Raw genomic sequence first — 41,459 nt, 5'->3', positions numbered from 1 at the left:
CACCCATTAAATCAAACCTGAAAATACAATTTAAATGAATAATGCGAGACAGGGAGCGAAGCGGTCGAGCAAGCCATGTACAACAGGGATGTTGCTTCATGGCATTTATGTTCACATTTAAATTGTGCTTGAAGAATAGTTTGATTTTGGGGCGTCGGGGGAATCCAAAGGGGGGCCGGCGCTTTTAAATATGTGTTAAAATTCATCCATGAAGCTGGGTTACATCGGTCATCCTTGACCTCATTTCAAAGTACTGCGAAACTCCGTTTCGGTTACTTTTCATCTTTTACTGCTGTCGCCAGCGCGACAAACATGATTTGCTAGTGCAGGATAGCTACAAAAAAACTCCCAAACTACCGTTTTTGTTTTTGAGAACTTTCAAAAGCTAAGAAGTCATTAAACTGTCACTATCCCCAGCGGCTCTGCCGTTTGCCATGCACCACGCGTGAAATCAGGAATATCTACTGACTGCGCACGATTATTAAGTGACTCAGCACTGAGTGGGCTAATCACCGACCATGCTGCGCCATCGTAAACATCTTGGTCCAGTGGTTCACCATTACGTAGGCAGTAAATCATACGCCAGAACATTAAGAAGTCCATGCCGCCATGGCCGCCATTTCGCTCGGCTTCCTTACCCATTTTTACCCACAGTGGATGGTCATATTTGTTATACCAAGACTGCATATCGTAATCCCACTCATGGAAATTACCACTGCCGCCCTCTTCTAACGCGATACGATTAGGGAAGCCTGCAAATACGCCGTTAGTGCCTTGAATTAGATTATGACGAGAATACGGGCGCGGCGTTGTGGTATCGTGCTGTACCATAATCGTACGACCTTGGACCGTTTTAATCAGCGTAGTGCTGATATCACCATTAATGTAGTTTAACTGGTTACGCTGATGGTCGGCTGAGAATTCTTTTTTCGCATAAAGTGCGCGGCCAAGTGCCGGTGAACTCATTGAGGTGAGATAGTCAAAACGGTCGCCACGATTAATATTCATATATTGTGACACAGGCCCTAAACCATGAGTTGGATAGAGGTTTCCGTTACGCTTTGCATGCCAGCCCGTACGCCATGAACCTGTTTTAGTTTCAAGTTCTTTCATCTGCCAACGCAACTCATGAATATAAGCCGCTTCACCGTGCAGCAACTCACCAAAGAGCCCTTGGCGAACCATGTTAAGTACCATTAACTCATCGCGGCCGTAGTTCACGTTTTCCATCATCATACAGTTCTTTTGCGTGCGCTCAGCTGTATTAACAATGTCCCACATTTCTTCTACTGTGGTGGCTAGCGGCACTTCAACAAAGGCGTGTTTACCGCTTTCCATCGACTCGATTGCCATGGGCGCATGCCATTTCCAAGGCGTTGAAATAATTACAATATCGATATCTTGGCGGTTAAGCATTTCACGGTAGGCATATTCGCCATTACCGTAAAGTGCCGGCTGTTTATGGCCATTATCAGTCAGAAATTTCGCAGAGCGCTCAAGCACTTCTTGGTGGTTATCACAAATCGCAACAATTTCAGCGCCTTCAATATGGCTCATGCGTTTAACATGGCCATAGCCGCGCTGACCCACACCAATAAAACCAACACGTACCACATCCATTTTGGGCGCAATTAAGCCAATTACACTTTTGCCCTGCTGTTTTGCTGGTGTAAATTGATTATTTGACGTTGCACAAGCAGCGGTTAAACCCGCAGCGGCAGTAACAGTTGCGGCTTTTAAAAAACCGCGGCGATCCATATTTTTCATGTGTATTTCCTTTGAACGAACTATTTTTATTATTCAGTATTAATATCTCATTGCTTATTTCAGGGCAAAACAATGCGATTAATAAAAACGTTAACTTTAAAAACAAAAAAGGCAGCTAGGCTGCCTTTTATCAATACAAGTTTATTTGAACAAAATTTCTTTTAGTGTTTGCTCTTTTTTAAGTAAATCTTTATACAGCGCAAACTGGTTACGCGCGCGGTCTAGATTGTGATTCTCGCGGTGAATGGTAAAGTAGTTATCGCCATCTAAATAATCTGTTAAAAAGCGCACGCCAATCATAAAGCTCATCACCTTAGCGCCAAGCCAGAAACTTTGCTTTTCTTTTTCAGACAAAACATTTTTAAGCGGCTCTACATAGCCCTCAACAATTGACGCAAAAATATGCTCACGTACTTTTACTTTATCTAAATTAGTTGAGTCTTCCGCTTCTGGTGAGCAAAAAGTACGTACCATATCGCCAAAATCAAACATCCAATAACCTGGCATACAGGTATCTAAATCAATAACAGCCTTTGCTTGATCCGACTTTTTACAAAACAGCATATTGTTGATTTTAGTATCATTGTGGCATGCGCGCACAGGTAAATCTGGCACTACGTCAGCTATCTCGTCGAGCAGCTGACGTTGCTGTTGGCAAAATTCAATTTCTGCTGCACAAGCATTCACACGTGCCACTTTATCAGCAGAAACCGCCTCTTCTAACGCATTAACTCGCATAGCAAGATTATGAAAGTCTGGGATCACGGTTTTAAGGGAGTCAGCTTCAAAATCATTCAGTGCTTTTGCAAACTGACCAAAAGCACCTGCAGCAATTTTTGCTTTTTCGCTCGATTCAACCACGTCTTCACTGTAGCTGCCGCCTATAAATTCAAGCGCGCGCCACGTATCGCCATTAAGGCGCACTAAATGCGTTTCATCTTGAGTTGCGACATGCTTAATTACATCGAGATCATACGCGTTTTTTTGCGCTTTTTTAGTCAAGTGCTTTTCAATTTTGCGCGCATTTGATACCAAGGCCTGTGAATCCGGAAACACTTGGGTATTTAGCTTTTGCACCACTAAATGCTTTTCTGGTGAACTTAAAAGTAGCGTGGTATTAATGTGACCACTGCCAATTGGCTTAATTGAAATGCCTGTTTGCCCCAACCCATATTGGTTAGATAAGGCCAAGGCTTGCTCTTGATACGTCATTGTAATCTCTTGCAACTGCTCATATTTACTCATTTAATTGCTGAGCAACGCGCGTCAAATCATCGCTATAGGTGACACCCAGCCAGCAGTCCTTGGCAGGGTGTAACTCGACAACTTGCGCGTGCTGCGCAACTAAATACTGGATTTGGTCTGGTAGAAAAAACTCGCTATTGATAGCGCTGTCATACTGTTTTAAAAACGCGATAAAGCCATCTTCTAATTGGTTGAATATCTCAAAACCCAGTGCCCAAATAGTCATTGATGCGTAGGTGTTTGGTGACAGGGTAACCTGCTCACCAGAAACGGTTTCACCACGAAGATCCGCATCAATATTTAAAACTTCGGTAATTTTGTTTAGTTGTGAGCCTGAAAGTTCACAGATCCCACGATTGACACCGCCTTGCTCAGTCAGTGTGCTCGCTAATGGGTAACCTAATAAACGCCATGCACCATTATTTTGCCAGTTTGCAAGTAAGGTACTAAAGGCTGATTTTCCATAATAATCATCTGCGGTGATCACCACACAATGTGCTTTTACAAATTGTTTCGCAGCGAGTAATGCATGACCTGTTCCCCATGGCTTTTCACGCTCAGAAAACATGCCTTTGTAATGTGGTGGTACATCCGAAATCGATTGTACGGCAATATCAACCGTTAACTCTGGATGCAAACGAGGCAGTATTTGAGCCTCAACGGTTTGCTTAATTGCGGCATTAACAACTAACACCACATGACGTATTCCGGCATTAAATGCATCCGAAATACTGAGTTCAAGCAGCGTTTTTTCAATACCCGGTACAACGGCAAGCTGTTTATTGCCACCAAAACGTCGCCCGAGACCGCCTGCGAGAATCACTAAGCTGACGTCTTTTGGAGAAATAAGCGAGTTTGATGCGATATTACCGCGACTTCCATGCATCATGAATATTACAGAATGACTAATCTAAACAAAAAATAAATTCTACAAGGCTTTTTACGCAATTGCATTAACTAATTTCGCACGCTAAGTCACCAGGGTTTTATGCTTGCTCCAACCAAACCAATGCATCGTGATGATTATTGAATGACTCAATTTCGCCCGGCATAAACCAATTTGAAACATGCATCACCCCTTTTTGCCAACGATGAGAGCAAATAACGGCGATTTTTTCGAATTCTCGACGGTGTTTCATGCCAAACTTAAAATCATCCCACGCGGCATTCATGGTCCAGCCATCCAGCTCGGTAATATCAATTAAAACTTTCAGCTTTGGCTGTGTTACTTCACTAAGCGCTGATTCAATGGTGGGCACCATGTACTGATAGTCATCATGTTGCAGTGTGCCAAATGCGCGAATATGAATAAAGAATGTCGATTTAACGCGACTTAAACCAATGCTGATCCCATGTGGTTTCATAAGCTTTCCCGCTCTTAGTTATACTTTTAGATTAAACAAAACAGATTCAAGCATCTTTGATATTAGACAAATTTCAGACAATAAAAAAGCGCTCTAAGAGCGCTTTTCTAAAACATTAATCACTGTGTAATTAGTGTTCCTCGTTTACAATATTTAAATTGTACTTTGGAATTTCTACGACTAGGTCTTCATCTGCGATAATAGCCTGACAGCCAAGGCGTGATTCAGGCTCTAAACCCCATGCTTTATCCAGCATATCATCTTCAAGTTCATCACTTTCTTCAAGCGAATCGAAACCTTCACGCACAATTAAATGACATGTAGTACATGCACATGACTTTTCACACGCATGTGGAATTGAAATACCATTTTTAAGCGCAACATCAAGCACAGTTTCGCCAGTAGGTGCTTCAATTGCCGCGCCTTCAGGACAAAGTTCTTCATGTGGTAAGAAAATAATTTGTGGCATATTAAACCTCATCTACCGACTGGCCAGTTAAAGCCTGTTTAATTGAATCATCCATACGGCGCGATGCAAACTCACTGCTTGCTTTATCTATGGCTTCAATGGCTGATTTTAGTTGGTCTGGCGTTGTCGCCGTTTCGCGAAGTACCGCTAATTTGCTGATTTCGCTTTCTAATTCGCTTTTTTCATCAGTTGAAAGTAAGTGACCACTTTGTTCAAGCGATGCATTTAATGCTTCAATCACTCGTAGCGCTTCAACTTGTTGCTCTTTTAGCATACGTGCTTGCATATCGTCTTTAGCATTAACCAACGACGATTTAATCATATCAGCAACTTGGCTATCTGATAAACCAAATGACGGTTTAACTTGAATTTCAGACTGCACACCAGTGGATTTTTCCATTGCACTCACGCTTAGAAGACCGTCTGCATCTACTTTAAAGGTTACACGAATATGCGCCGCACCCGCCGCCATTGGTGGAATACCTTTTAAGCTAAATTTTGCCAGTGAGCGGCAATCACCTACCAGTTCACGTTCACCTTGCAGCACATGCAGCGACATTGCCGTTTGGCCATCTTTGAACGTAGTAAACTCTTGTGCACGAGCAACAGGAATAGTGGTGTTGCGTGGAATGATTTTCTCAACCAAGCCACCCATGGTTTCTAAACCGAGTGAAAGCGGTAATACATCAAGCAGTAACATATCTGAATCAGGTTTATTACCCACTAATATGTCAGCTTGAATGGCTGCACCTAAAGCAACAACTTGGTCTGGATCAATTGAAGTAAGTGGCTCTTTTCCAAAGAACTCTCCTACTTGCTCACGGACGATTGGCATGCGCGTAGAGCCGCCAACCATCACAACTTCAAGCACCTCTTCTTTTTCAACACCCGCATCTTTCAAGGCGCGGCGCGATGCACGTAGTGTTTTTTTCACAAGACCTTGTGCTAATTCATTAAAGAACTCTTTCGTAACTTCAATTTTAAACTGCTGTTCGCCTAAATCTAAACCAACATTTACCAGATTGTAATTGGTAAGTGCTTCTTTACATGCGCGCGCTTTTTCCATAAACAAACGCAGGGTATCGGCATTCGGTGCGTTAATGCCTGTTTGCTCTTTAAAGTAATTTACCAACAGTGCGTCAAAGTCATCACCACCAAGTGCCGAGTCACCGCCCGTTGCCAATACTTCAAATACGCCTTTATTCAAACGCAGAATTGACACATCAAAGGTACCGCCACCTAAGTCATAAACCGCGATAACACCTTCTTTACCTGAATCTAAACCGTAAGCAACCGCAGCGGCTGTTGGTTCGTTAAGTAAGCGCAGTACATTTAAGCCAGCTAGTTCTGCGGCATCTTTCGTGCCTTGACGCTGTGCATCATCAAAATACGCAGGAACAGTGATCACCGCACCAGTAATTTCTTCACCGCCGAAGCTGTCCATTGCACGCGCTTTTAGCGCTTTTAGAATCTCGCTCGACGCTTGAATTGGGTTAATGTTGCCCTGACGTGTTTGAATTGCTAATACGTCATCGTCGTTGCTAAATTGGTATGGCAGTTGATCGGCAATCTGACTGATTTCTTGGAATGATTTGCCAAGAAAACGTTTTACCGAAATAAGCGTATTCGCAGCGTCTAGCGGTGCATCTAACTTGGCTTTTTCGCCAACAGTAATTGTGTTTTCACCATAGTGAATGGCTGATGGCAAAATTGTTTTGCCCATTAAGTCTGGCAGTACTTTGGTTTCGCCACTTTGTACTGTTGCAACCAGCGAGTTTGTGGTTCCTAAGTCAATGCCAACTGCTAATTTGTGCTCATGTGGTGATGCACTTTGGCCTGGTTCTGCTATTTGGAGTAACATGTTTCTCGCGTCCTAATTAGTCGTCGAAAAGCGAATCTTCAATGCGCTCTAATTCTTCTCGTAACTTATAAATAAATTTAAGCTTACGTACTATATCTGCGGCAATTTTAAGCTGCTCTTGGTCGTCACTATCAATGTGCTTTTTGAGCTCTGCGTAATAATCTTGATGAAGTTCTTTTACGTGATTTTCAAACTGTGCAATTGCTGCTTCAGGGTCTGCTGCGTCAGTAATTTCACTTAGCTCTTCTCGCAGCTCCATCTGCTGCATTAAAAACTCAGGATCTTGCAAAGTCTGTTGCTCAGCACGAATATCAATGTGCTTTTCTGCTAACATGTATTCTGCGCGTTTTAGCGGCTGCTTGAGAACCTGTAATGCGTCGTTTAATTCTGCCGTTTTTTGTACCGCAAGCAGTTGTTGCTGTGCGCCTAAACTGGCATGACGATCAGGGTGAAGAATTTTTTGCAGTTCGAGATAGCGTGCGTTAACAGTGTTGAGATCAACATCAAATTGAACAGGGATTGCAAATAACTCAAAGTATTTCATAGTAACGAAAAAATCCTCGCTCTTAATTGCACACAAGCCCCGCAATTGCAGGGCTTAATAAATTAGATCAAATAGTAAAGGTTATACGGTAAAGCTTTCGCCGCAACCACACTCACCATTTTGATTCGGGTTGTTAAATTTAAACCCTTCATTTAGGCCTTCTTTAACAAAGTCCAGCTCAGTGCCGTCGATGTACACTAGGCTTTTACCATCAACAATGACGGTTACACCGTTATGTTCAAAGGTTTCATCGCCTTCCGCTAACTCATCAACAAACTCAAGTACATAGGCAAGGCCTGAGCACCCTGTTGTTTTAACACCAACGCGTAGGCCTAGACCTTTACCGCGATTGGTTAAAAATGAGCGTACGCGATCAGCGGCTGCATCTGTTAAAGTAATCGCCATAAATTATTCACCGTGCTTTTTTTTGTAATCCGCAATCGCTGCTTGGATTGCATCTTCCGCTAAAATTGAACAGTGAATTTTAACTGGCGGTAATTCTAGTTCCGCTGTGATATCAGTGTTTTTGATTTCACCCGCTTCGTCTAGGCTTTTACCTTTAACCCATTCAGTTACTAGTGATGACGATGCAATCGCGCTACCACAACCATAGGTTTTAAATTTTGCATCTTCGATGATGCCATCGTCAGATACCTTAATTTGCAACTTCATTACGTCACCACACGCTGGTGCGCCAACCATACCCGTTGCAACACTTGGGTCATTCTTGTCTAAAGAACCTACGTTACGTGGATTCTCTACATGGTCAATTACTTTGTCACTATATGCCATTGCTTGTTACCTCAATACCCAATTCATTTAATTAGTGGTGTGTCCACTCAACAGACTCTAAATCAACGCCTTCTTTATACATTTCCCATAAAGGAGACATTTCGCGCAAACGGCCAATTGAGTCTTTGATTAGCTGAACAGTGTAATCAATCTCTTCTTCAGTCGTGAAACGACCAATACTGAAACGAATTGAGCTATGTGCTAATTCGTCGTTACGGCCTAGCGCACGTAATACGTAAGATGGTTCTAAACTTGCCGATGTACATGCAGAACCTGAAGATACCGCGATATCTTTAAGTGCCATTAGTAATGACTCACCTTCAACATAGTTGAATGAGATATTTACGATACCTGGTACTGATTGCTCTGGTGTACCGTTAAAATAAACTTCTTCGATATCCGACATAATGCCATCAATCAAACGCTTACGTAGTGCACTGATGTGTGCGTGATCTTTATCAAAATCTTCATTTGCAACTTTGAACGCCTGACCCATACCGACGATTTGGTGTGTTGCCAGTGTACCTGAACGCATACCGCGCTCATGACCACCACCGTGCATTTGTGCTTCTAAACGTGCACGAGGCTTACGACGAACATAAAGTGCACCAATACCTTTCGGGCCATACACTTTGTGACCTGAGAAAGACATGAAGTCTACTTTTAGTGCTTGCATGTCGATTTTTACTTTACCTGCGCTTTGCGCACCATCAACATGGAACATGATTTTACGTTCGCGACACATTTCGCCAATGGTTGCGATATCTTGTACTACACCTAGCTCATTATTTACGTGCATTACGCTCACAAGCACAGTGTCATCACGCATTGCTGCTTCGAGCTTCTTAAGGTCTAGTAAGCCGTTTTCTTCAACGTCCATATAAGTAACTTCAAAGCCTTGACGCTCAAGTTCACGACACGTGTCTAATACGGCTTTGTGTTCAGTTTTAACTGTGATTACGTGCTTGCCTTTTTTCGCGTAGAAATTAGCAGCACCTTTAATTGCCAAGTTATTTGATTCTGTAGCACCTGATGTGAAAACGATTTCACGCGGGTCTGCATTGATTAATTCAGCAATGTCGTGACGCGCTTGATCAACTGCTTCTTCAGCTTGCCAACCAAAACGGTGAGAACGTGACGCTGGGTTACCAAAATTGCCATCCATTGTTAGACACTGCATCATAGCGCCAGCTACACGCGGATCGACAGGTGTTGTGGCGGCGTAATCTAAATAAATTGGTAACTTCATATTTACTTGCTCCGAATTGCTACATTTGGCAACTAATGTTGATATTTTCAAGCTGACTGAGTGAATTTTCAACGGCTTTTTCAACCGTTTGGTCTTGGCGACCAGCAACTTGTTGCACATCTTTTTTGGCAACTAACTCAGCTAACGTAATACTGTTTAAAAATTCTTCGATGCGCTGACTCAATTCACTCCATAATGAGTGTGTTAAGCAACGAACACCATTTTGGCAATCGCCTTCACCACCACAACGTGTGGCATCTACCGATTCATTGACTGCAGAAATGATATCACCAACTGAAATCTCTGAGGCTTCCTTACCTAGTAAGTAACCACCGCCAGGACCACGAACAGAGCGTACTAAATCTTGCTTGCGCAAACGCGAAAATAACTGCTCAAGGTATGAGAGTGAAATGTCTTGTCGTTCTGAAATTTCAGCGAGGGGAACTGGGCCAATTTTAGTATGAAGCGCCACGTCTAATAGTGCAGTTACTGCATATCGACCTTTCGACGTTAATTTCATGCTAAGCCCCCATCATCAATAAGAGTGCGAATTTTAATTACCTGACTAAGATAGTCAAGTATTTATTATTCACACTTAGGTTATTCTTTAGTCTTGCTGTATATAAGCTAGAACAGGATAACCTAGTAATTTACTCAAGTATTATTTTAATTACCTGAGTAAATTAGTCAAGTATTGTCTTTAAGCTATTCGCTGTCTTTTTTCACAACCGATTTATCAATCGAGGTTAAAATCCCGCGCAGAATGTTAAGCTCCTGCTCTTCTGGGCGTGCACGATTAAATAAACGGCGCAGCTTAGTCATTACTTGACCTGGGTGTTGTTTAATAATAAAGCCCGTGTCTAACAAGGTTTTTTCTAAATGTTGGTAGAAAAGCTCCATCTGTTCAGAACTTGGGTATACCGCATCATCTTGCTCAATTTGTTGTTCGCCTTTGGCAAGGAAGCGCATGCGTGTTTCATAACACAGGGTTTGCACAGCCATAGCAAGATTAAGCGACGAGTATTCAGGGTTAGCTGCAATACATACGTGGAAATTACACAGTTGCAGCTCTTCATTCGTTAAGCCGCTATTTTCACGACCAAATACAAGCGCTACATCACCGTCTTGTTCTGTACCAGCAAGCAGTTTTTCGCCGCACTCAACTGGATTAACCATTGGCCAAGATAAAGTACGTGAGCGCGCACTGGTGCCAATCACGGTATTACAATCAGCAATCGCCTCTTGCAAGGTATCAACAACTACCGCATTACCTAGTACATCAGTTGCTCCTGCTGCAAGTGCACTTGCATGACTATCGACAGGGTTAACAGGATCAACTAAATAAAGCTTGCTAAAGCCCATTGTTTTCATTGCACGAGCAACAGAACCAATGTTACCTGTGTGCGAAGTATTAACCAGTACAATACGAATTTTATCTAGCGTCATGTTACGTTCTAAACTCTGAAATTTTATCTGGCGCGGATTTTAGCCTACTCATCATTAAATTTCGACTATTACACCGCGATTAGCGATTTTTTAGCACACCAGTTTGATTAATTGTTAACCAGAGATTAAATTTATTATTTTGGTTTACAACCGCAAAAAAGTCGCTAAAATAGCGCGGCTGAACTGAGGGGTGACCAAATTAAGGCACAACTTAGTAGTTAATGAGTTCTTTTAAAACCTAAAGGTAAAGCTATGCATCCAATGTTAAACATTGCGGTTCGCGCTGCGCGAAATGCAGGTAAAGTTATTCTTCAAAAATTTGAAGAGAAAGATAAAGTTGAAGTACTTCAAAAAGGTAGCAACGACTTTGTAACTAACGTAGACAAAGACGCGGAAGCGATGATTCGCGACACTATTTTAAAGTCTTACCCTAAGCATAGCATTGTAGGCGAAGAGCTAGGTCAACAACTTGGCAGCGACGCTGATTACCTTTGGGTTATCGATCCACTTGATGGCACAACTAACTTCATCAAGGGCATTCCACACTTCGCAGTATCTATTGCATTAAAAGTGAAAGGCCGTACAGAGCAAGCGGTTGTTTACGATCCAATTCGTGGTGAATTATTCACAGCTACACGCGGCCAAGGCGCACAGCTTAACAGCAAGCGTATTCGCGTAAATAAGGCAAATGACCTTTCAGGTACAGTGCTAGCAACGGGCTTCCCATTTAAGCAAAAGCATCACATTGAAGAATACATGAATGCATTCAGTGCATTATTCGTTCATACAGCAGATATGCGCCGCGCAGGTTCTGCAGCGCTAGATTTAGCTTATGTTGCAGCGGGTCGTGTTGATGGTTTCTTCGAAATTGGATTAAAGCCTTGGGATACTGCAGCAGGTCAACTACTTGTTAAAGAAGCAGGTGGCTTAGTAACTGATTTTGCTGGCGGCAACAACCAAGATAAGTCAGGCAATATTGTATGTGGCGCACCAAAACTTGCACAAGCGATTGTGAAAGAGCTTCGTCCACATTTAAGCGATGCATTACTTAAATAATTGCATGCTTTAACTAGGTTTTATAAATAAGGAAGCACATTGCTTCCTTATTTTTTGTACCAAAGCGCCTTATTTTGCAACAGCGCTGTATTTGTGAAATAGTCATTTTCTAAAAAATGTATTTTGCGCTTCGCTAAGTTTAATTGACTCAGCCCTTCAGCAAAATAATCATCAAACAACTTATCAAATCGACCATCAGCAATCATTTCTGTTAACCCAGCTTGCAGTGCATTGGCTAACGCCGTTTTTTCTTTATTTACAAAAAAGTAGAATGCCGCAGGATAATGTATTAAATGTGCTGTCTCTATCGCCAAACCAAGTGGCTTAAACTCTGCTAGTTCATCTTGAATTTCAATGACAGAGCGTGGGAAATAATCCACCAGCCCACGAGAGACTAAAGTAAACATGGGTTTATAATGCGCAAATGCTTTTACTCTGTAGCCATTTTGCGCAAGAATTTTAGTATCGGGCCAATCGTGTCCCTGAACCGCAGTAAACTGCTTTAGCTTGTCGCTATCAATCGTAGTAAAGTCGTTTTGCCGATCGTCTTTAATCAGCGCAATACGTTTACCAATCAGTCCTTTAAAAATAGGAATTGGAATTGCGGTGGCAATGGCTTCGCGGTCAGGACTCGTCATACCCCAATGAATATCTACATCACCTTGGCTGAGTTTTAGTAAAGTACGCTGTTGGTGTGGGTGTACAGGCACATGTTGTAATTGGTAAGGCTGATTGGCCAGCGCCAATTCTAATAGGCTAACAATGTAATCATCTCTTGAGTATAGCTTACGCTGCTCTTTGGCAACTTTCACGATTTCTGTTGCTGCGACTGAGCAGGTTGAAAGTGAAATAAGCACTATAAAACAATATGGTACATTTATTCTCATATTACTTGCCCCAAACATAGCTCAAGTAATAATAAGTTAAAACAAGTTATTGCTTAGGTAAAGCGATTGTTTTTCAATCGCCACGAATAGATTATTTTGCTACCGGTAGTCTGACTATCGCCATGGTCGGGCGACGGCGTTTGCAAATAAACAAGTGACTAGTTACAAAACGCTTAGCTTCCTTTTTAGCATCGGTTGCCAGCGCTGCCACTTGATGGCTGTTTTCGCAGTGCTCAATATCAGGATTAACTAAACCAATAGACAAGGTTAATAAGGGCACAAACTTTTTTTCACCCTCGCGGTTGGTTGCCCAATAACCCCCTGCTGCAACGTGCTCTGGCGTAAAATAGGCTCTAACGGCGGTTTCAAACTCAGATATTATTTTACGACACAGCGCTTCACCTAAGTCACTAGGACACACCAACATAAAATCATCGCCACCAATATGACCAATAAAGCAGCCTTTTTGATTACACACTTGGCGGCAAATTTCAGCAAGCAATTTAATTACCATGTCACCACTGGCATAACCATAGAGATCGTTAAATTGCTTAAAGTGATTTAAATCGATATAGGCCAGTTCGAAATCTTGTCGCGCATTTAAGCGCCGTTCAATATTATCATTAATTGCCACATTACCCGGCAACATGGTCAACGGGTTGGCATGCTGCGCGTTTTTAATTTTCTCGTCAGTAATGTGTTTTAGAATATCGCGAATAGCGACAACGCCAACGTATTGCCCTTCTTGTGTCACAATAATATAGCGGCGTATATCAAAATCTGAGTCAGTAATTTTTTGACTTACTGAGTCTAGCGCTGTGAATCTATCAACCACTAATGGCTGGTGATCCATGACTTCATCGACTGAGCGCTTAGAGTGTAGCGCCGCGCCATAGGTTGACGAAAATATTTCGGCAAGTTGATCTCGGTGTAATATGCCAACGGGTCGATTATCTTGATTAAGTACTACTAGGCTTTGCAATAACTTATCTTGCTCGAAGTACTTCTTCGCCACACCACAATTAGTAGTGACAAAAATAGACTGCTGGCTTAGTAATAAATTGCCAATAAAAGGGGAATCGTCTTTCGTATTGCGTGGCATATCCACTAATTTTTGCGCTGCAATGCATTCATCAAAACTCTGACACGGCGAAAGTACCGGGCGTTCAAGCAAAAAGCCTTGTGCTAGTTCAACACCCAGATTTTTTAACAGTGTTAATTCTTGCGTGCGTTCTATACCTTCAGCTATTACTCGCGTATTAGTGATTTTTGCGAGCTCTAAAATCGAACGTAAAAACTCTTTTTTCACCACACTTTTATCGCAATGATCGATAAAGTAGCGGTCAATTTTAACGATGTCAGGCTTGAGTTCAGACCACTGCTTTAGGCCGCTGTAACCCGAACCAAAGTCATCAATCGCAATATGCAAACCTAAATCACGGTAATGTTTAATCGCTTCGAATAATAAGTCGCTTTGTGCCAGCGGCTCCCGCTCAGTAATCTCAATCACAACCCGTGATGTGGCTAAGCCGTGCTTAGCAAGCAGTTGCAAAGTTTCACCTTTTGGGTGCGCAGCCTCTAGTAATGCAGACGGACTTACATTGATAAACAATTTCCCAGGCAACCCTTGGGCAACAAAGTTTTCAATGGCTTTTTCACGACAAAGAAGCTCTAGCTCTGAGAGGCAGGCATCTTTTTCAGCTTGGGCAAAGAGTTCGACAGGGCTAAACAAACTTGAATTTTCAGGGCCTCGCGATAAAGCTTCGTAGCCGAGCACCGTTTCTTTTTCAATATCAAGAATGGGTTGAAACAGCGTTGTGATCTGTCGCTTTGACAGAATCGCTTTAAGGCTGATCGATTGTTTCAAGTTTTGCATAATTCACCTCTTTACGGATGGCGAATATAACAAGAGATAATGACAGAATTATTTCAAAAGCTAAGTATCAGAAAAGGTTGTAATTATTTCACTTTATAATCACAACCTTTTGAAATTTAGGTTAGTTTAATGCTTTTTCAACCTGAGAAAAGTGTGCAATAACTTCAATAATTTCCATTTCTGCACTTTCACGCATTTCTGCAGTGTTAATCCCGATTGTCGCCATTGCTTGTACCGTTGCAGGATGCACTAGTAAGTCCTTCGCATGGTAACAGTTAGGGTCGTCAAACTTAGGCAGTTTACCGTCTTCATGATAGCCTGACTCGATCTCTTCTAGCGGTAAGGTTGGAATGATATCCGCCGCATTGTTAAGCGCTGTTAAATACTCAGTACACTTTGGATGTTTATTTATAAACTGCGTAATGATCGTTTTAGAACCTGCCACTAACTCAGCTGACTTAGCAGCGATTTCAGTATCTGGCTTAGCTTCTTTAATCATTGTCACTAGTGTTTTAGCACCCTCTTTGTAGTCTGCTAACGTTTGATTAGCTGTAGGTGCTTTTGCTACTGCTTCGGCGTTAGTTTGTGGTTTATCACCACATGCTGTTAAAAGTGTCATTGCTGCAAAACTAGCAAGTACAGTTAGCTTTTTCATTTTAATGCCTTTGAGAATGTTTATCATTTTCAGTATCATACTAAAGACGAAAAAAAAGGCCAGTGTTAACACCGGCCTTTTTCAGAATTATTACAAAATTACCAAATAATTATGGCATATTGTCAAATTCAGCACCTTCTTTCTCAACTTCTTCAGGGATCAGATCTTCTTTGCTGATGCCCATCATTACTGCAACAGAGCTTGCTACGTATACAGACGAGTAAGTACCAATAAATACACCAAATAGTAATGCAGTTGCGAAGCCATGAATGGTTTCACCGCCCCATACAAAAAGCGCCACAAGTACTAAAATGGTTGTAATTGATGTTACTAACGTACGGTTTAACGTTTGCGTTAGTGAAATATCAACAATTTCAATGGTATCGTCGATACGGATTTTACGGAAGTTCTCACGAATACGGTCCGACACAACAATGGTATCGTTGAGTGAGTAACCTATAACCGCAAGTACCGCTGCTAATACAGTTAAATCAAACGGTAAACCTAATACTGAGAATAAACCCACCGTTAATAGAACATCGTGTGCAAGTGCTGCTACCGCACCAATTGCAAAACGCCATTCAAAGCGCAGTGCAACGTAAAGCAAAATACAGATTAGCGCTGTTAACATCGCTAAACCACCTTGCTCTTTAAGGTCTTCACCAACGCTTGGACCAACAAACTCAATTGAGCGGATCTCAACTTTTTGGCCAGTCTGTTCAAGAATCTCGAGTACTTGGTTACTGATCATGTCGGCTTTTTCACCTTCACGTGGCTCAAGACGAATTTTTACGTCCTTACTTGAACCAAATAGCTGTACCTGTGCATCAGGAAAGCCATTTTCGTGTAGCGATGAACGCACAACTTTAAGGTCAGCGGCTTGTTCAAAGCCAACTTCAACCGTTGTACCACCGGTAAAATCCAAACCAAAGTTCATACCTTTGGTAAAAAACGAAACAAATGAAGCGATAATCAGCAGAGTTGAAATTGTCATTGCCGCTTTGCGCAATGACATAAACTTAAGTGTTTCATTTAACTTTAATAATTGCATCACACTCTCCTAGATAGATAACTTCTCAATGCGCTTACCGCCGATTAACGCGTTAACAATCGCACGCGTACCAACAATCGCAGTGAACATTGACGTTACAATACCGATAGCAAGAGTGATTGCGAAGCCTTGAATAGGACCCGTACCAATTGCGTACAAGATCACGGCTGCAATTAACGTTGTGATATTGGCATCAAAAATGGTGCTAAATGCACTGTCGTAACCATGGTGAATTGCTTGTTGAGGACTGCGCCCTTCAGCTAATTCTTCACGAATACGTTCAAAAATAAGTACGTTCGCATCTACCGCCATACCAACGGTAAGTACGATACCGGCAATACCCGGTAAGGTAAGTGTTGCACCCGCAAGTACTGACATTGCACCAACAATTAATACCAGGTTTAAGCCAAGTGCAATATTCGCAATCAAGCCAAAGCCTTTGTAGTAAAGCAGCATAAATACCAGTACGAAAACAAAACCAAGCACTACCGCAGTAATCCCTTTTTCAACGTTTTCTGCACCCATGCTTGGACCTATGGTACTTTCAGCAACAATTTGAATTGGCGCAACAAGTGCACCTGCACGTAGCATTTCAGATAAATGCTGCGCTTTTGCTGGAGTATCAATACCGGTAATTTGGAAACGACGACCTAAGCGCTCATTAATGGTTGCTTGGTTAATCACTTCTTCGTGTTTGATTGGTGGTAACGCTTTACCGTTTTCATCTACCTTACCCGATGGACGGTATTCAATGAATACAATCGCCATTAAGTTACCAACTTCGTCTTTAGTAAACGCAGCCATTTTTGAGCCACCTTTACTATCAAGTTGTAAGCTAACTTGCGGACGCTGGTATTGGTCATAACCCGCTTGTGCGCCGGTAATGTGTGAGCCTTCAAGCATTACGCGTTTTTTAAGTAAAACTGGACGACCAAACTGATCATTGATTACTTCTGAGCCCGGCGGCATACGACCTGCTAATGCATCGCGTACGTCGTTATCTTGGTCAACCATTCGCAGTTCAAGCGTCGCTGCTGAACCTAAAATTTCTTTCGCACGTGCTGGGTCTTGAATACCCGGTAATTGTACTAAAATACGCTCTTGGCCTTGGCGCTGAACATTTGGTTCTGCAACACCAATTTGGTTAATACGCTTACGAATAATAATTAAGTTTTGTGAAATTGCGTAATCGCGAATTTCTTTTAACTTAGCTTCAGTTAAACGCGCAGTAAACGCTAGCTCATTGCTGCGGTCATCGCGAAACTCAAGGCTAGGATTGTTCTTTTGCAAATAACTCTCAGCGGCGTCTTTGTCTTCTTCATTACGGAAAACTAATTGCACGCGATCGGCGTTTGCTACTTCACGAATGCTGCGGTAGCGAATTTTTTGCTCACGTAAGTCAGAGCGGAAATCTTGCTGCATCTGCTTTAACTGATTATTGATAGCAGTACGCATATCAACTTCCATCGTAAACTCAACGCCACCACGTAAATCTAAGCCTAACTTCATCGGCGCACCGCCCAAGTTTTCAAGCCATGCCGGCGTTGAAGGAGCAGAATTTATAGCAGCGATATAGTTAGCGCCTAGACTGTCGCTTAGTTGGTCTTTCGCTTTTAACTGTGTTTCTACATCATTAAAACGAATTAAGATTTGCTCATTTTCTAGTTTGATTGATTTAGCATCAAATCCATCGTTCGTTAAAATTGTTTTTACTTTGTCGAGATCCGCTGTTTCAATCACAGCGCCTCGCGCACCTGAAATTTGTACGGCAGGATCACTACCGTACATATTTGGTGCAGCGTAAAGCATACCAAGCAATACAACTGCTACCACCATCAAGTACTTCCATAATGGGTACTTATTAATCACAACTTATTCCTTTGATTAAAGTGCTTTCATTGTGCCTTTAGGCAGCACAGCTGAAATTGAACCTTTTTGCACTGTTACGTTAGCTTGATCGTTAAGCGCAACAACAACAAAATCTTTGTCGTCAGATACTTTCACGATTTTACCTACTAAGCCACCAGCAGTAAGTACTTCATCACCTTTCGCCAATGCTGACATTAGGCTCTTGTGCTCTTTAACACGCTTAGCTTGTGGACGGTAAATTAGGAAATAAAATACCAAACCAAAAATACCTAGCATGATTAGCATTTCCATGCCGCCACCAGCAGGTGGCGCACCCGCACTTGCATGCGCACTTGAGATAAATAAACTCATGGTTAATTCCTCTTAAATTTTATTAGTCTTCAATTTGTTTTAATTCAGGTACCGGCATACCACGACGCGCATAGAAGTCTGCAACAAACTCTTCTAGTTTGTTCTCAGCAATGGCATTGCGAAGCCCTTCCATAACACGTTGGTAATAACGTAAGTTGTGGATCGTATTTAAACGAGCCCCTAAAATTTCATTACACTTATCTAGGTGATGTAAATAAGCGCGTGAGAAGTTCTCACAAGTATGGCAATCACATTCTGGATCAAGTGGGCCTGTATCCGTTTTATGCACTGCGTTACGGATTTTAATTACGCCACCGGTAATAAATAAGTGGCCGTTACGCGCGTTACGTGTTGGCATTACACAATCAAACATATCAATACCACGACGAACCGCTTCAACTAAATCTTCCGGCTTGCCTACGCCCATTAGGTAACGCGGCTTATCTTCTGGCATTTTGTAAGCGCAGTGGTCAAGAATGTTAATCATGTCTTCTTTTGGTTCACCTACTGATAAACCACCAAGTGCATAACCATCAAAACCGATTTCTTCTAAACCTTTTTGCGAAATTTCACGCAGTTCAGGGTACATACCACCCTGAATAATACCGAATAATGCTGATGGGTTATCACCGTGACCTTCTTTCGAACGTTTTGCCCAGCGCAGCGATAACTCCATCGAGTCACGCGCTTCTTTTTCTGTTGCAGGATACGGTGTACATTCGTCAAAAATCATCACAATATCTGAGCCCAAGTCGCGCTGCACTTGCATTGCTTTTTCTGGCGATAGCATGATTTTTTCGCCGTTTACCGGTGAGCGGAACATTACACCTTCTTCCGAAATTTTACGCATTTCGCCTAAGCTGAATACTTGGAAACCGCCTGAATCGGTAAGAATTGGTTTATCCCAGCCCATAAAGTCATGTAAGTCACCGTGTTGTTTGATGATTTCAGTACCTGGGCGAAGCATTAAGTGAAAGGTATTACCAAGGCAAATTTCTGCACCTGTGCCTTTTAACTCTTCAGGAGTCATACCTTTAACGGTACCGTAAGTACCTACAGGCATAAATGCAGGTGTCTCTACTACACCACGGTCAAAAATCAAACGGCCGCGACGCGCTTTGCCATCTGTATTGTCTAATTCAAATTTCATAAAAACCTCAAATGCCGGAAAAACAGTCCAACTTTTACTCAACTTCATCAATTGAGCGTAAAATAATCGGTCGATTTTACCTGCTTTGACAGCACAATACTATGGATATAGGGATGAGATAACAGAAATAAAAGTGGAAAGTGAGATTTACGTGTAAAGCGATGTAACAGAGTTACATCGCATCATGTTTTTAAGTGGTGTACTAAATGTCTTTTTTGGTTAAGAACATTGCATCACCGTATGAGAAAAAGCGGTATTTTTCTTCAATTGCAGTGTTGTAAGCATTCATAATATTCTCTTGTCCAGCAAAGGCACTCACAAGCATTATTAGTGTCGATTCAGGAAGGTGAAAGTTAGTGATCATCGCATCTACCACCTGAAATTCGTATCCCGGAAAGATGAAAATATCCGTATCACCATAAAACGGGGCAAGCTCACCTTCTGATTTCATTGCTGCCGACTCTAATGAGCGCATTGACGTTGTGCCCACAGCAACAACGCGACCACCGCGTTCATGACATGCTTTAATTTGTGCAACCACTTGCTCTGGCACTTCAATATACTCAGAATGCATATGGTGATCTTCAATTTTATCAACACGCACTGGCTGGAACGTACCCGCCCCTACGTGCAACGTTACAAAGCCTAAATCAACGCCCTTGTCTTTTAACCTTGCTAATAACGCATCGTCAAAATGAAGACCCGCTGTTGGTGCAGCTACTGCACCCGGTTTTTCACCGTAAACAGTTTGATAGCGATTACGGTCTTTTTCATTATCAGGGCGGTCAATATATGGCGGCAGTGGCATATGACCAATACGGTCTAAAATATCAAGTACGCCCTCTTCACCTTCGAACTTCAGCTCAAATAATTCGCCTTGACGACCTTGCATTACCGCAGTTGCCGTTTCTTCTAAAATGAGCTCGTTACCAACTTTAGGTGATTTATTAGCGCGTACGTGAGCAAGCACAGTGTGTTTATCTACTACACGCTCTACTAACACCTCTACCTTACCGCCTGAGGCTTTTTGACCAAACATGCGCGCAGGAATTACTTTAGTATTATTAAAGATAATCAGGTCGTTTGGATTGATAAAATCTAATACATCGGCAAATGTATGGTGTGTGATTTCGCCACTATTACCTTCAAGCTTTAACAAGCGACTTGCTGTGCGATCTTCCATTGGAAATCGAGCAATTAGTTCATCGGGTAATTCAAAGTTAAAATCAGCAACACGCATTCGTCAGTCTCACTTGGTTATTAGTACTCAGGGCATACTTGGTTAAAGTCGCGCCGATTCTAGTGTTAGTGATGATTTAAATCAAGGAAAACAGGCCGAGCAAAATATAACCTACTGAATGTTAAAGTTTAAGAATCAAGGGCTGAGTAAAATGCCAAATTTACTTGAGTTAACTATCTAAACTAGGTATCTTTTGGCATTTGAAAATCAAAGTTACCAAGGAGTGGTGAACTGATTTAGAGGTGCTGTTTAAATGCCGAATAAGCTTAAATTGCTGGTAGTGACACCAGACATTAAGCTATCAACTCAACTGGTTGATGCATTAAAAAATGTCGATGTATTTGATATTGAGCTAAAGGGTAATAGTTTAGAGGCACTCGATTTACTGAAGAAGCACTCTTTCAACCTAATTATCACCGATCTTGCGATTGGCGAAATTGATGGTTGGCGCTTTTCGCGCATGGTGCGCTCTGGCTTGCTGGCAACTGCAAAAAATACACCTATCGTATTGATACCTCCTACCTATTGTGAACGCATTGCTGAAACAACCGCTCGCGCGTATGGTATTGATGCCATTTTACAGCACGACAAATTAAACAAGCTTCCGCATTTACTCGCTAATATTTTATCTGAACACACCGATAAAAGCAGCCGCTTACCATTGTTACTAGTTGAATCTAACGAACAACGCGCAGCACAAATTCGCCACGATTTAGAACTGGGCTTTGCCATCAGCACAACCGATAACTGCGCCGATGCGCAAACCTTAATCCAGCAATATAACTACGCCATCGTCCTTGTTGATGCTACCCATGGCAGCTTTGAGCGCGTAAATAACTTTTTGCAGCAATTACGTATTCATAAACCGAATCAAGCTGTTGTAACCATTATCGATAGCCAAGATGCTGATTTTGCGGAACAACTACTGCTATTAGGTGTTACCGACTTTATTCGCTTGCCGTTTAATCACAACATTATTAACAAAGTATGTGAGCAGGCTGCGCGTCGTGAAGATTTTATGGTGAGCTATGATGAATTCGCTGAAAAAGTGGAACTGCTCAGTAAGAGCCAGCAGGGTTATAAAGACTTATTCTCTGCCCACCAACGTATTTTAATGCACTTAAATACCTCGGTAATTGAAATTGACCAAGCCCGTAATATTTGTTTTTTAAATCCCGCTTGGGAAGCTTTAACTGGTAATCGATTGCAATCTAGCCTAGGCAAACCGCTAGCCAGCTTTTTCCCTCAACATGAGGCTGAAAAACTCGAAAAGCTCATTTGCGCAATTAATATGAAGCCTGGCAGCAAAGACAAACTAGAACTACAAATAAACCATAAACTTGGCCACCAAATTTGGATTGAGTGCAAGTTGCAATCAATTAAAGAGCGCCAAGCTAAAAGTAATATTACGTTAAGTATCGATAACATTGATGAACGAAAACAAGCTGAATTTAGCCTACAACATTTAGCCCATCACGATACATTGACCAATTTGCACAACCGCTACTTCTTTGACCAACAGCTCAACCTATTTTGCCAAAACGTATCTAACGGGCAACAACATGCACTGCTCTATATCGATTTAGACCACTTCAAAATTATTAATGACTCGCAAGGCCACCAACAAGGCGATAAAGTACTGCAAAAAGTTGCTGAGTTGTTCGAGCAATGTGTTTCTGGCGATGCCTTGGTATGTCGTTTAGGCGGCGATGAGTTTGCCATTATTTTAGAAAATACCGATTTACTCGACGCCCACATGATTGGTGAAAGTTTATGTCAAACCATTGAAAATCAGAGCTTTCGCTTTGGTGAACAAAGCTACTCTATTAGCTGCTCAATTGGTTTAACGCAAATTGACAGTAAAAACAGTGATGCCAGCGAATGTTTAAAGCAGGCCGATATCGCGCTGTATGTTGCTAAAAGCCGTGGCCGTAATATCGTTCATTGCTATTCAGATTCAGATGCAAAAAGTAAGCAGTTACTATCTGGAATAACATGGGCTCACAGTGTAAAAGAAGCGCTTAAAGCACAAAGCCTTACCATGCACTTCCAGCCGATCTGGTGCTACAAAGAGCAAAAAGTAAGTTATTATGAAGCGCTTGTTCGTTTAATTGTAAATGATGAAATTATTTATCCGAACCAGTTTATCCCGTCATTAGAGCTGGTGACTGATATCGATTTACTCGACCAAAATGTGATAGAAAAAACCATCGCGTTGTTAGGTGAATACCCTGAATTAAACAAAGTTGCTATCAACCTTTCTGCACAAGCCTTTAATAACGCCAACCTGTTAAACACCATAGCGCAAAGTTTAAAGCTGCATAATGTAAGCCCAGATAGACTCACCTTCGAAATTACAGAATCAGCGAGTATTAGCAATCTTGTCGCGACCACGGCAATGATCACCCAGCTGCAAAAAATTGGCTGTCAGTTCTCAATTGATGACTTTGGCACAGGCTTTAGTACCTTTAGCTACCTAAAACAATTGCCTGCGAATCAAGTGAAAATTGATGGTTCATTTGTTAAAGATATGACCCAAGATAACATTGATAAAGCGCTGGTTAACGCCATTAAAGACATTAGTCATTCACTCGGTAAAACCTGTGTTGCCGAATACGTAGAGGATAAAGAAACTTTTGAATTACTTAAAGAAATTGGTGTTGACTACGCACAAGGTTACTTTATTGGTAAACCTATGCCAGCGATTGAAATTAAAAAGCTAATAAACACTTCTGAAAACTCAAGCGCTTAACAATTTTTACAAATTAAATTAACAAAACAATAGGAATTCGCCCAAAGATTAAGCTAAACTGGTTTTATATGGACATACAGAAAAATCATTTCATTTGAGAGTGATTTTGCATAAAAACGGGAGGGACGATGGCTCTGTTTATTATTTTACTGCTAATTGCGAATGTCCTGATTTGCTACTTTTGTTACTTTAAAGCCAGTGAAAAAGGCTACCCTAGAGCAATTTTTGCAGGGTTAGGTGCGATTCCTTATTTTAACCTTGTCGTGTTAGTGTATTTACTATTTTTACCTAACGTGAAAGCTGAAAGCTTATTAAATTCTAAAGCCGCTAGTTAAGCGGCTTTTTTGTTTTTACTTACTGTAAATTTATTGCGTACAGTTAAACTTAAAACGTATAACTTTGCGCGCTCGCAAGTAGTTTTTCCGCATTGATATCCCCCACTACACACTGATTAATCTTAGCTTTGCTATAAACAAAAACAAGATCTTCTTTATTACCCGTCGCGTTATCAATAATAAAGTTAACATAGTGATTTTTACTTAAGCTTTTAAGTCCAGCACCATAATCACATAAGGTTTGCGCCAGAGTTTGGCTCGCAATACGAATATTTTGCTTTCTAGTTTCAGCAACTTTTTTATGCTTTTCTTTGGTCGTCGATTTTATTTTATCTTGCGCATCGTCACGCTTGTCACGCACCTGCTCTTTTTCTTTTTCAAGTTTGGCGATCTTTGCTTCGAGCTTTTCAATTTCCTTTTTAACCGACTTTTCTTCTTTATCTTTCAGTGCATGTCTGCGCTCTAAATCTAAATCTCGACGAGCACGCTCTACTTCTCGTAACTGAAATTCAATTTCACGCTCTTGCTGGGCGAACTCACGGATTTTTTCAGAAGACTCTCGTAATGCCTCCATCGCGACATGATACGCTTCGTTAGCAGCTTCAATGCGCATCTCTTCTGCACGAATCATCACGTCCTCATCATGAAACTCGATATCAGGTTCAAGAAAAAAACGTTTCCAGCTACCGAAGCCACCTGATAACCCCGATGCGCTAATACTAAAGACATAGCCTTGGTCTGCGAGATAAGCACCATTGATTTGGCGCACCTTAATACCTGGCTCCGCATTAAGTGATGCCTTTAAGATATTATTCATAATGGTGATTTCTTTTTGGCTTTTAGCGACCGTATTGTTGGCTGGTGTATTGGCAACAACATGACCAGAAAGTAATGCTAGTGAAATCAATAAACTTGCTTTCGTCTTCATGATTAATTCTCCCATAATTGGTTTTTGGCAATTGATGACTGTGGTTGTTGCTCAACCTGTTGTGCCAATTCGTTTAATTGCAGGCGAATCAACGCCTGATCTTGTTGACGTACTCGGTTTAAATCGGCAACCAAGGCGCCAATATCTTCTTTACGCTCCACACGCCCCTGTTCTATGGCTTCTTTAACCAACGCATAGGTCGCCTGTGCGGTGTTTGTCTGCTGCTCTGCCAAAAGGGTTTGCAGCTGCTCATAAGTGACTGTTGGAGCTTGCTTTTGTTGCTCTGCAAAATTAATCACAAAACCACTATCTGAGACGCTGACTTCGGCACGCATAATAACCAAGGAGCACATTAAAACTGAACAGGCTAAAGCTGCTGGTGCAAACCAAGCAATAAAACGATTGCTCTTGGCATCACCGTTCGTTTTCTCGAACCAAGTCGCTTCTCTATTCCACTGTGGAACAGGCGTTTCTTGGTACTTTGCCGAAAGTGACTGCCAAGTCTCACTGTTTTTGAGCATTTCTGCATAAACAGCATCTTGTTCAAGTAATTGACGATCACTTGGTGTAAGCTCACCTGTTTCCAGCCATTTCTCAAAAATACTATCTAAGTTAGCCATTTAACACCTCCAATTCTTGGCGCAATTTGGACAGCGCCGTATACAACCGCGATTTTACCGTATTGGTTGATACATCAAGTTGCTGCGCAATTTGTTCAAACGTAAAGTGTTGAAAAAACTTTAATTCCACCACTTCTTTTTGCGTCCAAGGTAAGCCATTTAATAACTGTAAAACTTGCTTATTTTGCTGCGCCATAAACAACATAAAATCAGCAGATTCGGGTTCTTGCATATCCGCTATCAGCATTTCTTGCTTTTCTTCATCGAGTACTTTTTTAGCGCGATAAAACTCCACGCAACGGCGATTAGTAATTGCGATTGCCCACGTTTTAAAACTCGACTCAAAGCGGTAGTTATCGAGTGAACGATAAATACTCATAAAGCTTTCTTGCATGATTTCGAGTGCGTCGTCTGGGTTACTCACCATACGCAAACAAGTGTGATAAATCGGCTTTTCGTATTGTTTTACTAAATTAAGCCATGCCCGTTTATCACCTTGTTGCGCTTTTTTGATTAACCCTTTTTCACTTTGAAAGAACACATATTCCCCAAGAGTTTTGTTTCTCTGCTTATATAGTCGAGCGAGTGCTAAAAATAGTTTTAAAAATTAAAAATTATTTTATCGTGCACATTTTTCAGTAAAGAACGGCTTTAATTTATCGCACAGTAAGCGGAAGTCGCGTATGCGGCCAGAAGTCTTGCGCCATAAAATTCCGATGTCACGATAAGCTGTATCTTGCGCTGCGCTAAACACCATAGGTTTATGAGATAAAATGCCCGCATTAATTGCCATTTGCGGTAGAAAGGTCACACCAAGTTGACGTTCAACCATACTTAGCAAAGTATGCAAACTTGCAGCTTCAAAGGGGTTTATACACTCACTTTTACTCAAATGACACGCACTCAGTGCATGATCGGTAAGGCAGTGTTCGCGCTCTAGCAAAAACACCGATGATGGTGGTAACAAGTTAAAATCAACCACACCTTCTGCCGCTTGATAATCCTTATGCCTTACAATATTAAATGGGTCTTGTGCCAAAATATGAGTATGAAACTTATTGGTATCATAAGGCAGTGCCAATAGCGCGACGTCAACTTGGCCTTTTTCTAATTTGTCCAATAAGTTATCGCTAGTATCTTCAATTAAAACCAGCTCGAGTTGAGGAAACTCTTTTGCACATAAGTGGTATAAATCAGCCGCAATAAAGCTTGCAACCGTGGGGATAATACCTATGCTTAATTGCCCTTGTAGTGGGTTTAAAAAGCTTTTTGTAAGCTCTTTTACACTAATTGTATCGTCGATTATCTTGCGCGCTCGCTCAACTACTTCTTCACCAATCGAGGTAAACATAATACTGCGGTTTTCACGCTCAATTAGCTGACAACCGAGTGTTTCTTCAAGATTTTGAATTGCGCTACTTAAGGTAGATTGACCAATAAAACAGGCTTCTGCAGCACGGCCGAAATGCTGATACTGGTGTACAGCAAGCAAGTATTGCAGCTGCTTAATACTAGGAAGGTTTTTCATCGTAATAACCGATTAATATTCAAATTAATAACGATAAAAACAAATTAACAATGGAAAATCAATTATGTCACTGAGATTTAATCAATAAATTGCGAGTGCTAACAATTCTGTTAAATAAATTAGCGAATAGAGCCTAGTGAAATGGAAGCCAAACAAGGTTGAATTTATCTTTTAACCTTATGTTACAACGTTAAAATTACAGCGCTGTAAGCGCTATGTGACCTGCTAAATTGATTAGCAAGTTGCTAAACATAAATTTCAGACAAAAAAAGACCCCATTGCGAATCGCATATGGGGTCTTTTCAAGCTAAAAGTCTTTACACTTGAAGGCCAAAAATAGCCGCCAATACATAGTAGATAACAATAGCTAATACCGCGCCTACTGGCAAGGTAATAACCCAAGAAACAACGATATTTCTTACAACACCTAAATTAAGTGCCGCAATACCGCGAGCCATACCAACACCCAGTACCGCACCTACTAACGTTTGTGTCGTTGAAATTGGTAAGCCTGTACCTGATGCAATAACAACCGTTGAAGCAGCCGCAAGCTCTGCAGCAAAACCACGACTTGGTGTTAAGTGCGTAATACCTTCACCAATGGTTTTAATTACTTTCTTACCAAGAATCGCAAGACCGATAACAATACCTAAACCACCTAGTGGTAAAATCCACCAAACGAGTGACGATTTCTTAACGATTTCACCGTTGTGCTCAACAATGCTCACTACCGCAGCAAGTGGACCAATCGCATTTGCTACGTCGTTTGAGCCGTGTGCAAACGCCATACAACATGCAGTTACAATCATTAAGATAGCGAATACTTTCTCAACATTGTTAAATTGCATTTCTTTGTCAGCTGCAGGGTCCATTTTAAGACGAGCGATCAATACTTTACCTAACAGCGCAACTAAAACAGCGGCACCGATTGCGATACCGTACCCCATTGCTGTACCTAGGTCTAAACCGATATGCTTTAAGCCTTTTTTGATTGTTACTAACGCCATAACAAACGCTGCAAGACCCATGTACATAGGCACAAAGCGCTTTGCATTGTTAAGTGGTGAGTCAGTATCAAAAATTAGTTTCTGTGCACTCATAAAGATAAGGTAAGCGATAAAGCCTGAAATAGCAGGTGTAACAATCCAACTACCTACGATACCCGCTACTTTACCCCATTGAATCGCTTCAGAGCCTACCGCAACCAATGCGAAACCAACAATTGCACCAATAATTGAGTGTGTTGTTGATACAGGCCAACCTAAATATGACGCAACAAGTAACCATACACCAGCAGCTAATAGCGCTGAAATCATACCGATCACTAATGACTCTGGTATGGCAACAAATGCCGACGAGTCGATAATGCCTTTACGTATCGTTGATGTAACCTCACCACCAGCAAGATATGCACCAGCGAATTCAAAAATCATTGCGATAATAATCGCTTGCTTAATTGTTAGCGCTTTTGAGCCAACTGACGTACCCATTGCATTGGCAACGTCGTTCGCACCAATACCATACGCCATGATAAATCCCACTACGGCAGCAATCATCACCAAAGTGGTGCCGTAATTTGCAATAATATCCATCAAGTAACCTTTAACTTAATTTTTATATTAATTTAATTAACGTGCTAACATCAGCTCTAAACGTGAACCAACACGTTCAGCGATATCTGCTAAGTCACCTACCCACTCGAGAATTTTGTATAAGAACATTACATCGATTGGGTTTAATTCATTTTCGATTTCACGTAACTGACGACGCAAAGTGATTTGCATTTCATCGGTGTCACGCTCAATTGCGTCGAGCTCTTCTAGCATGTTTTCAACTAATGTCACTTCACGACCACGGAAACCCGTTTCTAATAACTCATCAAGTTCATTGATGGCTTTAGAAGCTTGTTTTGTCGCGTCGATGCAGCGGTTTAGGTAAGTAATAAAATCAGCTTGAATTTGCTCAGGGATTTCCATTTCGCGGCCAAGTACACGACCAGCTATGTCCTTAGCCTTATTAGCAATTTTGTCTTGTTGAGTGATCAGTTCAAGAAGATCTGTACGCTCAACTGGCAGGAATAACCCACGAGGAAGTTGCAAACGAATGTCACGCTTAAGTACATCCGCTTTGCGTTCTAAATCGCGAATATTAATGCGGATCTCAGATGCTTGTTCCCACTCTTTATTAAACGCATGTTGAAAAAAAGTCGTTAACAAAGCACTGGCTTGATGAACAATTTTTATGTGTTCTTCAATTGGTTTGATAGGAGATTTAGCAAAAACCCCTAAAAATGCATTACTAGCCATAATTGACCCTTAAATTTTAAAAGCGCGCAAATTTTACAGGAATCAGCCAAGCGAGGAAAGGCTTTAACATACAAGTATTACAGTAAGTTGAAATTCCTTAACTTAGATTATCAAACAATTAAATTTACGCTAGTTAATAGACAAAAAAAGTTATGAATACCAAAGCAAAAAAGGGTAAAAGCGAAACCACTTTTACCCTTTTAAAATAGTTACTTAACTTATTTACCAATAATATCTCGCTCGATATCGTCTTGCGAGGTATGACGAATGTCCTTGCCTTTTACAAAATAAATTACGTACTCAGCAATATTTTGACAACGGTCACCGATGCGCTCTAATGAGCGTACGGACCACACTAAATCCATAACCTTTGGAATTGAGCGCGGATCCTCCATCATATACGTCATGATTTGACGTGTTAACGCTTCATATTCGCGGTCAACTTTGGCATCTTCTTTGTGCACACGGAACGCTGCTTCGGCATCCATTCGGGCAAATGCATCTAATACATCGTGCAGCATTTGCGACACGTGACGACCCATATTATCGATATTACCTAGCAAACCTTGCTGATCTTTCGCTGTTGATTCAAGTGCTACTTTTGCAATACGACGCGCTTCATCACCAATGCGCTCTAAATCGGCAATGGTTTTAGCAATCGCCACAACTAAACGTAAGTCACTTGCCGCTGGCTGACGCTTTGCAATAATGCGTGTACATTCTTCGTCAATGCTCACTTCCATTGCATTTACCTTGTAATCGCCGTGCTCAACTTTTTTCGCAAGCTCTGCATTACTGTCATTTACCGCATCAAGCGCAGAGTTTAATTGCTGCTCTACCAATCCGCCCATAGCTAAAACATGGTTGCGAACGTTTTCAAGTTCTTGGTTAAAGTTACCTGAAATATGCTTTGAAATATTATGATCCATAACTTTAATCCTTACCCGTAACGACCTGTAATGTAATCTTCAGTTTTCTTTTTCTTCGGCGTAGTGAATAGCGTATTTGTATCAGAGTATTCAATTAGTTCACCCATATACATAAACGCTGTTTGGTCAGACACACGTGCCGCTTGTTGCATGTTATGCGTAACAATTACAACGGTATACTTATTTTTTAAATCGTTGATTAGCTCTTCGATTACCAATGTTGAAATTGGATCAAGTGCCGATGTTGGTTCATCTAACAGTAGTACTTCAGGTTCAATTGCAATTGCACGAGCAATAACCAAACGCTGTTGCTGACCACCTGATAAACCAAATGCGCTGTCGTGCAAACGGTCTTTTACTTCGTCCCAAAGTGCGGCGCCACGTAGTGACGATTCAACGACTTCGTCTAGTTTACGTTTGTCTTTTACACCTTGTAAGCGTAGGCCATAAACCACATTCTCATAAATTGATTTAGGGAATGGGTTTGGACGCTGGAATACCATACCAACATTACGACGAAGCGCTGCAACATCAACACTTTTGTCATAAATGTTCTGATTATGTAGCAAGATTTGACCATCGATACGACAAGTATCAACTAAGTCATTCATACGGTTAATACAACGTAATAACGTTGACTTACCACAACCTGAAGGACCGATAAACGCAGTTACCTGACCCTTTGGAATTTTCATGCTGATATTACTCAGCGCTTGTTTGTCACCGTAGTAAAGGTCTAAGTCTTTAATTTCAAGAGCAGTTTGTTCTGCCGATAAGTTTTCTAAATCAAGCTGTAAGCCAGTTGCAGATTGATTCATTTCTGGAGCAACAGTAATCATTTTTACTAAACCTATTAAACTTTTATCACCGCAGAACAATTAGTGTTCTAACGACCTAAATTTTTCGCGTAAGTGGTTACGAATACCAATTGCTGTGATATTCAGTGCCACAATTACCGCCACTAGTAAAAACGCAGTGGCATAAACTAGCGGACGAGCCGCCTCAACATTCGGGCTTTGGAAACCAACATCATAGATGTGGAAACCTAAGTGCATAAACTTTCTATCTAAGTGTACAAACGGGAAGTTCATATCAACTGGCAGTGTTGGCGCCATTTTTACCACACCTACTAACATCAGTGGTGCTACTTCACCTGCTGCACGTGCAACCGCAAGAATTAAACCTGTCATAATTGCAGGGCTTGCCATTGGTACAATAATACGCCAAATAGTTTCAGCTTTAGTGGCCCCAAGTGCTAATGAACCTTGACGAACTGAGCTTGGAATACGTGATAAACCTTCTTCCGTTGATACAATAACAACCGGTAAAGTTAAAATTGCTAATGTCAGTGCTGACCAAATTACACCTGGCGTACCAAACGTTGGGCCTGGTAATGCTTCAGGGTAGAATAATTGGTCAATGCTACCACCTAGCATGTAAACAAAGAAACCTAAACCAAATACACCGTAAACAATCGAAGGTACACCCGCAAGGTTAATTACCGCGATGCGGATCATTTTGGTAATAGAGTTTTTCGCAGCGTATTCGTGTAAGTAAATCGCAGCAACTACACCAAACGGCGTTACGATTACCGCCATTAACATAACCATAAATACGGTACCGAAAATCGCTGGGAACACACCACCTTCGGTATTCGCTTCACGTGGGTCATCGCTAATAAACTTACCAATTTGCTTGAAGTAATGACCTAATTTAGCCATTAAGCCCATATCGTTTGGTAGTGTTACGTCCAGCACTTGGTAAAGTGGGATAGTAACTAATTCGCCACGCATATCTTTAACAATAACTTGGTCACGCTTTGCCGCATCACGGAACTTAAACAGCTCTTTTTCAAGCACCAAGTATTTCTCACGATAGTCTTTGCGCTGTGCTTCAAACTCCGCTACTTTTTCGTGTGTTAATTCGCCTTTAAGGTCGAGCGCTTTTTCTTTTAAGCGCAAACGCTCTAAGTCATAGTTAATATGACCAATGGGACCGTTTTGCAAATCAAGTGCCGATTCATTAAGTTCAACTGCGCGCTCTACAAGTTGCTCTAGCTCAATTAACTTTTGCGCTTCAGCGACAACGTTACCGTCTTTGACCACACTTTCAATGTAACCGTAAAAGTTACCGTTTTTACTACGCTCAAATACCGCTAATTGGCTCGGGGTAGATTGCTCAATAATATCCGTTGCTAAAATCCAACGGAAATCTAGGTCTACGTATTCACGGTTACCTGTTTTAATCAGTAAACGTTCTACTTCTTCACCCGTAAAACCGTGTAAATCAACATTCGCCGCTTTTAAGCGCTCAACGGGCACCATTTCACGGTCGTAAATTTCACCGATAACGGTTTCTTTAACGTCGCCACGGTGCATTTCAAACTGCGTTACTTCGGACGGCCAAAAGAACCCTAAACCACGACCTGCAATCATTGCCAGTAGGCCAATTACCGAAATTAAGCTGATACTTACTGCACCACCTGTCATCCAGATCCAAGGTGAGCCAGATTTAAACCACTGCTTCATTTATTAAATCTCCTAACCTTACAGTGAACTATACTTTTCACGTAAACGCTGACGAACAAATTCAGCAATCGTGTTAAAGATAAAGGTGAATATAAACAGTACAAATGCTGCTAAGAATAAGATGCGGTAGTGCGTGCTGCCTACTTCTGATTCTGGCATTTCTACCGCAATGTTTGCTGCAAGCGTACGCATACCTTGGAAAATACTCCAATCCATAATCGGCGTGTTACCTGTTGCCATCAATACAATCATGGTTTCACCAACCGCTCTGCCTAGACCCATCATCACTGCCGAGAAAATACCTGGGCTTGCTGTAAGTAATACTACGCGAACAAGCGTTTGCCACTGCGTTGCACCAAGTGCAAGCGAGCCATTCGATAAGTGCTTAGGTACACTAAACACCGCATCTTCAGCAATTGAGAAAATCGTTGGAATAACCGCAAAGCCCATCGCAATACCCACAACTAACGAGTTACGTTGGTCAAAATCAATGCCTAACTCGTTAGTAATATAACGACGTACATCACCATCAAATACCCAAAGCTCTACCGCAGGGCTCAGTGCAAACGAGATATAACCTGCCAGTAATACCACTGGAATGAGTAAGATAGAGTGGCTACCGTCTGGCACTTTGTGGCGAATCGATTCTGGTAAGTTTTGCCAGAAGAATGCTGTAAGTATTATCGCCAACGGCGTTAATACTAAAATCAGCATAATTGCAGGTAAGTGAGATTCAATCAGAGGTGCTAACCAAAGACCCGCTAAGAAACCTAGAATTACGGTTGGTAATGCTTCCATAATTTCAACCGTTGGCTTAACAATTCGACGCTGTTCAGGCGACATAAAGTAGGCTGTGTAGATAGCAGCAGAAAGCGCAATGGGAACCGCAAATAGCATCGCATACATTGCCGCTTTAATTGTACCGAATGAGATTGGTACTAAAGATAACTTAGCTTCGAAATCATCACTTGCCGATGTAGACTGCCAAATGTAAGCAGGTTCAGGGTAGCCCTCGTACCATACTTCTTGCCATAATGCCGACCAAGATACTTCAGGATGCTCATTTTCAATATCAACAACAATCAGTTGATTACCCGACAGCATTAATGCAGCGTTTGAACGTGGTGACACCGCAAATAAATCAATTCCCGCGTCTGCTACTTTACCCGACCATAGCTTATTTTCACTGGTAGTGTAGTAAAGCGACACATCACCTTGGTTATTAGTGCTAAAGAATGTACGGCGATAGTATTCACTGTACAATCCTGAAATTTCTTTATCACCACTTGCAAAAGCACGGATTTTGGCGAACTTACGACCCGAATCACCATTAATTTCAAACCACTGTGAAATTTCACCGTTGTCGTTAACTAACATTAATGAGTTAGCACCTGACAATAATTGCATTTTAACTAGGTTGGCATTCTCTTGATTCGCGGCAAGCACTTGAATGCGTGTAATATCTTCAATGTCACGCGTATTGTAGATATAAACTTTATTAGCAACACGCACAAATGCACGGCTAAAGTCAGGTGAAATTAACAATTCATCCACTTTGCCTTCAACAGGAATTTCCGCGGTTTCACTTGACCATTCCATTTCACCAGAGAACATATTTTCTTCTGCTGCTAGCATGCTAAACAGCAAGCGTTGATCACCGGTTAATGCAAGTACACCAAGTTGATTATCATCGGCAACATAGCTAAACGCGAATTTACGAATTGATGCACCTTCGTCATCAATCATCACTTCACTTTCACCTAGTGGATACGCAATACTTGGCTTAATGGTACGGCTATTGTTAGCAAATCCTACTTCAAATTTCGGGTTAACAACTTTAATTGCGCCATTTTCAAGACCATAAGCATACATCGCCTGGTGCGGTGCAGTGCGTGCAAAGCTGGTAACTTCTGCATCAAATTCCACATTATAGCTTGTTAGCTTAGTGCCGAATTTATCACCTTTAATGGTGTAGTAACTTAGCTCGCCAGCTGGTGTGAACAAGTAAGCGATTTCACCTTGCTCTTCCATACCTGCCGCAACGTACTCTTGCGTTTCAGGTAAAGCAAATTGATTTCTCACTTCAACATGTGATGACGCGAAAATAGGCTGTACTACATACAACAGATAAAAGAAGATCAACAATAAGGCAACCAGTACTAATGTACCACCTGCCGTAATACTGTATTTGGCGACTTTATCTTTGATCAGTCTGTTTCTATTAGTATTGAATTCAACACTTGGCGGATTGGAACTCATCCATTGGCCCTTACAAATAGAATTAGGATTTAGTTGGCGTGCATTATATTTTGTCAAGATGACAGAAATGTTACAGAGAGTGAAATATTTCGTTTTTATGACCAAAAAGTTACACCGATTATTTAACAAAATTTGACAAAATAAATTGGACAAAAGGCAGGCAATCATCAATACTTAAACTGCTCTACACCTCCATTTAATCCTTTGAATTAGCTAACAATTATTTCTTAATTTGTGTAGAGAGGGTTGCGCTAATTACATTAAGAGACATAAATATGAAGCAGTTAGTATTAACAATTATTGGTCCTGACCGCTCAGGTCTAGTAGATGAACTATCCTCAGCGGTTTTAGCTAACCATGGCAATTGGTTAGCCAGTAATTTAAGCCACCTTTGTGGCCACTTTGCCGGAATTTTGCAGTTAGAAGTACCTGAAGAACATTTATCGGCACTCGAGGGCGCAATTCACGCCATTCCCGATCTCGAAGTAAAAATTGAAGCAGGGCAAGAACAAGTAACCGACACAAGTCAACAGCTTAACTTTGTTATTACCAGCAATGACAGACCGGGTATAGTACAAGAGCTTTCAAGTGTGCTACGCCATAAAGGCGCCTCAATTATTCACTTTAACTCTAAGCAACAAAGCGCTCCTAATTGGGGTGTGCCTCTGTTTAACGCAGAAGCCCGGGTAGAATTGCCTGCCGGTTTAAGTAAAGATGATGTAGTTGAAGCGCTCGAGTCTATTACGTCTGACTTGATTGTGGATATTGAAACCGAAGCTTAGCGTTTACGATTATCTCATCCGAGTTAAGGTTAAATAAAAACGTAAAAAAGGGAGCAAATGCTCCCTTTTTCATAAAAAATTCACAGCGCTAAATTATAAATATTTCGCTAAATACTTTTTAAATATTGGATCTTTACCAGCCAACTCTCGCTGCTCCGCTAAAATATCATGCAATATTTGATTTGATGTAAGCGGGTTTGCTAATACAACGCGAAATACCACTGTCGGTAAATTATCGTACTGATATGGTGTTAAACGTGTACGCGATACAAATGAGCGCCCAGCTTCACGCTGACGTTTTTGCATGCTCGCAGTAAAACGATTAAGTGCTGCGTAAATATCTAACTTAGTTTGTTCATCCGCCGTTTTAAGTACTTCTTTAATTTTTTCCGGTACATAGCGATAGGTTAATAAGCAAAGTTCTGGTTCAGTAACCAGTTCAAAGTCATCTGTTTGCTTAATAAGTTCGGCAAAATAACGCGCTTTTTCGAGGCTTTTATCAATTAACATTTCATAGCCTTTGCGACCAATAATTGATAAACACGCATGCACTAACATAGCCATACCAGGACGACTCCCTTCAAGGGTGTGTGAGCCTAAATCTTTCGAGCCTTTACGTAAGATATATTCAGCGTGGTGTTCTACCACATTGACTGTATCTGGCTCTTTGAAAAGCACAATACCTGCGCCCATTGGTACATACATTTGCTTATGTGCGTCAATGGTAATTGAATCGGCACGTTCGCAACCAGCTAATAACCCACGCGCATTATTAGACAGCATGGTTGCACCACCCCAAGCGGCATCAATATGAAAGTGACAATTGATTTCTTCAGCTAGGTCTGCCATTTCATTAAGCGGGTCAATATTGCCTGTTTCAGTTGTGCCTGCAACACCCACAATTGCCATCACCTTAATACCTTTTTCAGCCAATTCGTTAGCCTTTTCACGCATTTTAGCAAGATCAACACGGTTATTATGATCTGTTTCGATAGATACAATATTGCTGCGACCGATGCCTAACACATCAGCAGCTTTACCAAGTGAGTAGTGACCACGCTCTGAAACTAAAATAGCTAATCCTTTGTAGCCATAATGCATCATAGCCGCAACTAAACCATCGCTATTTATGCCATTAAAATCGCCATCTGGTTTAAGCAGTTTATTGCGCGCAACCCAAAGCGCTGAAATATTGGCAACCGTGCCGCCTGAACAAAATGCACCTAGCGCATTTTTAGCGTTATGCATCCACTTACGGTAAAAGGCATCATCTTTGCCGTAAACCATGTGGTGCATCATACCCAATACTTGACGTTCTAATGGTGTAAATGCTTTAGATGTTTCAATTTTTACCAGATTTTGGTTTAACCCCACCATCAACTTTGACAGAGGTAAAACAAAATGCGGTAAGGCCGAAGTCATATGACCAATAAAGCTCGGTGCGGACGTGTGTACTGAATGCGCCACCAGCTTTTCCATTAACTCTTGGGCGTGCTCAGATACAAAACGAGGTTCTTCAGGGATATTTGCAGCTTGGAAATCTTTTTCAATTTCATGCAAAGGCTTTTCAACCGCTGCAATATTTTCGTTAAGAAAGCCTGCTAAGTTACTAGATATTTCTTGCTCAATTTTAGCCAAAGTCGAGCCCGGCGCCTCTGGCACCGTAAAAATTCGCATTAAGCTTTCTTCAGACGCTATTGCTGGGCGCACTGCTTGACGTGTTTCATCAACCATACTACTCACTTTACCCAAAAAGTGTTCAAACATATTCATAAAAAAAGGCAGTCAACTCTACTTCAATTACAAGAAAAAGTCTCGCAATTTGCACAATATCTCCATCTACTGCTGTAAAAAACACACTAAATTGACTATTATAAGGTGTTTCAAAACAACATAACCCTTTGCTTGCTATACAGTAAAGCAGTATTTTTCAATTGCGGCAAAAATTAGTTTTAGGCAAGGATGCGCATGTATTATTCAAATCAAGGAATTCGTTGGCTTTTTTTGGCGGGCGTACTGTTTTTAGCAAGCCTTGGCGGCTATGTTTATTACGTTTATTCACACACCTACAACGACATTTTAAAAGAGGTTGATGCTAAACTCTTAAACGCAGCACAAAGTGTTAAATTCATTCTCGGTGACGAATACCACGACAATATTACCGGCCCCGACCACATTGATGAAAAAAGCTACCTATTAAAAAGCAAACAACTCTCTGAGTTTGCCAGCAAGCTCGAACTCGAATACGTTTACGCGATGATAAAAGAAGGCGATCAAGTTTACTTCTCTGCATCTAGTTATACTAACGAGGATATTAAAAACAATAAGCTTACTTATTTTTATGATCTTTACCCTGAAGCAACACAATTAAACGTTAAAGCATTTTATTCAACAGAGCCTTTATTCGAGCATTCAGAAGATCAGTGGGGCCATTTCCGCACCATATTTTTACCGTTTCAAACAAAAGATGGGCGCACCTATTTAACTGGCGCCGACATCACCATTAAAGATTTAAATGAACAGCTTGCAGCAAGTGTTAGCCAAGCGGTAATCACCGCAAGTTTCTTTTTCTTTATCGCAACTTTAGTGGGCAGTGCTTATATTTATCTACTAAAACAAAACTTAACTCGCGATCCCGTTACGGGCTATCCAAACCATATTGCACTGGAAAGAAAACTGCAAAGCCATTCACCACTGCACATGCAATTGGCCATAGTATTAATTAGTAATCTTGAAGATATTAACGGTTTTTACGGCTCCCACATTGGTGATGAAGTAATGCAAAAACTGCTAGCACGTTTAAATAAGTTAAAAAGCACAGAATGTCACCTGTATCGCTTATCAAGCAATAAAATAGCATTGCTATCGCCCAACTTAGACAGCAATGCCTGTTTAAAACTCGTCGAAAATCTTAATAAAAATGCGCCTTTATTATATGACCCATTTATCTACGTGACCTTATGTGCCGGTATTGCCACTGGCAATAAAACACTGTTAGTTGAAAATGCACGTATTGCAGTTGAACAAGCTAAACGTAGTCGTGAACTTGTGGTGTTTTACTCCGATGCAATGAACATTATTAAAAATCAATATCAGCACAACTTAAAAATTGCCAAAGATGTGCGAGAAGCATTTAAAAATGGCCAAGTTGAAGCGCACTTTCAGCCAATACTCACTATCGACGGTAACGAAACCTTAATGTACGAAGGCTTAGCACGCATTAAGATTAACGATGCTTTATATGAACCTGATTACTTTTTATCTGTCGTAAATCGCAGTCGCATGGATGGGCAATTAACTCGCATGGTTTTTCTTGATTGCGTTAAGCGCTTTCGCCAAACTAATTTATGCTGGAGCATGAATTTAACTGCGCAAGATATGTTAGACCCAAGCCTGGCGCAGTTTCTTGATGATGAATTAAAGCGCTACCCTACACCGCACCATATTTCATTTGAGCTTATCGAAACCGAAGCGATTGCCAACCTAACGGAAATCAAAGGCTTTGTAGAAATGGTAAGAAGACACGGTGCTAAGGTCTTTATCGATGATTTTGGAACTGGCTATTCTAATATTTCGAATATTCTTAAACTAGAAGTCGATGGCTTGAAAATCGATCGCTCTTTAGTCTCACAAATTACCAAAGACGATGAAGTGTTTTTATTTATTCAACACATTGCCAATTTTGCTAAGGAAGTGAACTTAACCTTGATTGCAGAAGGCGTTGAAAACAAACTCGTTGCAGATAAACTCGCAAAAGCGGGCATTAAATACGTGCAGGGCTTTTACTACGCAAAGCCAGCTCGAGAGCTGGCTCACATATCACAAACTGCTAAAGCGAGTTAAGGTCAATTTTCAGTCGGTGGCTTTGTTGACCACTGGCCCAGTATTTTCGCTCAAATGGCGTAATTGCTGTGTCTGCACTATATGGAGTTACAGACACATCCACGCCAGCTAAACCAAGGGCAAACGCAAACTCATCTACATACGTTTGCCAATTACTTCTTAGCTCAAGTTGACCACCAATTTTCACAATATAAGGAAATACCGGTGCACCATGCCAACGGCGCCCTAAATGTTTAGCTTTAGGCCACGGATTTGGATACAACAAGTAGTGATGTGTCACTTGCCATTGATGCTCAACCACTAAGCGCCAAAAGTCATTTAAATCTGCACGTACTAATAAGTACTGACCGTTTTCAGTTTGCTTGTATTCAACATCATGTTTTTCAATACGATGTGCCGACTTATCAATACCTATAACTAATGCATCTGGGTGCTTGCGCGCTAAATTAGCTGTACTTTCACCTACACCGCAGCATGAATCGAGAATAATCGGCCCAGCAAATTGCTGTACCTTCTTATTTACCTCATCAAAAGCCGTTTGCGTATGCGCTGCAATCGGCTTTTTAAACTCAGAACTTAGGTGCTTACGTACCACTTCTTCTAACTTTTCATTTAGTCCTTGTTGATTCGAACTAATACTTCTTGAATTTGCGTCAGACATAATTTTAGTGGCGAATGCCAACCCCTTTATCAATTAAACGGTATGCAACAGCAAATAACGCACTGATAAACCCAATAATTACTGCAAATGCCGTTGTGATATCTACATCAGATACCCCTAAAAAGCCGTACCTAAATGCATTAACCATATAAATAATTGGATTAAATTGTGACACTCCTTGCCAAAAATCAGGTAACAAGGTGATTGAATAAAACACGCCACCTAAATAGGTTAGCGGCGTTAAAACAAAGGTGGGAATAATGCTGATATCGTCAAAGCTATTAGCGTATACCGCATTAATTAAACCACCAAGCGCAAACACGGCCGCGGTCAGTAATACAGTGGCAAAAATAACAGCAACGTTATGAATTTGAATATCAACAAAAAACAGCGACAAAATAGTTACGATAATGCCAACACATAGGCCGCGCGCCATACCGCCGCCCATATAGCCTAGTACAATAATGTAAGTGGGCACTGGTGAAACTAGCAGCTCCTCAATGCTTTTTTGAAATTTCGTTGAATAGAAGCTCGATGCCACATTGGAATAAGAGTTGGTAATCACCGACATCATAATCAGACCCGGTACAATAAACTCCATATAGTTAAAGCCACCCATATCACCAATACGTGAGCCAATTAGGTTGCCAAAAATAACAAAATACAACGACATGGTAATGGCTGGTGGCACTAAGGTTTGTACCCAAATCCGGGTAAAACGAATACACTCTTTTATCCAAATGGTTTTTAACGCAGTAAATTGACTACTCATAATTATTGCTCGCGCCCCTTTTCAACAATCGCAACAAACAGCTCTTCTAATCGATTCGCTTTATTACGCATACTTAGCACCGTGTTGCCTGACGCACTTAACGCATCGAATACACCATTTAACCCTTGTGATTTCTCCACATCGACTTCGATGGTATGGTCGTCAATTTCACGAGTTGTGTAACCATCGAGTGAAAATGCCGATGTTGGTTGCTTTAAATCAAGAATAAAGGTTTCTTTATCAAGCTTTGCCAATAACGACTTCATATTGGTGTCTTCAATAATTTGGCCTTTATCGATAATCGCAATGTTTTTACACAACATTTCCGCTTCTTCAAGGTAATG

39 protein-coding genes (1 of these 39 only partly in view) are annotated in these 41,459 nt (G+C 41.2%); 5 read left to right on the top strand and 34 right to left on the bottom strand.

The features are described 5' to 3' along the window. Positions 1-396: 396 nt before the first annotated feature. From AN214_RS09930 to trmJ, 12 genes are all read right to left on the bottom strand, one after another. Positions 397-1,767 carry a Gfo/Idh/MocA family protein gene (locus tag AN214_RS09930; protein WP_054979584.1) on the bottom strand — a complete coding sequence of 457 codons (1,371 nt, stop codon included), beginning with the start codon at positions 1,765-1,767 and terminating at the stop codon, positions 397-399. A 141-nt stretch (positions 1,768-1,908) separates the two neighbouring features. Beyond that, positions 1,909-3,012: a phosphotransferase enzyme family protein gene (locus AN214_RS09925; RefSeq protein WP_235576731.1), complete on the bottom strand. Its 1,104-nt coding sequence runs from the start codon at positions 3,010-3,012 to the stop codon at positions 1,909-1,911. Further along, on the bottom strand, positions 3,005-3,901 hold the full coding sequence (locus AN214_RS09920; protein ID WP_054979583.1) for an NTP transferase domain-containing protein: 897 nt from the start codon (positions 3,899-3,901) through the stop codon (positions 3,005-3,007). The genes AN214_RS09925 and AN214_RS09920 overlap by 8 nt, the downstream gene beginning before the upstream one ends. Positions 3,902-3,998: 97 nt before the next feature. Then, positions 3,999-4,376: an STAS/SEC14 domain-containing protein gene (locus tag AN214_RS09915; RefSeq protein WP_054979582.1), complete on the bottom strand. Its 378-nt coding sequence runs from the start codon at positions 4,374-4,376 to the stop codon at positions 3,999-4,001. Positions 4,377-4,506: 130 nt separating this feature from the next. Beyond that, on the bottom strand, positions 4,507-4,845 hold the full coding sequence (gene fdx, locus AN214_RS09910; RefSeq protein WP_054979581.1) for an ISC system 2Fe-2S type ferredoxin: 339 nt from the start codon (positions 4,843-4,845) through the stop codon (positions 4,507-4,509). A 1-nt stretch (position 4,846) separates the two neighbouring features. Next, positions 4,847-6,706: a Fe-S protein assembly chaperone HscA gene (gene hscA, locus AN214_RS09905; protein ID WP_054979580.1), complete on the bottom strand. Its 1,860-nt coding sequence runs from the start codon at positions 6,704-6,706 to the stop codon at positions 4,847-4,849. Between the two features lie 16 nt (positions 6,707-6,722). Beyond that, positions 6,723-7,250, bottom strand: a complete 528-nt coding sequence (gene hscB, locus AN214_RS09900; protein ID WP_010561887.1) for a co-chaperone HscB — start codon at positions 7,248-7,250, stop codon at positions 6,723-6,725. Positions 7,251-7,331: 81 nt separating this feature from the next. Next, positions 7,332-7,655 carry an iron-sulfur cluster assembly protein IscA gene (iscA, locus tag AN214_RS09895; protein WP_010561888.1) on the bottom strand — a complete coding sequence of 108 codons (324 nt, stop codon included), beginning with the start codon at positions 7,653-7,655 and terminating at the stop codon, positions 7,332-7,334. Positions 7,656-7,658: 3 nt separating this feature from the next. Continuing rightward, complete coding sequence (gene iscU, locus AN214_RS09890) at positions 7,659-8,042, bottom strand: Fe-S cluster assembly scaffold IscU (RefSeq protein WP_054979579.1); 384 nt, start codon at positions 8,040-8,042, stop codon at positions 7,659-7,661. A gap of 31 nt (positions 8,043-8,073) precedes the next feature. Then, positions 8,074-9,291, bottom strand: a complete 1,218-nt coding sequence (locus AN214_RS09885) for an IscS subfamily cysteine desulfurase (protein ID WP_054979578.1) — start codon at positions 9,289-9,291, stop codon at positions 8,074-8,076. Between the two features lie 19 nt (positions 9,292-9,310). Continuing rightward, positions 9,311-9,811: a Fe-S cluster assembly transcriptional regulator IscR gene (iscR, locus tag AN214_RS09880; protein ID WP_010561891.1), complete on the bottom strand. Its 501-nt coding sequence runs from the start codon at positions 9,809-9,811 to the stop codon at positions 9,311-9,313. Positions 9,812-9,996: 185 nt separating this feature from the next. Next, complete coding sequence (gene trmJ, locus AN214_RS09875) at positions 9,997-10,737, bottom strand: tRNA (cytosine(32)/uridine(32)-2'-O)-methyltransferase TrmJ (protein WP_054979577.1); 741 nt, start codon at positions 10,735-10,737, stop codon at positions 9,997-9,999. Between the two features lie 252 nt (positions 10,738-10,989). Here trmJ and suhB point away from each other — a divergent pair, with 252 nt between their 5' ends. Then, positions 10,990-11,793: an inositol-1-monophosphatase gene (suhB, locus tag AN214_RS09870; protein ID WP_054979576.1), complete on the top strand. Its 804-nt coding sequence runs from the start codon at positions 10,990-10,992 to the stop codon at positions 11,791-11,793. Positions 11,794-11,840: 47 nt separating this feature from the next. Here the strand turns inward: suhB and AN214_RS09865 are convergent, their stop codons facing one another. The 8 genes from AN214_RS09865 to queA form a co-directional block, all read right to left on the bottom strand. Continuing rightward, positions 11,841-12,680 carry an ABC transporter substrate-binding protein gene (locus AN214_RS09865; protein ID WP_054979575.1) on the bottom strand — a complete coding sequence of 280 codons (840 nt, stop codon included), beginning with the start codon at positions 12,678-12,680 and terminating at the stop codon, positions 11,841-11,843. Positions 12,681-12,771: 91 nt separating this feature from the next. Further along, complete coding sequence (locus tag AN214_RS09860; protein WP_054979574.1) at positions 12,772-14,556, bottom strand: bifunctional diguanylate cyclase/phosphodiesterase; 1,785 nt, start codon at positions 14,554-14,556, stop codon at positions 12,772-12,774. Between the two features lie 121 nt (positions 14,557-14,677). After that, positions 14,678-15,211, bottom strand: coding sequence for a hypothetical protein (locus AN214_RS09855; RefSeq protein WP_054979573.1), 534 nt, complete (start codon positions 15,209-15,211; stop codon positions 14,678-14,680). Positions 15,212-15,320: 109 nt separating this feature from the next. Further along, a complete protein-coding gene (secF, locus tag AN214_RS09850; protein WP_054979572.1) occupies positions 15,321-16,262 on the bottom strand; it encodes a protein translocase subunit SecF in 942 nt (313 codons plus the stop codon). Between the two features lie 9 nt (positions 16,263-16,271). Continuing rightward, positions 16,272-18,131 carry a protein translocase subunit SecD gene (secD, locus tag AN214_RS09845; RefSeq protein ID WP_054979571.1) on the bottom strand — a complete coding sequence of 620 codons (1,860 nt, stop codon included), beginning with the start codon at positions 18,129-18,131 and terminating at the stop codon, positions 16,272-16,274. 15 nt (positions 18,132-18,146) lie between these two features. Continuing rightward, positions 18,147-18,482 (bottom strand): preprotein translocase subunit YajC, encoded by a 336-nt coding sequence (yajC, locus tag AN214_RS09840; RefSeq protein ID WP_054979570.1) that lies wholly within the window; start codon positions 18,480-18,482, stop codon positions 18,147-18,149. A 22-nt stretch (positions 18,483-18,504) separates the two neighbouring features. Continuing rightward, positions 18,505-19,632, bottom strand: coding sequence for a tRNA guanosine(34) transglycosylase Tgt (gene tgt, locus AN214_RS09835; RefSeq protein ID WP_054979588.1), 1,128 nt, complete (start codon positions 19,630-19,632; stop codon positions 18,505-18,507). Positions 19,633-19,834: 202 nt separating this feature from the next. Next, on the bottom strand, positions 19,835-20,872 hold the full coding sequence (gene queA / locus AN214_RS09830; protein WP_054979569.1) for a tRNA preQ1(34) S-adenosylmethionine ribosyltransferase-isomerase QueA: 1,038 nt from the start codon (positions 20,870-20,872) through the stop codon (positions 19,835-19,837). A gap of 253 nt (positions 20,873-21,125) precedes the next feature. On the opposite strand from queA, the gene AN214_RS09825 reads away from it, so the two are divergent. Both AN214_RS09825 and AN214_RS09820 read left to right on the top strand, forming a co-directional pair. Beyond that, complete coding sequence (locus AN214_RS09825) at positions 21,126-23,624, top strand: EAL domain-containing protein (RefSeq protein ID WP_054979568.1); 2,499 nt, start codon at positions 21,126-21,128, stop codon at positions 23,622-23,624. Positions 23,625-23,752: 128 nt separating this feature from the next. Then, a complete protein-coding gene (locus AN214_RS09820; RefSeq protein WP_054979567.1) occupies positions 23,753-23,959 on the top strand; it encodes a hypothetical protein in 207 nt (68 codons plus the stop codon). Positions 23,960-24,008: 49 nt separating this feature from the next. On the opposite strand, the gene AN214_RS09815 is transcribed toward AN214_RS09820, so the two are convergent. From AN214_RS09815 to AN214_RS09770, 10 genes are all read right to left on the bottom strand, one after another. After that, positions 24,009-24,887 carry a hypothetical protein gene (locus tag AN214_RS09815; protein ID WP_054979566.1) on the bottom strand — a complete coding sequence of 293 codons (879 nt, stop codon included), beginning with the start codon at positions 24,885-24,887 and terminating at the stop codon, positions 24,009-24,011. A 2-nt stretch (positions 24,888-24,889) separates the two neighbouring features. After that, entirely contained in the window at positions 24,890-25,507 is a 618-nt protein-coding gene (locus tag AN214_RS09810) for a hypothetical protein (RefSeq protein WP_054979565.1), read from the bottom strand. Continuing rightward, on the bottom strand, positions 25,500-26,048 hold the full coding sequence (locus AN214_RS09805) for an RNA polymerase sigma factor (RefSeq protein WP_054979564.1): 549 nt from the start codon (positions 26,046-26,048) through the stop codon (positions 25,500-25,502). Before AN214_RS09805 ends, AN214_RS09810 begins: the two co-directional genes overlap by 8 nt. Positions 26,049-26,126: 78 nt before the next feature. Further along, complete coding sequence (locus AN214_RS09800; RefSeq protein WP_054979563.1) at positions 26,127-27,035, bottom strand: hydrogen peroxide-inducible genes activator; 909 nt, start codon at positions 27,033-27,035, stop codon at positions 26,127-26,129. 317 nt (positions 27,036-27,352) lie between these two features. Further along, positions 27,353-28,627, bottom strand: a complete 1,275-nt coding sequence (locus AN214_RS09795) for an inorganic phosphate transporter (protein ID WP_010561908.1) — start codon at positions 28,625-28,627, stop codon at positions 27,353-27,355. A gap of 36 nt (positions 28,628-28,663) precedes the next feature. After that, on the bottom strand, positions 28,664-29,341 hold the full coding sequence (locus AN214_RS09790; RefSeq protein WP_010561909.1) for a TIGR00153 family protein: 678 nt from the start codon (positions 29,339-29,341) through the stop codon (positions 28,664-28,666). A gap of 218 nt (positions 29,342-29,559) precedes the next feature. After that, positions 29,560-30,270 (bottom strand): phosphate signaling complex protein PhoU, encoded by a 711-nt coding sequence (gene phoU, locus AN214_RS09785; protein WP_010561910.1) that lies wholly within the window; start codon positions 30,268-30,270, stop codon positions 29,560-29,562. A gap of 11 nt (positions 30,271-30,281) precedes the next feature. After that, positions 30,282-31,109, bottom strand: a complete 828-nt coding sequence (gene pstB, locus AN214_RS09780) for a phosphate ABC transporter ATP-binding protein PstB (protein ID WP_054979587.1) — start codon at positions 31,107-31,109, stop codon at positions 30,282-30,284. Positions 31,110-31,148: 39 nt separating this feature from the next. Beyond that, positions 31,149-32,798, bottom strand: a complete 1,650-nt coding sequence (gene pstA / locus AN214_RS09775; RefSeq protein WP_054979562.1) for a phosphate ABC transporter permease PstA — start codon at positions 32,796-32,798, stop codon at positions 31,149-31,151. A gap of 18 nt (positions 32,799-32,816) precedes the next feature. Then, positions 32,817-35,057 carry an ABC transporter permease subunit gene (locus AN214_RS09770; RefSeq protein WP_054979561.1) on the bottom strand — a complete coding sequence of 747 codons (2,241 nt, stop codon included), beginning with the start codon at positions 35,055-35,057 and terminating at the stop codon, positions 32,817-32,819. A 275-nt stretch (positions 35,058-35,332) separates the two neighbouring features. Here AN214_RS09770 and AN214_RS09765 point away from each other — a divergent pair, with 275 nt between their 5' ends. After that, positions 35,333-35,839: a glycine cleavage system protein R gene (locus AN214_RS09765; RefSeq protein WP_054979560.1), complete on the top strand. Its 507-nt coding sequence runs from the start codon at positions 35,333-35,335 to the stop codon at positions 35,837-35,839. Positions 35,840-35,932: 93 nt separating this feature from the next. Here the strand turns inward: AN214_RS09765 and panP are convergent, their stop codons facing one another. After that, positions 35,933-37,606 carry a pyridoxal-dependent aspartate 1-decarboxylase PanP gene (gene panP, locus AN214_RS09760; protein WP_408002960.1) on the bottom strand — a complete coding sequence of 558 codons (1,674 nt, stop codon included), beginning with the start codon at positions 37,604-37,606 and terminating at the stop codon, positions 35,933-35,935. A gap of 201 nt (positions 37,607-37,807) precedes the next feature. On the opposite strand from panP, the gene AN214_RS09755 reads away from it, so the two are divergent. Next, positions 37,808-39,682, top strand: coding sequence for an EAL domain-containing protein (locus AN214_RS09755; RefSeq protein ID WP_054979559.1), 1,875 nt, complete (start codon positions 37,808-37,810; stop codon positions 39,680-39,682). Here AN214_RS09755 and AN214_RS09750 read toward each other — a convergent pair. The 3 genes in view from AN214_RS09750 to AN214_RS09740 are tightly spaced (at most 4 nt apart) and all read right to left on the bottom strand, a layout consistent with a single transcriptional unit that may run on beyond the window. After that, a complete protein-coding gene (locus AN214_RS09750; protein ID WP_054979558.1) occupies positions 39,669-40,343 on the bottom strand; it encodes a tRNA (guanosine(46)-N(7))-methyltransferase TrmB in 675 nt (224 codons plus the stop codon). The genes AN214_RS09755 and AN214_RS09750 overlap by 14 nt on opposite strands. 4 nt (positions 40,344-40,347) lie before the next feature. Continuing rightward, complete coding sequence (locus AN214_RS09745) at positions 40,348-41,115, bottom strand: ABC transporter permease (protein ID WP_054979557.1); 768 nt, start codon at positions 41,113-41,115, stop codon at positions 40,348-40,350. 2 nt (positions 41,116-41,117) lie between these two features. After that, positions 41,118-41,459, bottom strand: partial view of an ABC transporter ATP-binding protein gene (locus AN214_RS09740; RefSeq protein ID WP_054979556.1) — the 3' end only. It continues 579 nt past the right edge of the window; 342 of the gene's 921 nt are visible here — the last part of the coding sequence; the start codon falls outside the window, past its right edge; its stop codon occupies positions 41,118-41,120.

This window comes from Pseudoalteromonas sp. P1-9 (assembly GCF_001399975.1).
In the GTDB taxonomy this organism is placed as follows: Bacteria; Pseudomonadota; Gammaproteobacteria; order Enterobacterales; family Alteromonadaceae; genus Pseudoalteromonas.
The sequence above is the reverse complement of the archived record's forward strand: the minus strand, read 5'-3'. Positions and strand labels throughout refer to the sequence as shown.

Bases quoted from the DNA above. Each gene is read 5' to 3' on its own strand.
- AN214_RS09930 (WP_054979584.1), bottom strand. From the start codon at position 1,767: ATGAAAAATATGGATCGCCGCGGTTTTTTAAAAGCCGCAACTGTTACT.
- AN214_RS09925 (WP_235576731.1), bottom strand. From the start codon at position 3,012: ATGAGTAAATATGAGCAGTTGCAAGAGATTACAATGACGTATCAAGAG.
- AN214_RS09920 (WP_054979583.1), bottom strand. From the start codon at position 3,901: ATGATGCATGGAAGTCGCGGTAATATCGCATCAAACTCGCTTATTTCT.
- AN214_RS09915 (WP_054979582.1), bottom strand. From the start codon at position 4,376: ATGAAACCACATGGGATCAGCATTGGTTTAAGTCGCGTTAAATCGACA.
- fdx (WP_054979581.1), bottom strand. From the start codon at position 4,845: ATGCCACAAATTATTTTCTTACCACATGAAGAACTTTGTCCTGAAGGC.
- hscA (WP_054979580.1), bottom strand. From the start codon at position 6,706: ATGTTACTCCAAATAGCAGAACCAGGCCAAAGTGCATCACCACATGAG.
- hscB (WP_010561887.1), bottom strand. From the start codon at position 7,250: ATGAAATACTTTGAGTTATTTGCAATCCCTGTTCAATTTGATGTTGAT.
- iscA (WP_010561888.1), bottom strand. From the start codon at position 7,655: ATGGCGATTACTTTAACAGATGCAGCCGCTGATCGCGTACGCTCATTT.
- iscU (WP_054979579.1), bottom strand. From the start codon at position 8,042: ATGGCATATAGTGACAAAGTAATTGACCATGTAGAGAATCCACGTAAC.
- AN214_RS09885 (WP_054979578.1), bottom strand. From the start codon at position 9,291: ATGAAGTTACCAATTTATTTAGATTACGCCGCCACAACACCTGTCGAT.
- iscR (WP_010561891.1), bottom strand. From the start codon at position 9,811: ATGAAATTAACGTCGAAAGGTCGATATGCAGTAACTGCACTATTAGAC.
- trmJ (WP_054979577.1), bottom strand. From the start codon at position 10,737: ATGACGCTAGATAAAATTCGTATTGTACTGGTTAATACTTCGCACACA.
- suhB (WP_054979576.1), top strand. From the start codon at position 10,990: ATGCATCCAATGTTAAACATTGCGGTTCGCGCTGCGCGAAATGCAGGT.
- AN214_RS09865 (WP_054979575.1), bottom strand. From the start codon at position 12,680: ATGAGAATAAATGTACCATATTGTTTTATAGTGCTTATTTCACTTTCA.
- AN214_RS09860 (WP_054979574.1), bottom strand. From the start codon at position 14,556: ATGCAAAACTTGAAACAATCGATCAGCCTTAAAGCGATTCTGTCAAAG.
- AN214_RS09855 (WP_054979573.1), bottom strand. From the start codon at position 15,211: ATGAAAAAGCTAACTGTACTTGCTAGTTTTGCAGCAATGACACTTTTA.
- secF (WP_054979572.1), bottom strand. From the start codon at position 16,262: ATGCAATTATTAAAGTTAAATGAAACACTTAAGTTTATGTCATTGCGC.
- yajC (WP_054979570.1), bottom strand. From the start codon at position 18,482: ATGAGTTTATTTATCTCAAGTGCGCATGCAAGTGCGGGTGCGCCACCT.
- tgt (WP_054979588.1), bottom strand. From the start codon at position 19,632: ATGAAATTTGAATTAGACAATACAGATGGCAAAGCGCGTCGCGGCCGT.
- queA (WP_054979569.1), bottom strand. From the start codon at position 20,872: ATGCGTGTTGCTGATTTTAACTTTGAATTACCCGATGAACTAATTGCT.
- AN214_RS09825 (WP_054979568.1), top strand. From the start codon at position 21,126: ATGCCGAATAAGCTTAAATTGCTGGTAGTGACACCAGACATTAAGCTA.
- AN214_RS09820 (WP_054979567.1), top strand. From the start codon at position 23,753: ATGGCTCTGTTTATTATTTTACTGCTAATTGCGAATGTCCTGATTTGC.
- AN214_RS09815 (WP_054979566.1), bottom strand. From the start codon at position 24,887: ATGAAGACGAAAGCAAGTTTATTGATTTCACTAGCATTACTTTCTGGT.
- AN214_RS09810 (WP_054979565.1), bottom strand. From the start codon at position 25,507: ATGGCTAACTTAGATAGTATTTTTGAGAAATGGCTGGAAACAGGTGAG.
- AN214_RS09800 (WP_054979563.1), bottom strand. From the start codon at position 27,035: ATGAAAAACCTTCCTAGTATTAAGCAGCTGCAATACTTGCTTGCTGTA.
- AN214_RS09795 (WP_010561908.1), bottom strand. From the start codon at position 28,627: ATGGATATTATTGCAAATTACGGCACCACTTTGGTGATGATTGCTGCC.
- AN214_RS09790 (WP_010561909.1), bottom strand. From the start codon at position 29,341: ATGGCTAGTAATGCATTTTTAGGGGTTTTTGCTAAATCTCCTATCAAA.
- phoU (WP_010561910.1), bottom strand. From the start codon at position 30,270: ATGGATCATAATATTTCAAAGCATATTTCAGGTAACTTTAACCAAGAA.
- pstB (WP_054979587.1), bottom strand. From the start codon at position 31,109: ATGATTACTGTTGCTCCAGAAATGAATCAATCTGCAACTGGCTTACAG.
- pstA (WP_054979562.1), bottom strand. From the start codon at position 32,798: ATGAAGCAGTGGTTTAAATCTGGCTCACCTTGGATCTGGATGACAGGT.
- AN214_RS09770 (WP_054979561.1), bottom strand. From the start codon at position 35,057: ATGAGTTCCAATCCGCCAAGTGTTGAATTCAATACTAATAGAAACAGA.
- AN214_RS09765 (WP_054979560.1), top strand. From the start codon at position 35,333: ATGAAGCAGTTAGTATTAACAATTATTGGTCCTGACCGCTCAGGTCTA.
- panP (WP_408002960.1), bottom strand. From the start codon at position 37,606: ATGTTTGAACACTTTTTGGGTAAAGTGAGTAGTATGGTTGATGAAACA.
- AN214_RS09755 (WP_054979559.1), top strand. From the start codon at position 37,808: ATGTATTATTCAAATCAAGGAATTCGTTGGCTTTTTTTGGCGGGCGTA.
- AN214_RS09750 (WP_054979558.1), bottom strand. From the start codon at position 40,343: ATGTCTGACGCAAATTCAAGAAGTATTAGTTCGAATCAACAAGGACTA.
- AN214_RS09745 (WP_054979557.1), bottom strand. From the start codon at position 41,115: ATGAGTAGTCAATTTACTGCGTTAAAAACCATTTGGATAAAAGAGTGT.